The organism is Barnesiella sp. (assembly GCF_022723415.1).
GTDB lineage: Bacteria > Bacteroidota > Bacteroidia > Bacteroidales > Barnesiellaceae > Barnesiella > Barnesiella intestinihominis.
The window spans coordinates 57,672-105,244 of sequence record NZ_JAIJHU010000003.1 but is presented as its reverse complement, the minus strand read 5'-3'; the positions used below and the strand labels follow the sequence as shown (position 1 = coordinate 105,244).

General features: G+C 41.7%; 33 protein-coding genes (1 of these 33 only partly in view). 23 read left to right on the top strand and 10 right to left on the bottom strand.

The window, feature by feature from the left end:
- Nucleotides 1-130 precede the first annotated feature (130 nt).
- The 6 genes from QVD32_RS01445 to QVD32_RS01420 all read left to right on the top strand — a co-directional run bounded on the left by QVD32_RS01445 (nt 131) and on the right by QVD32_RS01420 (nt 11,357).
- On the top strand, nt 131-1,156 hold the full coding sequence (locus tag QVD32_RS01445) for a glycoside hydrolase family 130 protein (protein ID WP_046409948.1): 1,026 nt from the start codon (nt 131-133) through the stop codon (nt 1,154-1,156).
- 8 nt (nt 1,157-1,164) lie between these two features.
- Complete coding sequence (locus tag QVD32_RS01440) at nt 1,165-2,805, top strand: sodium:solute symporter (RefSeq protein ID WP_021891004.1); 1,641 nt, start codon at nt 1,165-1,167, stop codon at nt 2,803-2,805.
- 32 nt (nt 2,806-2,837) lie between these two features.
- Complete coding sequence (locus QVD32_RS01435; protein ID WP_021891003.1) at nt 2,838-4,154, top strand: hypothetical protein; 1,317 nt, start codon at nt 2,838-2,840, stop codon at nt 4,152-4,154.
- Between the two features lie 395 nt (nt 4,155-4,549).
- Nucleotides 4,550-7,690, top strand: coding sequence for a SusC/RagA family TonB-linked outer membrane protein (locus QVD32_RS01430; RefSeq protein WP_229033630.1), 3,141 nt, complete (start codon nt 4,550-4,552; stop codon nt 7,688-7,690).
- Between the two features lie 12 nt (nt 7,691-7,702).
- Nucleotides 7,703-9,310, top strand: coding sequence for a RagB/SusD family nutrient uptake outer membrane protein (locus tag QVD32_RS01425; protein WP_021891001.1), 1,608 nt, complete (start codon nt 7,703-7,705; stop codon nt 9,308-9,310).
- A 55-nt stretch (nt 9,311-9,365) separates the two neighbouring features.
- Nucleotides 9,366-11,357, top strand: coding sequence for a glycoside hydrolase (locus QVD32_RS01420; protein WP_021891000.1), 1,992 nt, complete (start codon nt 9,366-9,368; stop codon nt 11,355-11,357).
- Between the two features lie 133 nt (nt 11,358-11,490).
- Here QVD32_RS01420 and QVD32_RS01415 read toward each other — a convergent pair whose 3' ends face one another.
- The 7 genes from QVD32_RS01415 to QVD32_RS01385 form a co-directional block, all read right to left on the bottom strand.
- Entirely contained in the window at nt 11,491-12,477 is a 987-nt protein-coding gene (locus QVD32_RS01415; RefSeq protein ID WP_021890999.1) for a uroporphyrinogen decarboxylase family protein, read from the bottom strand.
- Nucleotides 12,452-13,153 (bottom strand): vitamin B12 dependent-methionine synthase activation domain-containing protein, encoded by a 702-nt coding sequence (locus QVD32_RS01410; protein ID WP_021890998.1) that lies wholly within the window; start codon nt 13,151-13,153, stop codon nt 12,452-12,454. The genes QVD32_RS01415 and QVD32_RS01410 overlap by 26 nt, the downstream gene beginning before the upstream one ends.
- Nucleotides 13,154-13,158: 5 nt before the next feature.
- Nucleotides 13,159-13,797: a cobalamin B12-binding domain-containing protein gene (locus tag QVD32_RS01405; RefSeq protein ID WP_021890997.1), complete on the bottom strand. Its 639-nt coding sequence runs from the start codon at nt 13,795-13,797 to the stop codon at nt 13,159-13,161.
- Nucleotides 13,798-13,810: 13 nt separating this feature from the next.
- Entirely contained in the window at nt 13,811-16,501 is a 2,691-nt protein-coding gene (locus QVD32_RS01400; protein ID WP_021890996.1) for a hypothetical protein, read from the bottom strand.
- 131 nt (nt 16,502-16,632) lie between these two features.
- Nucleotides 16,633-17,679 (bottom strand): uroporphyrinogen decarboxylase family protein, encoded by a 1,047-nt coding sequence (locus tag QVD32_RS01395; protein ID WP_021890995.1) that lies wholly within the window; start codon nt 17,677-17,679, stop codon nt 16,633-16,635.
- 15 nt (nt 17,680-17,694) lie between these two features.
- Nucleotides 17,695-18,696, bottom strand: coding sequence for a uroporphyrinogen decarboxylase family protein (locus tag QVD32_RS01390; protein ID WP_021890994.1), 1,002 nt, complete (start codon nt 18,694-18,696; stop codon nt 17,695-17,697).
- 14 nt (nt 18,697-18,710) lie between these two features.
- Complete coding sequence (locus tag QVD32_RS01385; protein WP_021890993.1) at nt 18,711-20,879, bottom strand: SGNH/GDSL hydrolase family protein; 2,169 nt, start codon at nt 20,877-20,879, stop codon at nt 18,711-18,713.
- A 465-nt stretch (nt 20,880-21,344) separates the two neighbouring features.
- On the opposite strand from QVD32_RS01385, the gene QVD32_RS01380 reads away from it, so the two are divergent.
- From QVD32_RS01380 to QVD32_RS01310, 15 genes are all read left to right on the top strand, one after another.
- The gene (locus QVD32_RS01380; RefSeq protein WP_118687404.1) at nt 21,345-26,600 is read left to right on the top strand and encodes a choice-of-anchor J domain-containing protein; all 5,256 of its coding nucleotides are present in this window, start codon (nt 21,345-21,347) and stop codon (nt 26,598-26,600) included.
- Between the two features lie 139 nt (nt 26,601-26,739).
- Nucleotides 26,740-27,894: a sensor histidine kinase gene (locus QVD32_RS01375; protein ID WP_021890991.1), complete on the top strand. Its 1,155-nt coding sequence runs from the start codon at nt 26,740-26,742 to the stop codon at nt 27,892-27,894.
- Nucleotides 27,895-28,051: 157 nt separating this feature from the next.
- Nucleotides 28,052-28,639 (top strand): YceD family protein, encoded by a 588-nt coding sequence (locus tag QVD32_RS01370; RefSeq protein ID WP_046409980.1) that lies wholly within the window; start codon nt 28,052-28,054, stop codon nt 28,637-28,639.
- 12 nt (nt 28,640-28,651) lie between these two features.
- On the top strand, nt 28,652-28,837 hold the full coding sequence (rpmF, locus tag QVD32_RS01365) for a 50S ribosomal protein L32 (RefSeq protein WP_008861440.1): 186 nt from the start codon (nt 28,652-28,654) through the stop codon (nt 28,835-28,837).
- 75 nt (nt 28,838-28,912) lie between these two features.
- Nucleotides 28,913-29,905: a beta-ketoacyl-ACP synthase III gene (locus QVD32_RS01360; protein WP_021890989.1), complete on the top strand. Its 993-nt coding sequence runs from the start codon at nt 28,913-28,915 to the stop codon at nt 29,903-29,905.
- 157 nt (nt 29,906-30,062) lie between these two features.
- On the top strand, nt 30,063-30,947 hold the full coding sequence (era, locus tag QVD32_RS01355) for a GTPase Era (RefSeq protein ID WP_021890988.1): 885 nt from the start codon (nt 30,063-30,065) through the stop codon (nt 30,945-30,947).
- Between the two features lie 48 nt (nt 30,948-30,995).
- Nucleotides 30,996-32,309 carry a ribosome biogenesis GTPase Der gene (der, locus tag QVD32_RS01350; protein WP_008861437.1) on the top strand — a complete coding sequence of 438 codons (1,314 nt, stop codon included), beginning with the start codon at nt 30,996-30,998 and terminating at the stop codon, nt 32,307-32,309.
- Nucleotides 32,310-32,441: 132 nt separating this feature from the next.
- Entirely contained in the window at nt 32,442-33,617 is a 1,176-nt protein-coding gene (locus QVD32_RS01345; RefSeq protein WP_021890987.1) for a hypothetical protein, read from the top strand.
- The gene (locus QVD32_RS01340; protein ID WP_008861435.1) at nt 33,611-34,225 is read left to right on the top strand and encodes a M15 family metallopeptidase; all 615 of its coding nucleotides are present in this window, start codon (nt 33,611-33,613) and stop codon (nt 34,223-34,225) included. Before QVD32_RS01345 ends, QVD32_RS01340 begins: the two co-directional genes overlap by 7 nt.
- Entirely contained in the window at nt 34,225-35,130 is a 906-nt protein-coding gene (locus QVD32_RS01335; RefSeq protein ID WP_118687403.1) for a S66 peptidase family protein, read from the top strand. Before QVD32_RS01340 ends, QVD32_RS01335 begins: the two co-directional genes overlap by 1 nt.
- A 46-nt stretch (nt 35,131-35,176) precedes the next feature.
- Complete coding sequence (locus tag QVD32_RS01330) at nt 35,177-36,166, top strand: M28 family peptidase (RefSeq protein WP_021890985.1); 990 nt, start codon at nt 35,177-35,179, stop codon at nt 36,164-36,166.
- Between the two features lie 16 nt (nt 36,167-36,182).
- Entirely contained in the window at nt 36,183-36,608 is a 426-nt protein-coding gene (locus QVD32_RS01325) for a SufE family protein (RefSeq protein WP_021890984.1), read from the top strand.
- 27 nt (nt 36,609-36,635) lie between these two features.
- Nucleotides 36,636-38,195, top strand: a complete 1,560-nt coding sequence (locus tag QVD32_RS01320; protein WP_021890983.1) for a peptide MFS transporter — start codon at nt 36,636-36,638, stop codon at nt 38,193-38,195.
- 157 nt (nt 38,196-38,352) lie between these two features.
- Nucleotides 38,353-39,741 (top strand): hypothetical protein, encoded by a 1,389-nt coding sequence (locus QVD32_RS01315; RefSeq protein WP_021890982.1) that lies wholly within the window; start codon nt 38,353-38,355, stop codon nt 39,739-39,741.
- Nucleotides 39,742-39,905: 164 nt separating this feature from the next.
- Nucleotides 39,906-42,800 (top strand): T9SS type A sorting domain-containing protein, encoded by a 2,895-nt coding sequence (locus tag QVD32_RS01310; RefSeq protein ID WP_021890981.1) that lies wholly within the window; start codon nt 39,906-39,908, stop codon nt 42,798-42,800.
- Between the two features lie 74 nt (nt 42,801-42,874).
- Here QVD32_RS01310 and rnhB read toward each other — a convergent pair whose 3' ends face one another.
- The 3 genes from rnhB to QVD32_RS01295 all read right to left on the bottom strand — a co-directional run bounded on the left by rnhB (nt 42,875) and on the right by QVD32_RS01295 (nt 46,198).
- Nucleotides 42,875-43,471, bottom strand: a complete 597-nt coding sequence (rnhB, locus tag QVD32_RS01305) for a ribonuclease HII (RefSeq protein ID WP_021890980.1) — start codon at nt 43,469-43,471, stop codon at nt 42,875-42,877.
- 1 nt (nt 43,472) lies between these two features.
- Complete coding sequence (locus tag QVD32_RS01300) at nt 43,473-44,540, bottom strand: DUF4831 family protein (RefSeq protein WP_021890979.1); 1,068 nt, start codon at nt 44,538-44,540, stop codon at nt 43,473-43,475.
- Nucleotides 44,541-44,668: 128 nt separating this feature from the next.
- The gene (locus tag QVD32_RS01295) at nt 44,669-46,198 is read right to left on the bottom strand and encodes an NAD(P)H-hydrate dehydratase (RefSeq protein ID WP_118687402.1); all 1,530 of its coding nucleotides are present in this window, start codon (nt 46,196-46,198) and stop codon (nt 44,669-44,671) included.
- A gap of 242 nt (nt 46,199-46,440) precedes the next feature.
- Between QVD32_RS01295 and hpt the strand changes: the two genes are divergently transcribed.
- A complete protein-coding gene (gene hpt, locus QVD32_RS01290) occupies nt 46,441-46,980 on the top strand; it encodes a hypoxanthine phosphoribosyltransferase (protein WP_008861427.1) in 540 nt (179 codons plus the stop codon).
- A 35-nt stretch (nt 46,981-47,015) separates the two neighbouring features.
- Nucleotides 47,016-47,573: the 5' portion of an adenylate kinase gene (locus tag QVD32_RS01285; RefSeq protein ID WP_021890977.1), read on the top strand. It continues 15 nt past the right edge of the window; the window shows 558 of its 573 coding nt (coding positions 1-558); its start codon is at nt 47,016-47,018; its stop codon lies beyond the right edge, outside the window.

Here is a 47,573-nt window from a genome sequence, read left to right as displayed (position 1 = left end):
GTATTTTGATGTATTATGATAAAAAATTGCATAATATTATTCAATATAATATAGGTATTTGACTAAAATGTATTAAGTGTGATGTGGAATTTCGCTTAATTTTGTCGATGAAATAAATATATAAAATATTATGAAATTAAAGAAATACGAGGGTAATCCGATATTGTCGCCTAATCCTGAGAATTATTGGGAAAGTTTAGTTGTGTGTAATCCGGGGGTAATATATGATAATGGCGTTTTTCACATGCTTTATAGGGCGGCCGGAAATGATATAGAACATCTTGTATATATAGGCAAGGCAGAAAGTACGGACGGTATCCATTTTAAGCGTGTTTCGAAAGAGCCGGTTTTTTCACCGGGTAAAGATTCGTTTGATGCTGGTTCAAACGAGGATCCGCGCATCGTGAAAATGGGGAGTGAGTTTTTCGTAACATATGCTTTTCGCCCGTATTTTGCTAGTCAATATTGGAAGAATGATTATGATCAGGTGGAAGCGCCGGAACATGATCCGAATGCTCCGAAGTGTTTGAGGGAGAATATCAGTAATACGGCGCTCGCCGTATCGCGAGATATGCTCCATTTTAAGAAAGTGGGGCGTTTGACAGAGCCTTCGTTGGACGATCGCGATGTGATTTTGTTCCCGGAGAAAATAAACGGGAAATATTGGATGCTTCATCGCCCGAAAGATTATGTGAATGCAAACGGTAATTATGGAACAGATTATCCTTCTATCTGGATAAAGAGTTCAGACGATTTGATGATGTGGAATACCGAGAGTAAATTATTGATGAAGGGTGAAGAGGATTGGGAGGTTAAAATCGGGGGGAATACTCCTCCTATTAAAACTAACGACGGGTGGTTTTTGCTTTATCATGGAGTAGATGCGAACTTTACCTATCGCGTTGGCGCCGCTCTTCTCGATTTGAATGATCCGACAAGGGTATTGTATAGAACAAAAGATTTTATTCTTGAACCGGAAACGTATGAAGAGACGCAGGGTTTATATCGTTGGGGGGTAGTTTTTCCGACAGGGGCCGTAGTTAAGGATAATATTTTGTATGTCTATTATGGTGCTTCTGATCAATGGGTGAACTTGGCTACGTGTGATTTTAAAGAATTGATCGATTTCGTGAAATCGAATAGCAGAAAAAAATAAGATACCCCATGGAACTGAATATATCAAATATCGATATAGTTGTCATACTTCTTTTTGTAGTGGGAATCATTTGGTGGGCTCTTAAAAACAGGAAGAATGAAAATGCCAGTGAGTATTTTTTAGCTGGAAAATCTCAAAATTGGTTTGTTGTTGGGTCCTCTTTGTTTGCCGCTAGTGTGAGCAGCTCGACACTTATGGGACACTCTGGCGAAGGTTTTATAAGTGGTATTGCGGTATTTAATTATAATGTCGGAGCTATATTCGTAATAATTTTTGTGTCGTTATTCTTCCTTCCGTTTTATATTAAATCGGGTATATATACGATACCCGAGTATTTGGGAAGGCGTTTTGATAATCGTTCGCGGAAGTATTTTTCGTTCATCACTATTATCGGCAATGTGTTTTTGGATGCCGGAGCTGCTTTGTATACAGGGGCTTTGATTCTGAAAATTATTTTTCCCGAAATAGATATGATGTGGATTATTATAGGAATGGCTTTGATGGCGGGTACTTATACAATTATAGGGGGATTGTCTTCTGCCATCAATGCCGATATGATACAATCCATAATATTGATTGCAGGGTCGGTGTTGCTGTCGATATTTTGTTTTAATTCGGTCGGAGGCTGGGAAAATTTTGTAGAACATTTCCATGATGGAGTTTGGTTAAATTTGATTCGTCCGAATTCGGATACTACGGTTCCCTGGTTTTCCATTTTTTTGTCTATTCCTATTTTGGGATTTTATTTTTGGGGAAATAATCAAGTCATAGTACAGCGAGTTATGTCGGCCAAAACTGTCAATGAGGGTCGATTGGGCTTTTTATTCGTGGCTTTTTTGTACGTGTTTACTTTGTTTATTTTCATAGCTCCGGGAATGGTGGGCAGAATGATCGATTTGTTCGGTGTGGGAGATACGTTGCCCAATGAAATTATAGATGGAAATACATTGCGGGCACAATATGGAATCGATACGAATGAAGTATATCCTCGATTGATTTTGAAGTTGTTGCCTGTCGGTTTGATTGGTGTGATGATTGCCTGTATGGTTTCTGCTCTGACATCGACTCTGAGTGCGACATTAAGCTCTGTATCTACTTTGTTTACAATGGACTTTTATAAGTCGTGGAGGCCGGAATCCAGCCCCCGGCATTTGGTGCGCGTAGGTCAGTGGACTTCTTTTATTGCTTTGGTCGTAGCTGTATTATGGGCCCCGTTGATCGGTAAGTTTGCATCGTTAGTCGCCTATTATCAAGAGTTCTCTTCTTATCTGGCTCCTCCGATTGTCGGGACGTTTTTAGTCGGCCTGTTTTGGAAAGGTTCTACTCGCAACGGCGCATTTGCCGGTTTAATGTCGGGATTGGCTATGTCGGCATTAATCATGACTTATAAATTCGGATTCGGAGGCGTCGTACCGTTTCACTTTTTGTTGTGGGTTCCCATTTTGTTGATTTTGAGTGTCCTTGTGAATATTATCGTGAGCAAGTGCGATAGAAATAAGGAGACCGATGTCGAAACTTATACATGGAATAAATCCGTTTGGCAAGACGATACGAGGGAATTGAAAACAGTTCCCTGGTATAAAAATTTTAGATACATCAGTATTGCTTTGATTATAATTGCATTATTAGAGTATTGGTGGTTTTTCTAAGAAAAATTATTAACCCGTAAAAATAAATTATCATGAAAAAAATTTTCAATTTAATTGCTGTGGGAATGGTATTAGCATCAGTGAATGTTAATGCGCAGACCTATGTGAATGAAATGACACAGGCCGATGTGGAGCGTGATTGTTATATCGAAGGTGGTAGTGCTTTGTTCAATGATGCAGCGGATGCCTATTATGGAGATGGTAGTTATGTACAAAAGTCATCGGCTTCTACTCCTACTGCATTTATATTTAATAGAGACATTTGGGGAAATAAAAATTTAACCGGATTCATAGTCAATGTGCTGGTTCCCAATGATCGTATGGATTTCGACCAGTTTATTAAAATCGAGTATTCAACCGATGAGCTGAATTATCAAGAGGTCCCCGACATGAAGGTTGAAAAATCTTATGATGCAGTTTTAGGAAATAACTATTGGATCGATGTTTGGTATCAAGGTGCTTTGCCTGAGGGAGTAAAAGAGATTAAAGTGACGATGGTTGCCAATGAAGAAGTGGCTAACTGGATTCCGTGCTATCGTCGTACAGAAATTTTTTATGAAGGCGGAGACTCGTATGAATATGTCAAACCTCCTTATTTAATGATTGTGCCGACCGAGTTTTCTGTCGACTTTGAAACCGAGAATTATAGCATCGATATGGCGGGTTCCCAAAATGCATCTTCTACGATCGAAGTGGTAGATAATCCTAAAAAAGATGCGGTCAATGGTAGCGACAAGGTGTTGAAGATTGTACAAGACCCAACCGACCCGAATTGGGGGTGGGACAACGCCGATTGGTTTGGTGTAGCCATCGGTTTGTTGTCTGGCGAAGAAGAGCAATTGACCGAGATTACCGAGACCGACGGTCGTTATTTGCATTTCAGTATTTTGAGAAATGAGAATTCTGTATTCGGAATGGAAACTTGGGGTGGTACATGTTCATATAAGAATCAAGAAATTCCATTTACCGGATCGGAAAATTGGCAGGAAGTAGTGATCGATTTAGAAGAATATATTGGGTCTACTTTCAAGCAATTCTATTTCTCTCCGAATGAAAAATTCGGAACCGACAATGTTGCGGTAGCAGAAACTACATACCTCGATAATATCTATATCTCCGATGTCGCTACATCTTCTGGCATAGCCGACAATGTCGTTTCGACATCGAAAGTCTGGGGTGGTAAAGGTGCGCTCTATGTGGAAGGCGAAGCCGGTGAAATGAGTGTATATTCGGTTTCTGGAATGGAAATAGGGAAATATGCGTTGAATGGGTTTTTGCAAATAGATATCGAACGGGGTATTTATTTGGTAAAGATCGGCGATACTACGTCTAAAATTGTAGTCTATTGATGAATTTTGAAAGGTGTACCAAAAAATTCTTTTTGGTACACCTTTCCTTTAAGATAATATAAAAATCGGCGGTAGTTTTTGGCTTGGAGGGAGTTATAGGCTATTTTATTTTTATGGAATGAGAATAAATGGTACTATGTGATAGATACTGTTTGTTTGGATAATATCTGTATATTCGACATTACTTGTAGTCGATGTTTTAAAACCATGCAAATTAGAGGATAATGTCGATGAATTTTCTTGGAGAGGCTGGCAGATATACTGTTTTGTAGCTTGTAAAGTCGGTGATACAGTCTTGAAGAATTTGGCATATTAAAGTTATTATATTGTTTTCGGGTGTGGGATATTAAAGAATTCAAGATGCCTTTATCCCCATATAAATTTAAAATCAAGGAATGATGAAATTATGGCAATTTTTATCTGTTATTTTGATATTGTCGATATCTCCTTTGGAAATATCGGGTCAAAATAATAGTGGTATTGTTTCCGGTAGTGTTTTTAATTCAGGACAAGAACCACTCGTGGGAGTGAGCGTCTTTGTCAAAGGAACAAATATAGGAACGATGACCGATGCAGATGGACGTTTTTCTGTAAAGGCAGAGGACGGGCAAAGTCTGGAATTTCGTTATATCGGTTATGACACCAAAGTGGTGACCGTGAATGGTAAAACGATGTCGGTTACGATGTCGGAAAATCAAGTTATCTTAGATGATGTTGTAGTTATCGGGTACGGTACACAGAAAAAAAGCGATTTAACCGGTTCTCTCTCTTCTGTAAAGGGAGAAGATATCGTAAAAACAGGCGACACGAATATTACCCAGTCTCTACAAGGTAAAGCTCCGGGAGTTTATGTCACGTCCAATTCCGGAACTCCGGGGGCAGGAGCTACGATTCGTATTCGTGGTTATGGTTCTATTTCAACCGATTTAACCCCGTTGTATGTTGTGGACGGGCAACCTATGGAAGAGAGCAGTGTGAATACTATTAATCCTATCGATATTGAAAATATTGAGGTATTGAAAGATGCTTCGGCCACTGCCATTTACGGTTCTCGTGGAGCCAATGGCGTTATTTTAATTACTACGAAGAAAGGTAAATCCGGTAAAACCAGTATCACGTTTGATGCGTCATTCGGTTGGTCAAATGCAATTAATCGAGTGCATATGATGAATAGCGATCAGTTGTATGGCTTTTTGGAAGAGGCGTATGAAAATGACGGAATGCGGATGCCTAGAAATATTACCCGACTTTACCATCTCGATGGAGAAGGCTTGGGCCCTGTCGACGAATATGGCGAACCGACGGATATAAATGTCTATGATACCGATTGGTGGAATGAAACCACTCAAACAGCGTTTAAACACAGCTATAACTTATCGGTCAGTGGCGGTACGGATAAATTGACCAGCCATTTCAGCATAGGTTATTTGAATCAAGAGGGTATTGTAATGACATCGGATTATGAACGTATTACATTGCGTGTGAACAACGAATATAAGTTTAATAAATGGATAACGATCGGTCAGACCTTAGGTGCAGCCTATGTCAAAAGTCATGATTTGAACACTCCGATTAATGAAATATTGTTACCGGATCCGTTTTCACCGATTTATGCCAAAAATGCAGATAAGCAGGATCCTAATTATGAATTTAATAAATATATGGGATCTCAATACAGCTATTATTCGAATCCTGTTGCAAAATTGAACCGACAGAAAAAGGAACATTTGAATCGTAATATCGACGGTACGGCCTACTTAAATATCAATTTGGGATTAAAGGGTCTGGACTTTAAGACTATGTTGGGTTTTGAGTTACCGGAATATACCTATACCGAGTTTAACCCGTTTTTTGATTTGAGGCCGAATGATACTCCATATAATATGTGTACGAATGTGGAGAGTAAATTTTTGTTGGAAAACAGTGTCGCCAATACGAGTTCTACGGAACTGAATTATACATTTCAAAATACGTTGAGTTATAATAATCAATTTGGGAAACATTCTATTTCGGCGGTGGCAGGTTTCACGTGGGAAGCCTATACCGGTCGTTCTTTTACGGCAGAGCGGTTGAATACGCCGAGTAATTCCGATGCTTTCCAAATCGTGGGAGCCGGGACGAAAGAGGGAACTTCTACGGGTAGCCGTTATGACAACTATTTGATTTCTTATCTTGGGCGTATAAATTACAATTATGCAGACCGCTATTTGGCGACTGTCAGTGTCAGAGCCGACGGTTCCTCGAAATTTGCACCGGGCAACCGTTGGGGGACATTTCCATCTTTTTCTTTGGGTTGGCGTATAGATCAGGAGGAGTTTTATAAAGATTGGAATCAGAATGTATTGAGTGCGGTTAAACTGCGTGGTGGTTGGGGACAAATCGGGAATCAAAACATTCCTTCGTTCGCTTATGCCGATGTCGTTTCTACTTATGATACATGGGTGTATGGGTTTAACAGCGGTTTGAATCTGTTGAAGGCTTATGCCTCTACATCTAAGGGAAATAAAGATATTAAGTGGGAAACAGTGGAGCAAGGCAATATAGGAGTCGACTTGGGCTTCTTTAAAAACTCATTGACATTGTCGGCTGATGCTTACATTAAGACGACACGGGATATGTTAATGCAGAATCCGTTACCGGGAATGGCCGGTTATCCTACAACCCCGTGGGTGAATGCCGGTTCCGTAGAAAACCGGGGTTTGGAATTTTTGATCGGGTATCAAGGGAAGGTCGGCGACTTCCGTTATTCTGTGAGCGCAAACTTTACTTTCCAAAAAAATAAATTGGTTGAAACCGGAACGAACGATCCGATTTGGGGTACAGTCTCGAAGAACGAAATCGGAGAAGAATTCGGACGCTTTTATGGATATGTTTATGATGGCATTTTCCAGTCGAAAGAAGAGGTTCTCGCCCATGTAGGAGCCGATGGGAAGACTTTGCTTCAACCTCTTGCAGAGCCCGGCGATGCTCGTTTCAGGAATCTTAATGGCGATAATACGCTGGATAGCAATGACCGGGATTATATAGGAAACCCCAACCCTGATGTGATTTATGGAGGAAATATCGAATTGGGATATAAAGGAATCGATTTTGCTCTTTATTTTCAAGGTGTTGCCGGTAATGATATTTGGGTAGGGACAAAAGCTCTTCTCAGGCAGACGAGTATAACGAATTTATTAGCCGAAACTTACACAGATGCGTGGCGGAATCCCGGTGATAAAACCGATGTATTCGGAATTACCAGAAAAGATGATAATGATAATTATAGAAATTCGTCATGGTATGTGCAGAACGGTAGCTTCTGTAAAATAAAAACTGTACAGATTGGCTATACATTCCCGAAGAAAATAGTCGAAGCTACGAAGGTGTTTAGTTCTTTGCGATTATATGTGAGCGGAGAAAATCTGTTTACATTTACAAAATTCAAATATATGGACCCGGAAGTCCCAAATGGCAATGCTTTGAATATGGGTATAGAGAATTTGGGGTATCCTAATCCTCGCACATTTACAGTAGGGGTCAATGTTCAATTTTAAACGATTACAGTTATGAAACTAAGGTGGAGAATACTATATATATTGTTAGGCTCGTTGTTCCTTCTTCCTTCATGTACAGATGAGGATTTGGATACGACTATGTACGGAGGTCGAGAAGACACGGAATTTTACAATAATCTCGAAGAGATCAATCAAGCATTGACGGCCTGCTATTTCTATATGAAGGATAGTTGGAACGATATGAGCTTGGAGTTGATGTTTATCAACGATTGTGCATCCGACGATTGCGAGAAAGGAGGTAGTGGCCTTACTAACGAAGGGGATATTTATCAGTTGGAAACATTCAATATATTTACGACGAACAGTAAAGTGAGCCAGTTTTGGAATATGGCATATAGGGCTATTTACCAAATAAATACACTATTGGACAAAAGCGAAATATTTCGTTCTGCGAATACGGATTTAACGGAAGACGATAAGACGTTGCTTACGCGTTATGAAAATGAGGCGCGTTGGTTACGAGGCGTTTGGTATTTTAATCTGGCTTATTTGTGGGGTGATGTTCCTTTGTTTTTGCATGCCGAACAGCCTGCGGATATATATAAACCCCGGACACCGGTGGCCCAGATTTGGGAACAGGTTATAGCCGATTTTACTGCGGCTACGGCTTTGCCGAAACGGAGCGAGTATTCCGAGGAAGACACTGGGCGCGTTACGAGCGGTGCGGCTTATGCCATGTTGGGTAGGACATACTGGTATAATCGTGATTTTGAGAATGCTTATAAGATGCTCTATGTTCTGGTTGAAGGCGAGCAAAAAGGAGAATATGAATTGGATCCAGATTTTGCGACTCAATGGTTGAACCCAAATTCCAATTTGAGAGAGTCGATTTTTGAGATACAATATGTCACCAATGGAAAGAATTGGGATGAATCGACGGGGTGGAACGGAGTTTGGTTTATTCCCAGTAGCGATGGCGGTTATGGGTTTCATTTACCGACTCAACATTTGTTGGATGCTTTTGACCCGGAGGATCCGCGAATTACTTGGACATTTGTTCGTCAAGGCGACCAATTCGTCGGGAATGATTTTGTGACAGGAGATGCGAATTATCCCAGTCGTTTCTTTGACCGTAAGCATTTTGTCCCCATGAGCGAGACTTTAAATGCGGCGTCTCCGGTCTATCCACAAGATGTAGAAATGACAGTTTATGTCATTCGTTATGCCGATGTTTTGTTGATGTATGCCGAGGCTTGTTTGGAAAAAGGCGATATCGTGGGTGCGAGAAAGTATTTGAATCAAGTGAGAAAACGAGCTCGCGAATCCAGTCCGTTGGATGCGAAACGAGTCATTCAAAAGTATGTGCCCGACACAAAGCCGACGTCGTTACCGGATATAACTTCCGATAATGTGGCGGAAGTGCGATTGGCTATTTGGAACGAGCGTCGCTTTGAGTTCGCTTGTGAGGGAATTCGCCGTATGGATTTGATGCAACAGGAACGTTATGGAGAAATTATGACGGCTGTATATAGTAACGGCTATGCGACAGAAGATGTCGATAAGGGACGTTATTATACAAAGGAAAGAGAACTTTTCCCCATTCCTCAAAATGATATAGATTTAAGCCGAGGTGCATTGGTTCAAAATCCCGGATATTAGATTGTCTTTTTAGGGAGAGTAAATATTTGATAATTAAGAAGGTAGATAATTGTATATGAAAAGATTGATATATTTGATTTTACTCTTGTTCGGATTGTCTGGTTGCAAGACAGAACAACAGGAGGTTCAGAATCCGATAGTTGTGGATACCGATTTCGTGTTGCAGGAAAACTATTATGGAGGGGCGATGCAATGGGAACCCAATGACCGGGATTCGATGACGGAGGAGCAATGGGATCGTTTGTTTAGACGAGTCGAATTTATGAAACTGGGGTATATTCGTTGTTGCATAATGCCCTATTTCTACTGTTTCGGTTATGACGGGAACGACCCTATATTGCTTTGGGACATGGATTCGACGAAAGTCGATGCCCGTTGGTATGCTAATTCTCGTCGATTCATGAACGACTTGTATCGTCAGCTTCAATTTTGTAAGGATAACGACATCGATGTGTTGCTTGGAGAGTGGTGGAAGCCGATGAATCCGAATTGGAAACAGGCTGTCCCCGTCGATATGCCTAAGTATACGATAGAATTGGACGATTCCCGATATGCCGTTCAAGTAGCTGAATTGGTTGAATATTTGGTTAAAGAGAAGGGTATGACTTGTATCAAGCAATTTAACTTGGGGAATGAAGTAAATTTGGTGGCCAATGATCCTCGAAACGGTTATTCATGGGAAAAATGGAAGAAATCCATTCTTAATCTACGCTCGGAACTGGATAAACGGGGATTGAATGATATTGAGATTGTGGGACCGGACGGAGGTTATTGGGGGACTGATGTTTGGTTCAATAAGACATTGACCGAATTGGATAGTGTGGTTCCTGTCATCGATTATCATTGGTATATCAATAAAGATTGGACTTTTACGAATCGTGTGGAAGATGAGACACGAATGTTTCGTTTCTTTACACAAATGCAGGACAGCAGCAAAGTGAATATTTGGGGCGAAATGGGTATTCGTGACGGACATAATGAGGTGCTTGACCAGCATACGTTGATTCATCAGTGGTGGTATGGAACGTTCGTTGCCGATGCCTTGATTCAGACTTTGCGCTCCGGTTGGTCGGCTGCTGCGGCATGGGGTATGGATGATGCCATGCATTATAAGGACGACCTTGATGAACAGAAGCGTTGGGGATTTTGGAATTCGATCGCAGAACAGAAAAATAAACCGGAAGAAGCGAATATACGTCCGTGGTTCTATACGTGGTCGTTGATGTCGCGTAATATCCCGAAAGGGTCGAAAATTTTGTATTCCAATTCTTATAGGACTCAGAATTTGAATGGTGTAGCCGCATTGACTCCGACAGGAGATTTGACATTTGCGATTACAAATACAGCCGATTTTGCGCAGCGTGTAACCGTACAGATTCCTACCGTCGTGAACGATCCGATAATCAATAAATATGTGTATTTCGAGGACGATTATCCGGTCGATACAGCAGGCTTTCCAGTTGTGAAAGAAGTCTTGAAAGAAGTCGATCTTCAAAAGGGGATAGTTATCGATTTCCCCGCGAAAGGTTTTGTTCTGTTGACTACGATTGGAGGTAGCAAACCGGAGATTGTAAAAAATGATAAATATATGATGGATCCGATGGAGGGTGTCCAACGTATGTATGATCATTCCGACAATTTGGGATTAAACGGTTTTCCTAAATTCTATGACGAATGTAACACTGCTGCTCCCGATTTCCAGTTCTTCAAAGTTTTGGAAGATTGCGGTACTATTCACCCTTCGACCAATGAAGAACATGCTTATATAACTTATAAGTTCGACGGATTTAATCATTTTGAAATCAAGGTGTCGGGAGTGGAGACCATAACCGATCGTTTCAAAGTGTACGTCTCGCCGGATAATTGCGAGTGGAGAGAGGTCGAATTGTCGTTTACCGGACCCGAAATGTCTGTTTGGCGTTTTGTTCATTCGACCATAACACCGAAAACAGAACTCGATAATTGCAATTATTTAAAGATTGAAATGCTGCCGAACGGTTATTTCTCTAATACTCGTATTCGTGAAGTGAAAATAGAAAAACGGTGAAATGTTAGTACGGAATATAAAGAGGGCATACTCATTGTGAGTATGCCCTCTTTCTGTTATTACAATCGCTTTGTTATAATGAAAAGGTTCTGTCTTTCATCAGATACAAAGTAAAAAGTGCAGATGTTTACTTTTAATGTCGGTTACGAAAAATCTCGACAGCTCGATAGAATGCATTTATGTTTTCAAGGGAGACACCCGGAGGAACATCGCAACCCGTTGAGATAATAAAGTTGTCGAAATCGGCAGTAGCATGCAGCAGTCTCTCCGTTTCGTCGTAGACTTGTTTCGGAGATGACGATTTGAAAATGCCGACCGGATCAAGATTCCCCATAACAATGCGATCGGACGGTACTTGTTGAAGGGCGGAGACGATGTCGCATTGATTACCGAAGTGGAGAGCCCTTGCTCCTGAGTCGATCATGGATTGCGTACAGTGCCCTGTGTTTCCGCAGTTGTGCAATACGAAAAGGAAGTTTTCATCTTGTACGGCCTCGACGATCGGTTTTATATAATTAGTCGAGAATATTGTGGCATCGTCGTTGCTGAGTAACCCGGCGGCAGGCTCGGCCATGATGATACCATCGACTCCTGTTTCTTTCAGAGCCCGAATGTATTTGAGAATAAATTCTGAACATTTTGAGAGTAGTATTTTTGCTAAATTGGGTTCGACGTAAATAGCCATCATCATTTCTGACATATCGTAAAGTCGACCTGCCAAAGAATAAGGTCCGATACAACCTGCAAAGACCGGGCGGTCATTGATTCGTTCTGCCGCAAGTCTGTTTGCTTTCAGATATTCGAGAATACGGGCGGTATCGGTATCGGGAATGCGGAGATTTTCCACTTCGTTCCTGTCGTGAAGCAACCTTTCGGCAACACTGGGAACATCGTTTTCGGAGAAATGAAGTTTTGCCCCGAAAGCTTCTGCTTCGACGGTAAGGTCCATGATGACTGTCGCCGCATCGGAAGGAGTATTTTCTGACAAGGCGATAATGGCATCGGCATGTGTCTGGCCGTCGGTAACGGCGGCTTTTACAGTTTTCTCGATGAGCTCGATTCCCGGGTGTGTCATAATGGGAATAGCATATCGTTTATTCCGATTGAGATTGAGTTTCATGATTAAATGATTTTTTGATTCGTTTCTTATAACAGTTGTCCAGTTCGCAGAATTGACAACCGTATTTGCGGGTATTGACATGAAGTCCAGAGCCTATCACTCCGCTGATAGATTTTATAGGATACATCAGGGCACTGCTATTGAGAGTGATTCCGCATACATTATCGGGTAAGAGTGAGAAGAGTAATTTCTGTTCATTCACATGCCACCCGCAATAACCCGGACTAAAACGGTTAGTATGGGGTATTCCCGGCAATTCTGTTTCCACGAACTTTTCCATAATGTCTCCTGTCGCTTCGGCAATACAACTACCGAGGGTATCCCAGATGAATAGTAGCAATGCATCGTCTGCATTCGATAGTTTATTGTGAAAATCTTGATATTCCATACCGGCAGTCGCAGCGAAAAAAACGAATCTTTCGGAGTTTTTCAACAGTGTGGCGATAGTCTGGTTAACGTGAAATATTTTTTGATTACAACATATACAATCCTTGTTTACATACCCGTCGAACATTCGAAAGTAAAAACGAGGTCTTACTATGTTGTTTGCAACGAGGAACAGGTTGTCGACTAAATCCCGAACATTTTTGTCGGGAGATACTGCTCCATACCCCATTTCTATATATACGGTTTCTTTTGTCAAGTTTAGTTCTTCGAACCGCAGTGAATGTTCCATTTCTCTTATTTGTTCAATAATTTTCGGGCGAGAGTTACAGCGGCATTGGCATTGTCGCTATATCCGTCGGCTCCGATTTCTTCGGCAAATTTCTCACTGAGTGGAGCGCCTCCAATCATGATTTTGACATCGTTTCTGATTCCGGCTTTTTCAAAAGCTTTGATAACTTCTTTCATATAAACCATTGTGGTAGTCAGAAGTGCCGACATACAGACAATGTTCGCTTTGTGTTCTTTGGCGGCTTCGACGAATTTTTCATCGGAAACATCGACACCGAGATTAATTACTTCGAACCCACAGCCTTCCAACATAGAGCTTACGAGGTTTTTCCCGATGTCGTGCAGATCGCCTTTAACCGTTCCAATGACAACTTTCCCGAGAGAGATTGTATTTTTGTCATTTTCCATGTAAGGTTTAAGAAGTTCCAAAGCTCCTTTCATAGCCCGGGCACTCATCAACAGGTTGGGAACATAGGCTTTTCCGGCTTCGAATTGAGTCCCGATTTCTTCCATTCCTTTAATCAAATAATCGCTGATCAATGTTTGCAGGTCGATATTTTCTTGAAGCGCTTCTTGGGTTGTACTGACTGCCAGTTCGAGATTCCCTTTTACGATTGCATTATGTAAATCTGAAAGTTTTGCCATTTTCGTTGGATTATTAGAAGTTGATTATTTTATAAGAAGTATTGCCTATTTTAATGAGATGTACTCCATTCTCTGCCGGAATGGAGTAACTCCCGTTTACGTTTTCTGCAAAGTGCAGTAATTTACCGTCGACAGAGAAAAGATAGACAGGCATGTTCTTAACGCCTTCAATATAAATATATCCGTTTTCGGCGGTTACCGAGATGTCGTTGTTTGTTATATATTCGATTCCCGAAACTTCTTCGGTGCTAAATATAAAATTGTCGAAGAAAGAAGTGTCGAGAACGTTCAGCCGGTCTGAATAATTTAGATTGGGATAGATGTCGATGCTTGTAATGATTTGACCGACATGATTCGACAAGTTCAGACCGTACCTAAACCATTCTCTTTTTTCGTAACAGGAAAAGTGTCCGACTGCTTTTTCTCCCGAAAGGAAATTGACGACTATCTTGATTTCGGATTGTCCTGTCGGGCGGTAATATGAGAAGAGCAGGTTGTGGTTACTTTCGGGAACTTGTACAAATGGATATAAATTTAATTGTGCGGACAAGTCTTGACCGGCATCGTTTGTTAATATATTTATTTGGCAGGCTTTATCGCTGGGATTGTTTTCTTGTATTTTGGGATTTGAAGCAATGGAAGACATTATGGAGGAATTGGCCGGAATAACTTTTACAAAAGAATTCAAATATTCGAAGTCGATGTCCAGAATTTGTCGGTATTGTTGGTCGTTGTTTGTTGTAATTTCTTGTAAATCGATAGGGGAATTTTCTGTATTGGATAGAAAGATGTTGTCAAAAATCAAAGATTCGGTGTCGAGAGTGGAAGTCGTCGCTGAATCTCTATAAGGATATATGATGATGTAATCCAGTGTTTTACCGATTAGAGGCGTTAGGTTCAGTTGTAACTCCTCCCATTCTCTATGAGGAATTTCGAATTCGTAGCCCAATAGTCTGTCTTCATTTTGTATATGTAAGGCAATGGCGATTTTTGCCGGTCTACTCCTGTACAACTGAATATTGAGCAGTGGAAAATCTTCACTGATTAGGATTTTATTGAGCGGAAATATAGTACTGAAACAATCTCGGGGATTGTATTCGTCGTTAATTAGAATTTCGGAGTATCCGGCATTGTCGCTGGTATTAGGGTCTCGTTTGCGGGGATTAGAACCTACATAGGTTCTAATCCCTTTGTTATAGTCGCCGAGAAGCATATACCCGTCTTGCGATTCAAAGTCGATGGTTAGAGTAGACTGTGTTTCGGACGTATTTGTCTCCAACGGTTCTAAGGTAGTGATGAATATACCTTCTTCCATAGGAACTTCCACCGTGATTCCGGTAGAAAGATTTTGATCGGTTATTTTTTCATACGGAAGAGACAACGCAGCGCCATCTCCGCAGCTGTTGCGGTTGAACCGATAAATGTAAAGAGGTTTGGTACAATCGACCTTAAAGGTAATGGATTGTGTTTTGCTTTGAGCATCCATACGTCGATTGACTGCGACAAACGAGTAATCTTCGGAGCCGATGCGGGCTCCGAGTATACGAATATCTTTGCGCCCTTCCAGTTCGGTCATTTTGAGAATTTTTGCTCCACGGGGAAAGTAACGGCACATCAGTTGCCATGTGTAGTACCAGGGACGTAAAGTCATACCGCCATAAGTTCCGGCATTGTTCCACATGCCGGCATTTTTATTCTGTTCCAGCCCGTCGATAGCCCAAGCCAATCCCGATGCCATGCCCGAACGGGCAAGTTGTATGCCGTAGTCCCAAAAACCTAATGCATATTCGTAGGTGTCGATTCGACAATGAGCCGGAGCATCGGCAACAGGCCAGTCGATAAAAGGGACTCCGATGGGAGCCATTTCCGACACATGGACGGGTTTGTTGAAATTGTCGTATTTATAGACATTTGCGAGATAGTTTGCAAAAGTCGTTTCAATGGTGCGATTATATAATTGATTGTAAGTATCGTCGGGCGTATCGTTCAGGTAGTTATGGAAATCATAGGCTGACAGTTGATCTGCGTTGTATTGTGCAGGTTTCCATATCCAGTCGCTCCATGAATCGGCTCCCGACAGAAAATTTGTGGGTAAGCCACGTTTCTCCAATTCGGTGTAAAGTTTTTTTATCATGGTACTCCAATCTTCGTAAGAGATACCTACTCCCAAAGGCTCGTTCGAGGGCGCATAACTGGTAATGATTTTGTCGTAACCTTTTGTTCTAAAAAGATACTCGATGAGGTCGGCTTGCAGTTGGGCACATTCGTCGGTCGTGTAAAATTGTTTATAATCCTCTCCGTTATATCCGACACCCCAGAAACCACTCATAACTTTAATGTCGTGTTCCTTATAAAGGTCCATAATTTTGAAATAGGCCTGCATGTATTTGCTATCCCAATTATAAGTTCCGATGGGCAGATTATTCCCATCATCGTCTTTGTTGAACCAATCGCGGATTACCGGTAAGCGGACTAACGAAGGTTTGATGGCAAGGATCCGTTCTGTCGTGGTTTTCCATAAATCATCGGACCACGGCTTAAAGGTGTTACCGTCGCTTTCGCGGGCGAATCCCCATTGATTGTACCCGAAACCTTCCCACGGTGTTTGTAATTCTTCCTCAACAGTTGATTCGAATGCTTGTAAATTCGCAGGGACAATCAATGTTGCAATTACAAGGGTAAGTAAAATAAATTTTCGTTTCATGTTATCAAAAGTGTTATAATTTAGAAAACGCGTGCTTCAAATATTTGCGTGACTTATCTTGTTGTGATGAATTAAAATTTTGAGTCGGAGGAACTGGGATAATGGCTCGCGATATAGATAAATCCTTTTTGTTATTTTTCTTTTCTTCGAATTTGTTTGACGGCATCGATCATTCCTCTGAATCCATCGACAGAGACATAAGAAGCGATGGAATTACCCGAACCTAATCCGTAACCCTTGCAAATGCGCCGGTATTCTGTGCCTTTTCTCAATACTTCGTCATATACGGATTGATAGGTTCCCAACGAAAGCAGATTTACATCGAAGCCTCCAAAAAGTCCTATTTGACCGTTATATCGTTTTATCCATTCGTCGAAAGGAGCGATCTGGTCTTCGTTGCTATGCTTTGCGTCGATTCCCAAAGTTATGATGTCGGGCATTATTTCGAATATGTTACCGCAACTGTGCAGAAGAAATTTTTTTTCTGCATGATGTACCAAGTCTATTATACGCTTGGTTTGAGGAAGTATGTGGTTGATGATGGTTGTCGGTTCGAGCATAGTTGATGTGCGGTGTCCCAAGTCGTCGCCCATACGGAAAAAAATGAAGATGTCGCTGTATTCTTGTATCATTTTGGACCATAATTCGACGTATAAGTCACCGATACGAATAAAAAGGTCGCGGAACAAATCGGGGTCTATGTATTGCATGATACACAGATTCTCGTAACCTACCAAATCTTGGGCGGATTCGAAAATGCCATACCCGCATCCTCCATATGCTTTCATTCCTGTTGGCAAGACTTTTCTGATAGCGTCGAGTTTGGGTTTGTTCGCTTCCCAAAACAAATGGGGTATTTCGTCGAAGGGATAGCGCTCAAAATCTGATCGGGTTTGAATGGGGCCTAATTTTCCTCCCATAATTGCACCGTGCTCCGGGAAAACGTCGCAGATTGGAGCTTCGAAGTCAAAGGCATCGTAGGTATTATTTTTCCAAAACTCCGTTACTTTTTTGAAAAAGTATTCTGGTTCTGTTTCTCGGTAACCGATAAGTTCTTCTCCTGTAAATTTCTCTATAAATTCAATATCGATGTGATGTTCATATAGAGGGAGATACTTTGGCTTTTTGTTATAAAGGACATCGAGAATGTTGTTTGCATTCGGCTGAAACTGTTCCATGTTTTGAGAGAATTTTTAGTCGTTCCAATGGGTTAAACCGGCTTTGATATTTTCCAGTGGCATATCGGGTCCGGCTTCGAATTGCCCGATGAGGCCACCATTTACCCATAGAGCTTCTTTCATTTTGTGTACGGCGTCGATTACATCTTCGACACTTCCTTCGGGGAGTATGTGCTGACGACATATTTCGCCCCAGTTTGTAATACGTCCGTTGCATTTTTCGGAGACTTTGTCTAATCCCATGCACCACACTTGACTATTGATGGCATCTACTCCTATCTCGATCAAGTCGTCGTATAGTTCCAAAATGTAGCCGTCGCTATGCATAAAAACGAATTTACCGGCAGTATGGACTTTGTCAAAAAACCGTTTGTATAAAGGTTTATATTGTTTTCTCCATGTTTCAGGCGAGATTAATAAAGAGCGTTGTGAGCCCCAGTCGTCTCCGAAAATTATTCCGTCGACTTCTAATTTGAGCCATTCGTCTAAATAGGTGTTATAAAAATCTTCGACAATTTCCATTAGTTTGAAATATTCCGGAGATTCAATCAACGTATCCATGAAAAGGTTTTCTGTACCACGAAGGTATTGCATACGTTCGAATAAGCTAATCCAACCGCCTAAGATAAATTTGTCTTTATGAGTGTCGATGAATGCTTTTGTCTTTTCAAATCCAGAGATGCCTGATAAAAATAATTTTTTGGGACTTTCATAGTTCCAAACTTTATTGAAATCGGCAAAAGGATATTCTTTTACTTCTCCGATAATACCTGCTTGGTGATTTACCCAAGTCGATCCCCAACAATCGGTATAACTGCCGATTTGGTAGTGACGTGCGTCTTCGGTGGGGTCGTCGAACGGAGCGGAGAGAATATCGATTTCGCAGCGATTGATGATGTCGTCAAGCGCTTGTCCGTATTTTAGTTTTGCGGCGGGCAGTTGCCACAGGTTTACCGGAATCCATTCCGGATTGTCATGTCGAAGGGTTCGTATTACATTTTCTTTGGCTGTCATCATAGCGGAATGGGTAGTTATATATTGCATTTAAATGTCTTGTCGCCGATTTGTATTAAATAATTGCCATTGTTGAAATAGATATTCTCATTATTGGTCGAGATGTTTTGTCGATATAGTAGTTTACCGGATAGATCGAAAATATTGACTTGCTCTCCGATTGCATTTTTGATTATGATTTGATTGGATACAACGGAACAGTCGATTTCGTTGTTCCTTAATTCGTTAATAGTCGTGGGATCGCCTTCGTTTTTGAATAGAAAATATTCATTGTCGGCTATATCGGAGGTAGAGGCCGTTATAATGTTGTCTTTTTGAGACAAATATTTTCCGTTAGCCAAAGCCCGTATTGCAGCTTTTTCACCTTTGTCTATGTAGAGGAATTTTGAGGCGGTGTCGAGATTCGATGAAAGTTCCAAAGCGCCGGTAGCAGCATTGACCGATAGATATGAATTGTTTTCGTTGAAGGCGATATATCCGTCGTCGGTATGAGAAACATTAAAACCTGTACCGTTCGGATTCATCGTAATGTCATTATTGCTGATCGTTAACCTAAGATTGTTGGCAACGTTTTCCAAATAGTATCGTCCATTCCAATAGCTTCTTTCCCCCGAAACGGCAATACATACAATTTCGAATTTTTTGTTTTCCAACAGTTTGATGTGGAGTATATGTTCTCCGATTCCCAAATCGGTCAATACGATTTGGTCGATGTGTTCTCCGTTAGAGCCGTCAATGACTACGGCCGGATTGTCGTCTACCCAAATTTGGGCCGTTCCGAAATTTTCGTTTGCCGGGCGTTTCCAATATGTGACGGCAGCAACGTCTCCGTTAATTTTAAATTGAAGTTCACTGTTTGCAATTTCGCTTCTCCAACCTTTTCCTGTGCCGAAATCCCAAATAGAACCTCCCGCCGTCCAGACACCTGTTTGGACCGGGGTTATATCGGTTTCGCTCAAATAAAATGCATCTTCTAAAATGTTGCTATATAGCGGAGCTGGTAGTGATGCCATTCGATCGATGTTCGATGCTTTTTTCCCTTCAAGTAGTTCGGTCGCTATTAGGTCGGCGATTTTTTGATGTGCGGTTGTATTGGGGTGTATGCCATCACCGCCGATGAGTGTAGAGGTTTGGTAATAGTCCAGCCATGTTTTTTCTCCTTTGATTATTTCGTCTTTTATGGCATCGTTGTAACTGACGATCGGAATTTGACAATGTTGAGCGATGGGATATTGACGTTCGATTTTTGAAATCCCAGCTTGCGTGCATAGCATTAGCGATATAACGGCTGGCTCACCCGGGTTTTTCCAACATTTCCGTATCAGGCTTTCGTAAGAATCCAGATAAATATCTTCGAGTTGATCGTTGCAGGCATATTCGATTATAATCAAATCGGGGTTGAATCGTAATAGTTTCTCTTCGGCACGGATACACCCGAAATAGGAATTCGTAGAACCGATACCGATATTGATGAAATTGACGTCGATTCCAAAAGTCGATTCGAACCAAGTCTTTAATCGGGCTCCGTAACAATTGGTCTCCATCGGTTCGGCGTTGGCTCCGGCAGTCATCGAACCACCTATGACACCGATGGTAATGTCATTACCGCTTTCAGCTTTTTCCAATAGCTTTTGAACCCGGTAATAGTTCGTTTTTTCGTTGTAATTCTTCGCTTGATAGCCATCTCCATAATATACTATGTTTCTTAATAATTCTATGTCGGATTGGGCATCTAAATAGATAACGACCTGAGTCGCATCTTCCGGTATCAAGCTGTCTTTTAAAGTACATTGATATAGTCCATGCCCTTTATCCGTTATTTCTGGATAACCGTTGTCCCAACCTTCCACATATTTGGTTTCTTCTCCGGCCGAATTTTTTACGGCCAAAGTGGGACGTAGTCCGGTCGGAGAATAGTAATCGACAATTATTTCATGAGCAATTTCATTTTCGGGCAGTTCATAAACTAAGAATGAGTAGTTTGATGGATCGTCGATTTTCAATCGATAGATGTCTCCGGCTCGTTGTGCCCAATCGTCGGTCGTTCCAGAAATCAATTTTGAGTTACCAATCCAAGTTATTTTATAGGTATCTTCGAATTCGTCATATATGCGTCCTGCGTATAGTAATTGGATACTGCATAGTAATAGAGATAATGTTAGGCATTTAAATATGTTCACTTTCATGATAGGTAGTATTAAGTTTTTGTTTTATCGTTTGTATGTTTTTTATGCAAAATTAGAATGGGTATTTGAAATATTATGATATGATTGAGTTAAAGGGTAATATTTTTTTGAACAGTTTATTGTTTAATGATGAAGTAATATTTGATTTTCAAAATAGTATTATATATGTTCTGAATAGAACCAATGGGTATAGATGGAAGATATGAAGTGTTTTTTTTCGTTTATTATTTTTATGATTGATGTCCGATTTACAATGAAATTTTTTATAATTTAAAATATTTGTGTCGCTTTATTTTGTAAAATTATATATACATAATACCTAAATGTGGGTATTATATAGTATATATATTATATTTAATTTTGCATAAAATTTTGTGGAACTATTTATAGGCAAATCATTTATTGTGTAGCATTTGTAAGAGCTGTTTATTTTGGAATCAAAATATATAATTAAGTAGTGTTTTTATGAAGTTATCAAGTACTAAATTAAAGGTTTTTGGAGGTTGGATCGTTGTGCTTATGTGTATAATGGTTTTTTCTTCCAAAGTTTTAGGGTCGGAATCTATTCCGAAAGAACGTGAAAATTATCAATTTACAGAACGGAGTGTACCTCTTAAATCAGGTAAAGCGCAGGTTCGTAAATATAGAAAGCGCTCGTCTCGAAATCCAGTGGGAATTATTAATATCTCTAAGTTGCCGGCTCGTACTCGTGTTGCCAAAATTAATGCACAAAATTCACCGGCGAATTTGTTCGGCTTTTTGGCAGCTACTAATAGTTATGAAGAGAGGGATTATGGTATCTACTCGATTAATCCTAATACCGGAGATTATTCTAAGCTGTATGACGTAGAGGAATATGGTGAAGGCGAAGGCGGTGGAACTTACGCTAATGGAAAATTCTATTTATCGGTTTTTGACGAGTTTTACTGGTCGGGTATCAATTCTGCAAAATTAGTAGTCGTAGATGTCGTGACAGGTGATAAACAAGTTATAGAAAAAGAGGCGGAATATCCTAATGCTGCGGTGAATATGACCTATGATCCGGTCAATGATGTTGTTTATTCAATTAATTATGATGAGGCCGGGGAGGCTTATACGTTGAGTAAATTGGATCTCCAAACATTGGATTTTACAGTTGTCGCTCCAATGGAAAATTCTTATCGGGGAATGTGTATCGATGGAGAAGGGCAAATGTATGTAATCGATGATTATGGCGATGTATATAAGTTTGATAAAGAGTCTGCCGTACAGGGGGAGAAAGTAGTGAGTACAGGTTTTTTCCCTGAATATTCTCAATCGTGTTGTTGGAGCCCTCTCGATCGTAAAATCTATTGGGCTGCTTGTAATTGGAGTGAAAGCGAGTTGATTGTAATAGATCCGGTCTCGAAAGAGTTTTATACGCAATTGACTTTTGACAATGGAGAGGAGTGGATTGGCTTGTACACGACAGATCCTTTTTCTGATCCTTCTGCTCCGGCTGCTGCTGAAAATTTGAGTATATCCTATGCGACTCCGGGTGCGACGACAGCCCGAATTTCGTGCGATCTTCCTACAAAGACTGCCGGTGGTAATGAACTGAAAGGATTGGTAAATGTCGCCATAGTAGTCGATGGCGATACTGTCCAGATAAAGGAAAACCAAAGTCCCGGTGCGGAATTTTCTATATCTCTTGCATTAACGAATGGATTACATGTATTGAAAGTAATTTGTTTGAATAGTGGCGGAGAGGGGGTTGCAGCTTCGATAAAAACTTTTACCGGAGAAGATATGCCCCAAATTCCAACCGAAGTGACCGCTGTTGCCGAAGAATCTGGGAAAGTAACCCTTTCTTGGACATTACCCGAAGCCGGTATTAATGGAGGTTGGGTAAACTTGACAAAAGTTTCGTATGACATTCTTCGTAATGGAGAGTCGTTATCGACCGACATAAAAGAGACAACTTATATCGATAATCTTCCCGAGAATGAGTTAAAGTCTTACAAGTATACTGTAATCGTGAAGTTCGGCGGAGAAGAGTGTGGGTCGGTCGAGAGTAATTCGGTCGTTTTTGGGAAAGCCGTTTCGCTTCCTTATGAACAAACTTTCGAAGATGCATCGTCATTCGATTTGTTGAACATAATCGATAATAATGGCGATGGTGTGACTTGGCAATTCGATACGGGTCAATTTAGTGCGGGTTATACTTTCTCTGCCGATAATGCTGCTGATGATTATTTGGTATTGCCTAAAATGACTTTTAAAGCTTATAATGTTTATCAGCTTTCGTTCGATATTTGTTCAGGCTCGGGGTATAATGCAGAAATTATTGGTGTTAAAGTGGGAGCGGAGCCTTCCGTAGAATCGTTATCTACGATTGTTATGGAACCGACGGAAATTATGGCGGATGCGTCTTCTCCGAGACATATTGTACTTACCTACGTGCCAGAAGCGAACGGGCAAGGAAATTTTGCAATTCATTGTACAAGCGTTGCCGATCGTTTTGGAGTTAATGTAGATAATATTCGTGTGGAAGAATTCGGAAGTATTTATGCTCCGAAGGGCGTAACCGATTTTGTGGTGACGGCAGATCAAGCAGGATTACAGAAAGCTACAATGAGTTTTGTCGTTCCGAAAGAAAATTATCAAGGAGAACCTCTTTCGTCTGTTTCTAAAATTGAAATCTTGCGTAATGGGAAGTTAATCAAAACGTTTGAAAATCCGGTTTTGGGAGCGACATTAACGTATGAAGACGAACATTCGGACTTTGGGTTTAACACATATAGTGTTGTAGCTTATAGTGGAGAAAATGCCGGTGTAAAAGTGGAACAAACGGTATTCTGCGGTATTTATTCTTTACCTTATATGGTAGCACCGACTCAACAGGAGTTTTCTTTGTTTACGATCAAGGATAATAATAACGATGATAATACTTGGTACTACGATATAAGCGACGGTTCGTTGAAGTATGCTTATTGTTCGAATTCGGCCGATGATTATGTCATAACGCCGGCCATCGAATTGGGAACCGCCCATATGATAGAGGTCGTGTTTGACGCTAAGGCCGGTGTAATGGGTTCTGAGAAATTGGAAGTGACTTATGGTAAATCGGATAAGCCGGAAGATCAACAAAAGGCTCAGACATTTGATTTGACGAACAAGGAATATCAAACTTTTACAGCTACCTTTGAAGTTACAGAGCATGGCCGTTATTATGTCGGATTCCATGCAATTTCCGATCCAGATCAATTTACCTTGAATATAAAAAATATAGAGGTGCGTAACGGTTCGTTGATGAAAGCTCCGGCCGCTGTTACAGAATTAAAGGCTACTCCCGCTGCACAAGGGGGGCTTTCGGCAACGCTGAGTTTCCGGTTGCCTACTCAAAGCTTGAACGGTGAAGAGCTGACTGGTACGGTCGATGTGACCGTGAAGCGTGTCGACGGGTTTGTGGTCGCTGAATTTACGGGTAAACAACCAGGCGAAGTTCTTTCTTGTAATGATGAGAATGCGGTTCAGGGAAATAACGTTTATACTGTGGTGGCCAAGAATGAGTTTAGTGAAGGAGGAACAGCTACGGTAAAGTGTTATTGCGGTATCGATGTTCCAAGCATTGTGTCGAACTTTACAGCTTTACCCTCTTCCGATAATTTGAAGGCCGAGTTATCGTGGAGTGTTCCTACGGTTGGTGTGCATAATGGTTATTTCCAGCCATCTGATATTACGTATAAGATTTATGAGTATGTGGGTACGAGTTATAGAGAAGTGGGAACTACCACAGCCCTTTCTTATACGGCTACTCCGTCCTCTTCTAAACTCGATTCTTATACTTTCCTTGTCTCTGCTACTACTATCGGGGGCGAAGGCGAGGCTGCGTTAGATAATGTCGTATTGGGAATCCCTTATACGATGCCTTTCGAGGAAAACGGTGTGAATAATATGACAACAACTTATCCTTGGATTATGGGGGCATTGAGCGGACAAGCCGAGTGGGGATTGACGAATTATATTCGCAGTCTCGGTTTGGAGCCGGAAGATGGAGGAATGTTCGTTTGCCATTCTCAATCGGGTAAGGGAGAAGCTCGTTTACAAGTCCCCAAATTAAATTTGGGTGGTTTTAATGCTCCTACATTGACATTTTTATTATATCGTTACCAGAATGCTGCCGGAAAATTATCGGTGAAAGTGACTGCCGATGATAAAGCATATACCGAGGTTTATAGCGCCAATACAGCCTCTTTTCTTCCGGGTTGGACCGTATGCAAAGTAAATTTGGCTCAATATAAAGATTATCCGTGGATTGCAATTGTGTTTGATGGAGCTGTTTCTAATGGTAGTGATTATGTAATCATCGATAATATGGCAGTTGCTAATGAGTCGGAATTTGATGCGAAACTCGAAAGTATCAAAGGTGTTCGTCGTCCTGTCGTGGGTGAATCTGAAAATTATACGGTTGTCGTTAAAAATAACGGGAAGCAGTCGATAACTTATGATGTGAATCTTTATGTAGATGAGACTCTGGTTCAAACTCTTTCTCGGACGGAGGCTTTGGCGCAGGGAGAAACAGCCGATCATTTATTTACGGTTACTCCTACGGCTGAAATGATAGGCAAAGAAACTCCTATTAAAGCAGAGGTTATAGCAAAAGAGTCTGATGAGATCCCAGAAAATAATATATTGGAGGCAATAATAATCGCTTCTCAATCAGAGTTGCCTGTTATTACCGACCTAGTCGGGGAGAAAACAGAGAAGGCTCATGAACTGTCTTGGACAAAGCCTACATTGACCCCCGAGCCGATGGTAGATGATTTCGAAGGTTACGAATCGTTTATTTATGAGAATATAGGTGATTATACGGTGGTAGATGGAGATGGCTTGACCTCTGCCGGTATTTTATTTGTAGAATTTCCGAATATGGGTACACCGATGGCGTTTCAAGTCTGGGAACCTCTGGCCGAGGGTGTTGATGTGACTTCGAATAACTGGAAGCCTCATTCTGGTGAAAAATGTTTGGTTTCTTGGGCTGGTTTGAGTTATGACGGTCTGACGCCTCAAAATGACGACTACTTGATTTCTCCTGAAATTATAGGAGGAACAAACGTGTCGTTCTATGCTACGATTCCTACAACGGAATATACGCCGGAGACGTTTGAAGTGCTTTATTCGACGACAACGACCGATGTAGATGCCTTTGAATTGCTTGCTACGGAATCGGTTCTTAATGTAGGTTGGAAAGAATATTCTTATCAGTTACCAGAGAATGCCCGTTATTTTGCAATTCATTATATCAGTTCAAATAAGTTCGCTTTATTAGTTGATGATTTGTCGTATGTTCCGGTATCGGCGGTAAAAGATTTATCGGTTGTAGGGTATCATGTTTATTGCAATGGACAGAAACTGACTCAAACTCCTATCGTTGAGACGAATTATTCTACTCCGTCTATTGAATATGGAGCTTATCATGTCACTGTTGTTTATGATAAAGGAGAATCGTTCCGCTCGAATACCGTTCGTTTGGGAACATCGGCAGTAGATGAGTTGAACCGAAATGACATCAGGGTTTATGGTATGAACGGTTGCATTATGGCTGAGGGGGTGACAGGAAGAAAAATATCTGTTTATGGCATTGATGGTCGTACGCTCTTTTATATAGAGTCAGAAAGTGATACAGAGAAAATTCCAATGGAAAGAGGCGTTTATCTTGTGAAGGTAGATAATCGAACAATCCGGGTTCAAGTCCGTTAGTCAGCACACTGCTGGTAAAAGTATGAGAAGAGAGGAGCTTTTGAATAACGAAAGGCTCCTCTTTTTTACATTAAGAAGCCGTTGAATAATATTCGAGTCGTGGAACCGTTTATATAATATGTAATACTGAGTGTATATTATGCAAAATATCTATGATGCCCGACAAAAAGGGAAACTGATTTTTTTGTTGATTTCTGTCTTGCTGGTTGGCGGGGTACTTTATGTCTCGAATGACCTTGTAGAAGACTTGTCTATCGAGGAGCGAAAGAAAATGGAAATATGGGCCGAAGCGACGCGTGAATTGGCCAGTGACAAGACTGAAATGAGCATGGAGTTGATATTGAAAGTGATACAGAGCAATACCTCCATACCGGCGATTATCGTCGATGATACCGGCGAAATAAATCAGTACCTTAATTTGAATTTGCCCGAAACGGATACGGAGAAATATTTACAAGAGAAACTGGAACAATTAAAAAGTAAATCCAATTTGATAGAGATCAATTTGGGAGACGGGGAGAAACAGTATCTCTATTATGACGATTCTATTTTGTTAAAGCGGCTATCTTTTTATCCGTACGTGCAGTTGGGTGTTATGGTCCTGTTCGTTTTAATCGTTTATTTTGCGTTGATTAGTACGAAAAAGGCCGAGCAGAATAAGGTGTGGGTGGGATTATCGAAGGAGACTGCTCACCAATTGGGAACTCCTATTTCGTCGTTGATGGCATGGATGGATTTGTTGGAATCGTCGGGTGTGGATCCCTCGTTACTGTCGGATATGAATAAAGATGTGAACCGTCTGTCTGTCATAGCCGAACGCTTTTCTAAAATAGGCTCGAAGCCAGAAATGGAATTGATATATGTCAACGAAGTGCTTGAAAATGCAACAGAATATATGCGTCGCAGAGTTTCCGATAAAGTATTGATTACGACTCATCTCCCTTCTGATGCCGAGGGTGCGATGGTGTGTCTTTCTTTATTTGAATGGGTTATAGAGAATTTGTGCAAGAATGCAGTCGATGCGATGAATGGGGAAGGGCGTATAGATGTTTATATGACATCGGAGAAGCAACAGATTTATATCGATATAAAAGATACGGGCAAGGGGATTGCACGGAAAAATTTCAAAACGGTTTTTAATCCGGGGTACACGACCAAGAAACGGGGTTGGGGACTTGGACTTACTTTGGCAAAACGTATTATAGAGGATTATCATGCCGGACGCATTTATGTGAAAGATTCGGAAGTAGGAAAAGGTACGACATTCAGAATCGAATTGAAGCGAGTCGTTTAGTCGGGCTGGAAAATCTTTTTTTTTTTGAATGTTGTCGGGGCTAATCGATTATGGCTCTCCATTTGAAAAATTGTGAATGTGAAATAAAAACTACCGAAAAGATTGACTTGTAACGATTATTTTTTATACCTTTGCGGAGTTTTAACGACAAATAGCATTGGGACGATTTAGTGCTTATAAATTACCGCTCAAAAGTATGCCGATAGGTACTCAGGATTTTGAGTATGTATTGGATAATGAGTTCTTTAAGAATATCGAAGGTGAAGATGTTCAAAAAGGAAAGGTGAAGGTGAAATTGACAGTGAAGCGGACGGCGGCTTCTTTCGAACTGGATTTTGATTTGGAAGGAGTTATTCAAATTCCGTGCGATCGCTGTTTGGACGATATGGACCATGAGGTAAAAACCCAAGAAACGCTCTATGTGAAATTCGGTTCGGAATACAGCGAGGAGAGCGATAATGTGGTTGTTATTCCTGAAAGTGACGGGGAATTGAATATTGCATGGTTTTTATATGAGTTCATTGCACTGACAATACCTTTGAAGCATGTTCATCAGGCAGGAAAATGCAATAAATCGATGAGTGCTAAATTGCGTAAACATGCGGCGCGTTCTATGGACGATAGCGACGAAAGTGAAGATGCCGCATCATACGATGATGAAGATGTTGTAGATGAAGTGCCCGGCGAAGGGGAGGAAACTGACCCGAGATGGGACGAATTAAAGAAAATAATAGATAATAATTAAAGTAATAGAAAAATGGCACATCCTAAAAGAAAACAATCGAAAACGAGAACAGCCAAAAGAAGAACTCATGATAAAGCTGTGGCTCCAACTTTGGCAGTTTGTCCTAACTGTGGTGCTTGGCATGTATACCATACTGTATGTGGAGAGTGTGGTTATTACAGAGGAAAATTGGCAATCGAAAAAGAAGCTGCTGTTTAAGCTCTTATCGATAAGTATGTATGGCCCTAAAGCGATTTAGGGCATTTTTTCACACACTAAGCCGATTTTATTATTATGCAGAATGCAAAAATAACGGGAATTGCCTCGTATGTTCCCGATTATGTTTTGACAAACGACGAGTTGTCGCATATGGTTGATACCAACGACGAGTGGATTACTACTCGTGTAGGTATTAAAGAACGTAGAATTTTAAAAGGAGAAGGAACGGGATCTTCCGATTTGGGTGTAAAAGCAGTCGCCGAATTGTTGAAAAAAACAGGAGTAAAGCCCAGTGAAGTGGATTTACTCATTTGTGCTACGTCGAATCCCGATTATCGTTTCCCTTCTACGGCATCGATCGTATTGGAAAAATTGGGGATAAAAACAGCTTATGGGTATGATATACAAGCCGCTTGTGCAGGGTTTATCGTTGCTTTGCAAGCAGGAACTGCCTATATAAAGAGCGGACTGTATAAGCATGTGGTTGTTTTGGCGGCAGAAAAGATGTCGTCGATGGTTAACTATAAGGACCGTTCTACTTGTCCACTGTTCGGTGATGCTGCGGCTTGCGTTATGTTAGAACCTACCGACGAGGAAGTCGGAGTGAAGGATGCCGTGTTGCATACCGATGGTATGGGACTGCCTCATTTGCTGATGAAAGCCGGTGGCGCTGTTCATCCGGCTTCGCACGAGACGGTAGATCATGATGAACATTTTGTTTATCAGGAAGGTCGGGCGGTATATAAGCATGCGGTAACCGATATGCTCACTTCTTCGGAAAGCGTGATGGCTCGCAATGGTTTGTCCGTAGATACGATCGATTATTTTATTCCTCATCAAGCAAATTTGCGTATTATAGAGGCTATTGCCGATCGTATAAAGCTGCCGGAAGAAAAATTATTGGTCAATATTCAAAAGTACGGGAATACGAGTGCATCGTCTATCCCCTTGTGTATGGCCGAATTTGAGCATAAATTCAAAAAAGGAGATAAACTTGTCCTCACGGCTTTTGGCGCAGGATTTACATGGGGAGCTCTTTATCTCATTTGGGGATACGACGCAAAATAAATTTGTCGAGATATAAGAAAGACGCATCTTTTGGCGAAAGAGATGCGTCTTTTCTTGTTTTCGAACAAAAGCGATTATAGGTTGTTTCGTTGGGTAGAATATTTTCACTACTTTTGTATTCAGAAGTTATTGACTTGTAACCGAATAAAACAGAATTATGCATAAGGCCGGATTTGTAAATATTGTCGGGAATCCCAATGTAGGTAAGTCTACGTTGATGAATTCACTGGTCGGAGAACGAATTTCGATTATTACGTCGAAGGCACAGACAACTCGTCATAGAATTATGGGAATAGTGAATACCGAGGATATGCAGATCGTCTATTCCGATACTCCGGGAGTTCTTGTCCCTAATTATAAGTTGCAGGAGTCGATGCTGAATTTTTCTCAGTCGGCATTACTCGATGCCGATATTTTGCTTTATGTGACCGATGTGGTGGAAGCTCCTGCGAAAAACCAATCGTTCCTCGACAAGGTGGCTCGGGAGACGGTTCCTGTATTGGTAGTTATCAACAAGGTCGATTTGCTGAAAGAGCAGAGCGTTCTTGAAACGTTGGTAGAGGAGTGGAAACAGTTGTTGCCGAATGCCGAGATTATACCGGTTTCGGCACAATATAAATTTAACCTCGACTATTTGTTGAAGCGTATTCAGGAATTACTACCTCCGTCACCTCCGTTTTTCGAGAAAGATGCTTTGACCGATAAGCCGGCTCGTTTCTTCGTAACGGAAATTATCCGTGAGAAAATATTGCAGACGTACGATAAAGAGATTCCGTATGCTTGTGAGGTGGCGGTAGAACAATTCCATGAAGAAGAGAATCGTATTCATATTATGGCTGTTATCTATGTGGAGCGAGATTCTCAGAAAGGAATTGTTATCGGGAAAGGCGGTTCGGCTTTGAAGAAGGTAGGGACTTTGGCCCGGAAAGATATCGAAGTGTTTTTTGACAAAAAAGTTTTTCTCGAACTGTATGTAAAAGTGGAGAAAGATTGGCGTAGTCGGGAAAATAAATTGAAAGGTTTCGGGTATATACCTGAATAAAAGATTAAGAAATAAAGGCTGTGAGAGCCGTAAAAAGAAAGTGGAATTATGGGAAATATAGTAGCGATAGTAGGACGCCCGAATGTGGGAAAATCGACTCTTTTCAATCGTCTGACTCAAACTCGTAAAGCGATTGTCAACGAAGAAGCCGGTACGACACGGGATCGACAATACGGTAAGGTCGAGTGGTGCGGTCAGGAATTCTCTGTTATCGATACCGGAGGTTGGGTTGTTAACTCGGAAGATATTTTTGAGGAAGAGATTAACAAACAAGTAGCTTTGGCCATTGAGGAAGCCGATGTTATTTTGTTCATGGTCGATGTGAAAACCGGCGCGGTAGACCTCGACGACCATGTGGCAGCTATATTGCGCCGTTCGGATAAACCGGTGATTTTGGTAGCGAATAAAGCTGATTCGAACGAGTGGCAGTATAACGCCGCCGAATTTTATTCGTTCGGGCTGGGCGATCCTTTTTGTGTGTCGGCAGCCAGCGGTTCGGGAACGGGCGATTTGCTGGACGAGATATTGAAACGTTTTACCAAAAAATCGGAACCCGAGATAGAGGAAAACATTCCTCGTTTTGCGGTGGTGGGACGCCCTAATGCCGGAAAGTCTTCTATCATCAATGCGTTTATTGGCGAAGACCGGTATATTGTTACCGATATTGCCGGTACGACTCGCGATTCGATTTATACCCGATACGATAAATTCGGATTCAATTTTTATTTGGTAGATACGGCCGGCATTCGTAAGAAAGGGAAGGTTACCGAAGATCTCGAATATTATTCGGTGATTCGCTCCATACGAGCTATCGAAGCCTCTGATGTTTGTATTTTGATGATCGATGCTACAAGAGGTATCGAAGGACAGGATTTGAATATCTTTTCGTTGATACAGAAAAATAAAAAGGGTTTGGTGGTTTGTGTCAACAAGTGGGATTTGGTAGAAGATAAATCGAACAAGGCTATTCAAACTTTCGAAAATGCCATACGGGCACGTCTTGCTCCTTTTGTCGATTTTCCCATTGTCTATGCTTCGGCGTTGACTAAGCAACGTATTTATAAAGTTTTGGAGAACGCCGTGCAGGTTTATAAGAACCGGCATACCAAGATACCTACTTCGAAATTAAACGAAGTGTTGCTGAGTGCGATAGAAAATTATCCGCCTCCTGCACATAAAGGCAAGTATGTAAAAATAAAATATGTGACCATGTTGCGGGAGACTTACGTCCCCACGTTCGTGTTCTTTTGTAATTTGCCGCAATGGGTGAAAGACCCGTACAAACGGTATCTCGAAAACAAGATACGGGAGAATTGGAATTTCAGCGGTACACCCATCAATATTTTCATGCGAGAAAAATAAAACTGTTTATAGCTTTTGTCGTTTGTCCCGAAGTCTCACAGATTTCGGGACAGATATTTTAAATACTATTGAAAGATTGCTATTTTTGTGAATAGTAGAGTCTTGATTTTAATTATTTAGAAGTTTTTATATATGGAGGATAAGGGAGAAAGTAAATTCCGGAATGTGATGGAGCGTTATTGGTATGCCCTTTTTATCATTGCTGTCGCATTGGCTGCCGCCGTAATAGGTTTTATTTGTGAGGCATGGAAAATGCAGGAGGGATTTTTGTACGATTTGTTAACGTCTATTATAAGTACGACTATTGCATTTTTCTTGTTTACGTTAACCTATCAGTTACTTACGAAAAGAACCTCTGCCCAGAGTATAGTCGAAGAGATAAAACCTCTTTTGGATCGTCAGCAACAACGAGTGAAGGAAGAGTTTCGAAATGAGGTCGATGATAGTATTGTTAAATCGTTGGGCGCTGAATTGGATATTATTCAGAAGTATGATTCCAAAGAAGTGATTGATGTCGTGAATAATTGTAGCGAGCGATTGCTAGGTAGTCTTTTAGCGAAGAATATGCAGGGGGTATTTTCGTCTATCTTAAAGAACCCGTCATACAGAGACGATATGGTATATGATATTCAAATTATTCCTAATCGAAAAGACGAACTCTACGATGAGGCTGGACAGTACATGAGATGTAAAGATGCTGGATTTTGCATATCGCAATCTTTGCGTTATAAGAAATATTTGAAGAAAGGAACGGAGAATAAGTTGACCAAATTTTCATGCTTTTTTGCTTTTAATGAGAATCCTTTCTTCCAGAAAGAGCAAGGCGAGGTTTTCTTTTTGAGAGAAGAATTGTCGTGTCTTTCTTTTATTGAGTCGTTGAATGTTGAAAATGCAGTTTCTTTATTGAACTATTCGGTAGAATTTTATTTGGGAAATGTTCCAATTTGCGTAAGAGACATAGAAGTGGAGCTCGTGAAGTTGGAAAATTCGGCAACAATAGGTATCAAACTTACCTCTGATATTCCCGACAGAGTATTATGTATCGATGGGGAGTATGTATATTTCGATGCTAAGATAAAATGTTCTTATCCTACATTACGACGGGAATTCTACTTTAAAGTGCCCGAGCTCACGCGCCATGCCGATGTGTCTATTTCTTTACCTTCCTCTAAGGAAGAGCTTCATTTAGTAAGTTTTACCGATAATTATCGGATAGAGTCGTATGGACATAACAGATACTCGTTTAGGCACGGAGAAAACAATAATGAGATTTTATTACCCAATAATGGATTTACAGCCGTATGGTGATCAACTATGAGGAATATTTCGAGCAGGCGGGGTTGGTCGATATTCAAACTGCCATTCCCGATGTGGTCGTAGATTTGAAATACGCTACGGCCGATAATTTTATGGGTGAAATTTTATATCCCGATTTGAGAAAAGCCTATCTATTGCCTCATATGATTTCACGGCTGGCCCGGGTACATGCCCGGTTACAGGAGTTAAAGCCGGGATATAGGTTGGTGATTTACGATGCCGCCCGTCCGTTAAGCATACAGCGCAGAATGTTCGAGCGAGTGCGAGGTACACCGCAAGAGCAGTATGTGGCTAATCCTTACAATGAGGGAGGCTTCCATAATTACGGCATGGCTGTCGATTTATCGATACTCGGTAGCGATGGCGTCGCATTGGACATGGGCAGTCCGTATGATTTTTTTGGAGAAGAAGCGCATACGGTCGACGACGATTATTTATTGAAGACAGGTAGGATAAGCGAGGCGGCTTATCACAATCGACGATTTTTGTATGCAGTCATGCGAGAACAAGAGCTTTATCCGCTTCCTAATGAATGGTGGCATTATCAACATTATGTACAGGAGTCGGATAAGAAACGATTTAAAATATTGGATTTTTGATGATGTACAGACCTCAATTTTTATGCCCCGGCGATAGCGTTTCCATTGTTTCGCCTGCGAGTATTATCAATCCCGATTATGTGAAAGGGGCGACCGGCGTTTTGGAAAGTTGGTCGCTCGGTGTGACTGTTTCTTCTCACTGTCTGGATCATTCGGGCGTTTATTCGGGGACGATAGATGAACGAATGAACGATTTCCGCCATGCGTTGTACGATCCTGCTGTGAAGGCTGTCTTGTGCAGCCGTGGCGGATATGGGGCTGTTCATTTGTTGGACGGATTGACCGATGATATTGCTCGGAATCCGAAGTGGGTTATCGGATTCAGCGACATATCGGCTTTGCATGCTCTCTGTGTGAGCCGTGGGGTGATGTCGTTGCATGCTCCCATGTGCAAGCATTTGACTACCGAGCCGGCGGATAATCGTTGTACGCACTATTTACGGCAAATTTTATTCGGAGAAATTCCCGAATACAAGGAAAATCCTCACCCGTTGAACCGTTGCGGCGAGGGACGGGGAATGTTGGTGGGTGGAAATATGGCGGTTTTGTGCGGATTGATTTCTACTCCGTATGATATATTTTTGCCTGGAACGGTTTTGTTTATAGAAGATATAGCCGAGCCTCCTTACAAAATAGAACGCATGCTTTATAACTTGAAACTGTCCGGTCGTTTGGCTTCGTTGTCGGGATTGATCGTGGGTAGGTTTACCGAGTATACCGAGAACGAAGGTCTGGGTGGTACATTGTATGAGTTGATTCGTAAAATGGTCGATGAGTATGATTATCCGGTATGTTTCGATTTTCCGGTGGGGCATGTCTCGGATAATTTGCCGATGATCGAGGGGGCAGATGTCGTGTTTTCTGTCGGTGAGCGGTCGGTGGATTTATCTTTTTGTATAAAATAGCCGGGATATTTGCGAGTTTTTATCAGAATGTTTATTTTTGAGCATGATGAAAACAGTAAACCGTAAGGCCGGGTATTTAATTTTAATTGTCGGGTTGGTCGCTTGTTCTGCAAAGTCGGTAAAAAATAGCGAGGAAAAGGATACGGATAGCGTGTCGATAGAGGTTCCTTCTTTTGATACGGATAGTGCTTATGCTTATATCGAACGTCAAGTGCAGTTCGGTTTCAGAGTGCCCAACACTCCGGCACATTTGGCAACGGCCGATTATTTATCTTCCGAGTTGGCTCGGCATGGCGCTGTCGTAGAAGTGCAGCAAGGAACGGTTACGGCTTATGACGGGACAGAGCTTTCTATACGGAATATCATAGGTTCGTTTTCTCCTGAAAAGAAAAATCGCATTTTATTGTTCGCTCATTGGGATTCTCGTCCATACGCCGATAACGACCCGGATAAGAGTAAACATCGTCAGCCTATCGCCGGAGCCGACGATGGTGCGAGCGGAGTGGGCGTATTGCTTGAAATAGCTCGTCAGATAGGGAAGAGACAGCCCGACACGGGTGTCGATATAGCCTTTTTCGATGCCGAGGATTACGGTGTTCCCTATTGGAGCGAGTCGAGCGACGAAAACACATGGGCATTGGGCACACAGTATTGGACACGTCGGCCTCATAAGCCGGGATATCGGGCCCGATTCGGGATCTTACTCGATATGGTGGGCGGAGCCGGGGCACAATTTCGACGAGAGTTATTTTCGAAGTATTATGCTTCCGGAATTGTGGCGCAAGTATGGGATACGGCGAAGCGATTGGGGTACGGAAACTATTTTATCGAGGAGGACGGCGGATATGTTACCGATGACCATTTGTATGTAAACCGTTATGGAATACCCAGTATCGATATTATTCCATGTCATCGAGATACAGAGACGGGTTTTCCTCCTTATTGGCATACGGTAGACGATACAATGAGAAATATAGATCGGTCGACGTTGAAAGCCGTAGGCCAGACCGTGTTGACGGTTCTTTATGAAGAATGATTGAAAAATGAATAATATGAAAAGTATCGACGAAATACAAGACGAGATTATAGAGGAGTTTTCGGTATTCGACGATTGGATGGACAAATATGCGTTGCTGATCGATTTGGGCAATGCCCTTCCTACTTTGGACGAGAAATATAAGACTCCCGAAAATTTAATCGAAGGTTGCCAGAGCCGGGTATGGTTGCAGGCCGATTATAGAGAGGGTTCCGTTTATTTTGAAGCGGAGAGCGATGCGATTATCGTGAAGGGGATAGTTTCGTTGTTGGTACGGGTTTTATCCGGCCATACTCCCGATGAGATCTTGAATGCTCATCTTTATTTTATCGACAGAATAGGGTTGAACGAGCATTTATCGCCGACTCGCTCGAACGGGCTTGTGGCTATGGTTAAACAAATGCGCATGTATGCTTTGGCTTTTAAAGTGAAAAACAATTAATTCATTTAATACTTAAAATCTGTTATTATGTTTAAAGGACATCCTAAGGGGTTGATTGCGGCGGCTCTTGCGAATATGGGCGAGCGTTTCGGCTACTACATTATGAATGCTGTATTGGTATTGTTTCTTTGTTCTAAATTCGGACTAAGCGAGGAGACATCGGGTACTATATATTCATTCTTTTATGCGGGTATTTATTTGTTGGCTTTGGTGGGAGGTGCTATCGCCGACCGTACCCAGAATTACAAAGGAACGATTCGAACCGGATTGATAATCATGGCAACGGGTTATGTGCTGCTGTCTATTCCGATTTTAGCAACGAGTACGAATATAGCTTGGTTGCTTCCGCTTACCTGTTTTGCATTGTTTATGATAGCTTTTGGTAATGGTTTGTTTAAGGGAAATTTGCAGGCTATTGTGGGGCAGTTGTATGACGATTTTGAGGCAGAGGCTGCAAAACAAGGTCATGAGGCTTTGAAGATTGCGAAAAGCAAACGGGATAGCGGATTCCAAATTTTTTATGTATTTATTAATGTGGGTGGTTTGATTGCTCCTTTTATTGCGCCCCTTTTGCGAGAATGGTGGTTGGGAGCGAACGGAATGGCCTATAATGCCCAACTTCCGGCACTTTGCCACGAGTTCATTAACAATGGAACCCAAATGAGTCAGGCTGCATTGGATAACCTTAATGCCCTTATGACGGCAGCGGGCGGTAACGTGGCAGAACTGACGAGTGCTTGTCAAAACTATCTTCAAATTTTTAACGAGGGTATTCACTATTCGTTTATAGCGTCGGTTGTCGCTATGGTTATCTCTTTGATAATTTTTGTCGCTTACCAGAGACGTTTTCCTACTCCGGGCAAAAAGACCAAAGTGGAGTCCCAATCGTATACCGCCGAGGAGAAACGGGCAATGGCCAAAGAAATCAAACAACGTATGGCTGCCTTGTTCGCCGTTTTGGGTATCGTTATTTTCTTTTGGTTCTCGTTCCACCAAAATGGTATGTCTCTTTCTTTCTTTGCACGCGATTTTGTAGATTCGAGCGCAGTTGCTCCGGAGATTTGGCAGGCAATCAATCCTTTCTTCGTTATTACGCTTACCCCTATTGTTATGGCTTTGTTCGCTTGGTTGAGCCGTCGGGGAAAAGAAATATCGACACCCCGTAAGATTGCTATCGGTATGTTTATCGCCGGATTGGCATTCTTATTCTTGGTGATCTATTCAGTATTAAAAGGTTATCCTTCTGCCGACGATTTCAAACTTCTCCCGGTCGCTGAGCAAATGTCTCAGAAAGCACATTGGTGGGTACTTATCGTAACTTACTTCTTCTTGACGGTAGCCGAGTTGTTCATCTCGCCTCTCGGTTTGTCGTTTGTATCCAAAGTGGCTCCCAAACATTTGTTGGGACTTTGTCAGGGTTTGTGGTTAGGAGCGACTGCATTAGGCAATTTGTTGTTGTGGATTGGTCCCCTTATGTACAACGCTTGGCCTATTTGGCAATGCTGGGCAGTGTTCTTTGCCGTATGTTTGATATCGATGGGTGTAATGTTAGGTATGCTTAAATGGTTGGAGAGAGTGGCCGAATAGTCGGTTTGTCTTTTCTATAATATGATATATTTAGGGCTCTCGGAAACGGGAGCCCTGTGTTTTTGTGATTTTATTAAGGGTGAGACGGGTATCACTGTTTGTAAGGTTGGATATTTTCTCTAAATTTGCAAGAAGGGTAATTTATGGTTCTTAAAAGATGTTGAGGCTAATTCATTACATATCGGTATTTTCCCTTTTTATTCTGTTGTTTTCTTGTGCAGGTAGAGTAGTAGAGGCGGATAAGGCTTCGACTTATTTTGAGAAGGGGGTAGCTTTCGAGGATAAAAATATGTTCGATTCGGCGGCCGTTTATTATTTGTCTGCAATTAGTAGCTTGGATTCCAGTCGAATATCAGACTTTGATGCTTTGGGGGCTTACTATAATCGGATTGCTTTGTTGCTTTTTAAAAGCAATATAAATGAGGAGGCCGAAAAAATGTTCCGAAAGGCTATTACATTCAATTCCATGCTTTCGGATAAAAGTCAGCTTTCTGAGTCTTATCGTGGCTTATGGAAATGTTACTATGTAGATAAGGAGGGAGGTATTGATACAACTCTTTTAAAAACAATCGAGTTGATTCCCCAAATTGAGAGTGAGGAAGAACTTTATAAAACTAAAAATGCACTTTCTTACTATTTTCTGATATCGGGAGATTATGCTTCTGCAATGAAATATAATTCTGAAATCAGACCTCTTTGTCGTGATTCAGTATTATTCTATAAAAGTTGTTTGGTAAGAGGTAGTATCTTTTGTGGAGAAAGAAATATTGACTCTGCTATTTATTACACGAAAAAGGCAGCTCGTAGTAATTATATCTATACGAAGACTTCGGCCTATGAGAACTTGTATGCTATGACTGGCGATAGTGTATATCTCGGGTTGTATCATTCGTTATGCGATTCCATCGCTGGAATGGTAAAACCAGCAAAGGTCAATTCGGCATTTTACGGTGAGTTGATAAACAATATGAATGTGGAATATTCCCGAAGAATACATGACCGAACCTTATTAAGTATAGTTTGTACAGCCGTTGTTGTCGTTTTAGTGAGTATTTTTCTGTTTTATTTTTTTAGAAGGAAAATTATCCCGAATAAACAACACATCGAAGTCGAGGAAGAAAATAATCGGGAAACTTCTACGGAAATAGAAAAACGAACAGAGGCATTGCAACGGGAGATCGTAGAACGGATAGGAGAGATTACAGCACAGAAAAACAAACGATTTGTGAAATCGGAATTTTTTAAGGAGGTAACCGAATATATCGAAGGAGGAAATGTTTTCCTTACAATATCGTTGCGGGACAGGCTATTTAAATCCTTACGTCAAGAGTATGCGTTACTTTATCAACTTCTTACTGCTTATTTTTCATTCTCCGACGAGGAGTTTTATTTCTTTTGTCTAAGTTCTCTTGGATTGAATACTAAGGAATGTGCTGCTTGTCGCAGTGTCTCGGTTTCTGCCATTAGAGTTTTGCGTAAACGAATCAATGACAAGATGCATAAGTATATTACCGTAGAGGAACTTTTCCAAGAGATAAAATTGTAGTTATCGTTGCGTTGAGTAACGCATGTTTTACTTAATCGATTGAATTATAGCTAATAATAAAATATAAGAATGTAACGAAGATTGCTTTAAAATTATTATAATTAATCCGTATTTTTGTATTGGAATAAAATAATTTTAATCGCTAAACTAATATTTTATTATTTATGGAGAAAATTTACGCCCTAATTTCCCTGTGTTTTTGCGTCGTTAGCTCGCTTCAAGCGCAGACAACTATTTATGCTTATCGAAATTGGCAACAAAGCAATCCTGTCAATGTACAAAAAGGCCCGGTGAAATTTTCGTCGGATAATCTGGGAGTTGTAGAACTCATAGCCGATCAATCCACTCTGGGGGCTGTTTATGCAGGTACTTATTTTAATTATAAATGGTATGCGCAGGTGACAAAACCGGGTACACAATCGTCGTTGGAAGGTCTATATACTGTTGATATGAACGATGGTACACGCACTCTTATTTCTACTAATGGAGTCCATTTGGTAGAAATGACGTATGATTACACGACGAACACCATGTATGGTATTAAAAATGGAGCCGAATATTTGATGACTCTTGACCTTAATACCGGAGAGACGAAGCAGATAGGAGCATTCCAAACTTCGACAATGTCTGTTTATATGTTGGCATTGGCTTGCCATGTCGATGGGACGATGTATGGTATTTCTACCGACGATAATCTCTATCGTATAGATAAAGCCACAGCCGCCTGTACATTGATCGGAGCTACCGGAGTGAATGCGGCTTTTACTCAAAGTATGGATTTCGATCGAAATACAGGAATTTTGTATTGGCTGAATTGTGGCGACTACAAGCTCTATACGGTCGATATAACAACTGGTGCGGCCACTGTTATTGGTGGTGTGGGTAAAAATGGCGATGACAGTATGGCAAGTATGTTTATTCCTTATATCCATGTCCCTGTCGGAGCGCCGGACAGAGTTTTGGACCGTAAGGTGGTAGCTTCGGGCAATTCGGCTATTCTTTCGTGGAGGAATCCTTCATTTGATGCACAAGGTAAAGCCTTGACCGAACTTACAGGAATAAAGATTTATCGAGGAGAAGAGTTGGTGACAACCGTGACCGTTTCGTCCGATAAGACAGGACAATCTATGGAATATACCGATGAGAATCTACAAGACGGATTATATAGTTATCGGTTTGTTCCCGTAAATTCCAAAGGCGATGGTGGAGTCGATAGCGATGATGTTTCTACTTATGTAGGGGAAAATGCACCGGGAAAGGTGGTCGATTTTGTGGTGAAACAAGGAGATAACGAGGCTATATTGACGTGGAAAGCTCCCGGAGAAGGTATGTATGGCGGGACATTTGATCCGGGTAGTATTACGAAATATGTTATCACTCGTTCCAATGGTTCTGCTTCGAATGAAATAGAAATATCCGATCCATCGGCTACGTCTTATACCGATACTCCGGGATTCGGAACTTATACTTATTCGATTTATGCAGTAAACGATATGGGAAATGGAGCTGTGTCTATTGCCGCTCCGATTATTGTGAAACCGGCTGACTGGATTGTAATGACAAACGGTGAGGCTATCGTTGAGAGCGGAAAAACTTATCATTTTTATGATGCTGCTGGACCGAATGCCTATTATCCGAACACTCGGAACGATACGCTTACGATACGCCCTCAAAACTCTAACGGTTTGGTGCATGTCTCGTTCAAGCAATTTGTGACGGATACGTATGGCGATTATTTGTATATTTTCGATGGGGCTGACACCAATGCGCCGTTGATTGGAGAATTTACATCTACTTCTGTTCCTTCTGCTTTGGTTTCTTTGGAATCGACCAGTATCGACGGAGCTCTCACCTTTGTTTTTTACTCCGATGTTATGAGTCGAGACGAAGGTTGGGAAGCCGATGTAACCGTAACTGAGAAAAAAACGCACGATCTTATGGCGGTATCATTGAAGGGAGATTTGTATCCCGGAGCAGAGTCTGAAACGATTTATGCATTCACGATAAGGAATAAAGGGGTGGACAAAGTCGCTGCAACAGACTATAAAGTAAAATTATTGGATGCCGCAGGCTCGGTATTGGCAGAAATGGACGGAGTCGAAATCGGGACAATGCAGAGTATTGTATTCGATATGAAATTCACGTCTTCCGAATCGGGTGATATCAAAATTCATGCGGAGATTGAATATGCCGGTGACGATGATAAAACGAATAACAGTTCCGAGGAGCTATCGGTTTCAGTACTTGAAGAGGGCAGCCAATTTATTTCGATAGGTGATCATGATGAAGAAATCTCGGTCCTCCCGGTGTCGTTCATGACGGGTGAGTCGATTGGTGAGACCATTTATTATAAAGACGAGGTAGGACTGAAAAGCGGTACTTTGCAGATGATATCGTATCGATTCTCTTCGGTAGGAACAAGCTACTCGAATATTCCTGTGAAAATATGGGTAGGTGAGACCGAGTTGGAGGATTTGTCCGAGACTTCTATTCCGGCCGATGAGATGACTTTGGTGTTCGATGGAACCGCTTCTGTCACACCCGGCGACGAAGAGTGGATATTCCAGCTGACTACCCCTTATTCGTATAAGGGAGGGAATTTGGTTATTCTTATTCTTAAAGGTAATCCGGGTTCTACGTCATACGATATATCGTTCAAAGGTACGTATGGCTTTTATGACAGTGATCCGCAACGTTCGCGCTTTTATTCTGCTTTTGATGACAGTGAGGTGTTAGATCCGAATGCAGTTCCTATTGGGTATTCTGGAAGTACCATGTGGCCCGATGTTAAAATGTTGTTTACCGATGCAAGTTCGGGTATTACAAAAGTTGTTGATGATTTGTCGGTCCGTATTTATCCTAATCCCGTAAGCGATATTTTGTATGTGGAGGGTGTCGATATTCAGAAGATAGAAATATTTGACGGAACCGGTCGTCAAGTATATGTTTCGGATAATCTTTTTACAGTGGATATGTCCTCTTATCCGACTGGTATTTATTATTTGAGAGTAGTGACCGATCAAGGAAAGGTATCGACGAAAAAAATCATGAAGAGATGATTTTTCCCCTTTTGAAGATGAGAATAGAAAACCGCCGATTAATATCGGCGGTTTTTGTATAGAGATGATTGCATTTAAAAAATCGAGAGTTGCCTTTCAAGCAGTTGAAAGGACATGCGATGGTAGGGTGTAGGTCCATATTGGCGTATGGCGGCACGATGGACTTTTGTGGGATATCCTTTGTTCCGATTCCAGTCATACATGGGATATTGTTCATGCAATCGGTTCATATAGTCGTCTCGATATGTTTTCGCTAAAATGGAGGCTGCGGCAATGGCTTCGTATTTACCGTCTCCTTTTACGACGCAAGTATGGGGAATGTCGGGGTATGGTTTGAATCGGTTACCGTCGATTAAAAGATGCTGCGGTTGCGGATTCAGTTGTTCGATAGCCCGGTGCATGGCCAGAAACGAAGCATTGAGAATATTGATGCGGTCGATTTCTTCGGGGGTGACGATACCGATGGCCCATGCTACGGCTTCTTGTTCGATAATGGGACGCAACTCGTAACGTTGCTTTTCGGATAATTGCTTTGAATCGTTTAATAATTCGTTTCGAAAGTGCGGCGGTAATATTACGGCGGCTGCATATACCGAACCTGCCAGACAGCCTCGTCCTGCTTCGTCGCAACCGGCTTCTGCCAACCCACTTTTCATGTATGGTAAAAGCATATTATTTGCCTATTTGCCGGATAGCTCCTGTTTGCGGATAGAATGTCGCACAAGAAGGGGCTTTTTTATCGGTGAATATAGAAGGATCCAATCCGAATACGACACCGAATTGTGCGATTGGTAAATTCTCTTTGAAAAGCGTTTTTTTACCGTCGGAAAGTATTACTTCTGCTTTCCCCGGAATAGCATACGCTACGGCGTTTTTGGGCATTTTTTTTATGTTCCCTTTGTTATCGATGGGTAGCTCTCCTTCTTCGGTGATTTTCAGAGATAAATATACGGGGGCTCCACTGAGATTTTCCGGCTTTACGATTCCATATAAATCCGAAATACGGAAAACGATGTCGTTTGTAACTTCTTCAACGGGGATATAATCGAAATGTTTGATGATTGTCTCGGTTTGCGTTGTCCCCATGAACAATGCCGTGAGAGCAGCCTCCTGTTCATCGAGTTGTTGTATGATAAGTTTGAACGATTCTCCGTCGGCCGGTAATTCATCGACTTCACCGGTTACCAAATTGAGGCGGCTCTCTCGGATACGGTATAATTGTTTGGCTGCCACTTCGGCCATTTTTACCGTTGAAGCCGACATGAGTAGTTCTTCGGAGTAGACTTTTGCATATTCGTTGTTGTCTAACGGCGATTCCTGTTTTTGTTTCGGTGCAGTGGAGACGATCGAATCGATGACCGGTTCGGTGTTGATGGATAGCAGAAGTCCGTTTTCATCTAAGACGATATATCCATTACCGCCCGGTTTGAATTGCATCAGATATTGTTCTTCGGGATCGGGTACTCCATAGGGTGTAACTTTGACGGAAGATAACGCCCATTCTTCGGAGTCTTGTGTAATGGCTCCCGGTATTCCCAAATATTTTTCGGCATATTGGTAATAAGGGCCGGCTTTGCGTGTCGTTTTTGTGGCAACCACTTCTATATCGAGATGTGTTTGCGGGAGAGAGTATATAAGTCCGTACTCGTTATGCTTTTCGGCAGTGAGTCTTTTTGTTTCTTGGGCAAATCCGATGTTCGTCGTAAGGAACAGTCCGAGAGTTAGAATAAAATATTTCATTTGATTCTCTTGATGATGTTATGAAATAAAATAATACGAGTCAGAAGCGAATTTAAAAATATTCGGCTATACCGAAGGCTTCCTATTTTCGCATCTCATGCAAAGATATAAAATGTTTTGACATTCTATCATACCTGATAGGATTTTATCTGCTTGAAAGCCAGTCCGAGGTGATTGATAATATCACTGGCTGTAATGTATTCTTCTCCCGACTCCCGAGCAGCTATGTCTCCGGCAACTCCGTGGAGGTACACGCCTATGATGGCGGCATCTTCGGGAGAGTATCCTTGTGACAGTAAAGAGCCGATTATCCCTGTGAGCACGTCTCCACTGCCGGCTGTCGCCATTCCGGGATTCCCGGTCGAGTTGAAATGTATGGTTCCGTCGGGCAAAGCTATGGCGGTATTCGCCCCTTTCAAGACGACGATTATATCGTATTTCGTGGCTACGTGTGTGATACATTTCAGTCGAGAAGCATCGTCGGTCATGGGGCCGAACATGCGTTCGAGTTCGTGAATGTGCGGTGTGAGTATGGTATGGGACGGCAGATATCTTAAAAGGCTTTGTTCACGGGCAATGCAGTTCAAGGCGTCGGCATCGAGCACGAGTGGCTGGCGTATTTCTTTGACTAAATGCATGAGCGCCGATACGGACGTTTCGTTACACCCCATTCCCGGTCCGATTGCAATTGCCGAGTAACGGGGGTGGACAGGAATTTCTTCGATATGGTTCTCTCCTTTGTCGGGAGAGAAAATTGCTTCGGGTACAGCCGTTTGCAGAATGAGATTGGCACATCGAGGCGAGTGTACCGAGACTAATCCGACTCCACTATGTAACGCTGCTTTTGCCGATAATACGGCAGCGCCCATCATGGCGTATTGCCCGGCAGCCAATAGCAGATGTCCGTAATCCCGTTTATCCGAAAACTTGGGTCGGGAATGTCGTATGTTACGAGCTATATTTTCTGCTGTCGTTAGGTAATAACAAGTTTCGGTTTCGGCGATGGCGCGAGGGTGAAGGCGTATATCGAGTATTTTGGTTTCCCCTGTAAATTTTGCGTTTTCAGCAAAAAAGAAAGCCAATTTGGGCATTTGGAATGAGAGGGTTAATCGAGCTTTGACAATACGGTCTTCTGATGCTTCGGGATTCCATTCGCCGAATAATCCGGACGGAATGTCAATGGAAATGACAAAAGCCCCCGATTCATTGATATAGCGTACCAAAGATGCGAATCCTCCTGTCAAGGGTTCTTTCAACCCGGCCCCGAAGAGGCCGTCTATCACGCAGTCGCCGGAATTGACAACCGGCGGTGTAAATTGGTTGGTTATTTCAAAGAAATCGTTATGACCAGTTCTCCTCAGGCGTTCTCGATTCTGTTCACAATCTGCCGATAAACGATGGTTGGGCATTGTGTTGAAAAGATATACGACGGGTTTATATCCCCGGTCAATTAACAATCGGGCGGTGGCTAATGCGTCTCCTCCATTGTTTCCCGGACCGGCAAAAATATAGATACGTTGGGAAGGAGAAATCGTATTACATATTTCGGAAGTGAGAGCTTCGGCTGCTCGTTCCATTAAATCGATGGAAGATACCGGTTCGTATTCTATGGTTAATCGGTCGAGTAGCTTGGTTGACTGGGTCGTAAATATTTTCATCTCAATGGAGTCTTTTGATAAGGTCAAATATAGCAAAAGGTGAGTGCAAAGGCAAGCGGAAATTATATTTCCGACTTGACTTGTCGAACCGCATCTTATTTGCAAATATAGTGAGAAAAAAGGAAATGGTACATTTTGTCGGGGCGAATGATGATCGGGGGGCGATTCTGTAAAAATATAGATTATCGTTTCCAAGTTTTTACGATTTATTATACCTTTGCGAAACATTCAGTATAACACCAATGAACACAAAAATTCAGATTAAAGACCGTTTTTTCACTCCGTATATTTCACGGGACGAAATAGCGGCGGCAGTGGGACGTATCGCTTCGAAAATGAATCAAGACCTGGCCGGTAAGAATCCACTTTTTTTATGTGTGTTGAACGGCGCATTTGTTTTTGCAGCCGATCTTTTTCGTGAAATGACTATCGATTCCGAAATATCGTTTATCCGAATGAAGTCGTACGAGGGTATGCACTCGACCGGAGAGGTGAAGCAAATATATGGGTTACAGCAAGATATCACCGGTCGTACGGTAGTTGTGGTAGAAGATATTGTCGATACGGGTTTTACCATTCAACAGTTATTGCAGCAATTGAACTCTCATAATCCGAAAGAGATAAAGGTTGCCACGTTGCTGTTTAAACCCGATTCTTTGAAATGTGATGTGAAGCCCGATTATGTAGCTCTTGAAATTCCTCCTGCTTTTATAGTAGGGTATGGTCTCGATTACGATGAGCAGGGGCGTAATTTAAAGGATATTTATGTGGTATCGGAATAAGAAATAAGAGGTTTAATAGGTTAATATAAGGTAAAATGTTGAATGTAGTTATTTTTGGCGCTCCGGGTTCGGGAAAGGGAACTCAGAGCGAGAGAATTATCGAAGAATATGGGCTGTTTCATATTTCTACTGGAGATGTATTGCGTGAACAGATAGCCCGGGGTACTGAATTGGGAAAAACCGCCGATTCGTATATTTCTAAGGGGCAGTTGATTCCTGACGAGTTGATGGTGGATATTTTGGCGCATGTGCTCGATTCTCATGAGGAATCCAAGAAAGGGGTTATATTCGATGGTTTTCCTCGGACTATCGCTCAGGCCGAGGCATTGACTCGGATGCTTGCCGAACGCAATGCCCAAGTAGATGTTGTCTTGGGGCTTGAAGTGGAGGAGAAAGAATTGATCGACCGTTTGTTGAAGCGGGGACAAGTATCGGGCCGTAGCGATGACAACTTGGAAACAATACAAAAGCGGCTCGATGTGTATCACAATCAGACAAAACCGTTGAAGGATTTTTATCAAAAAGAGAAAAAATATCGCGCTATACAGGGTATGGGTAGTGTCGATGATATTTTCAAATCTATTAAGTCGGTT

What these genes read in the sequence shown, in the direction of transcription:
- QVD32_RS01315 (WP_021890982.1), top strand. Translation starts at nt 38,353, where the DNA reads ATGTTGAGGCTAATTCATTACATATCGGTATTTTCCCTTTTTATTCTG.
- QVD32_RS01295 (WP_118687402.1), bottom strand. Translation starts at nt 46,198, where the DNA reads ATGAAAATATTTACGACCCAGTCAACCAAGCTACTCGACCGATTAACC.
- QVD32_RS01380 (WP_118687404.1), top strand. Translation starts at nt 21,345, where the DNA reads ATGAAGTTATCAAGTACTAAATTAAAGGTTTTTGGAGGTTGGATCGTT.
- der (WP_008861437.1), top strand. Translation starts at nt 30,996, where the DNA reads ATGGGAAATATAGTAGCGATAGTAGGACGCCCGAATGTGGGAAAATCG.
- QVD32_RS01430 (WP_229033630.1), top strand. Translation starts at nt 4,550, where the DNA reads ATGATGAAATTATGGCAATTTTTATCTGTTATTTTGATATTGTCGATA.
- QVD32_RS01415 (WP_021890999.1), bottom strand. Translation starts at nt 12,477, where the DNA reads ATGAAACTCAATCTCAATCGGAATAAACGATATGCTATTCCCATTATG.
- QVD32_RS01335 (WP_118687403.1), top strand. Translation starts at nt 34,225, where the DNA reads ATGATGTACAGACCTCAATTTTTATGCCCCGGCGATAGCGTTTCCATT.
- rnhB (WP_021890980.1), bottom strand. Translation starts at nt 43,471, where the DNA reads ATGCTTTTACCATACATGAAAAGTGGGTTGGCAGAAGCCGGTTGCGAC.
- QVD32_RS01385 (WP_021890993.1), bottom strand. Translation starts at nt 20,879, where the DNA reads ATGAAAGTGAACATATTTAAATGCCTAACATTATCTCTATTACTATGC.
- QVD32_RS01440 (WP_021891004.1), top strand. Translation starts at nt 1,165, where the DNA reads ATGGAACTGAATATATCAAATATCGATATAGTTGTCATACTTCTTTTT.
- QVD32_RS01360 (WP_021890989.1), top strand. Translation starts at nt 28,913, where the DNA reads ATGCAGAATGCAAAAATAACGGGAATTGCCTCGTATGTTCCCGATTAT.
- QVD32_RS01435 (WP_021891003.1), top strand. Translation starts at nt 2,838, where the DNA reads ATGAAAAAAATTTTCAATTTAATTGCTGTGGGAATGGTATTAGCATCA.
- QVD32_RS01345 (WP_021890987.1), top strand. Translation starts at nt 32,442, where the DNA reads ATGGAGGATAAGGGAGAAAGTAAATTCCGGAATGTGATGGAGCGTTAT.
- rpmF (WP_008861440.1), top strand. Translation starts at nt 28,652, where the DNA reads ATGGCACATCCTAAAAGAAAACAATCGAAAACGAGAACAGCCAAAAGA.
- QVD32_RS01320 (WP_021890983.1), top strand. Translation starts at nt 36,636, where the DNA reads ATGTTTAAAGGACATCCTAAGGGGTTGATTGCGGCGGCTCTTGCGAAT.
- QVD32_RS01310 (WP_021890981.1), top strand. Translation starts at nt 39,906, where the DNA reads ATGGAGAAAATTTACGCCCTAATTTCCCTGTGTTTTTGCGTCGTTAGC.
- QVD32_RS01410 (WP_021890998.1), bottom strand. Translation starts at nt 13,153, where the DNA reads ATGGAACATTCACTGCGGTTCGAAGAACTAAACTTGACAAAAGAAACC.
- QVD32_RS01420 (WP_021891000.1), top strand. Translation starts at nt 9,366, where the DNA reads ATGAAAAGATTGATATATTTGATTTTACTCTTGTTCGGATTGTCTGGT.
- QVD32_RS01325 (WP_021890984.1), top strand. Translation starts at nt 36,183, where the DNA reads ATGAAAAGTATCGACGAAATACAAGACGAGATTATAGAGGAGTTTTCG.
- QVD32_RS01300 (WP_021890979.1), bottom strand. Translation starts at nt 44,540, where the DNA reads ATGAAATATTTTATTCTAACTCTCGGACTGTTCCTTACGACGAACATC.
- QVD32_RS01400 (WP_021890996.1), bottom strand. Translation starts at nt 16,501, where the DNA reads ATGAAACGAAAATTTATTTTACTTACCCTTGTAATTGCAACATTGATT.
- QVD32_RS01375 (WP_021890991.1), top strand. Translation starts at nt 26,740, where the DNA reads ATGCAAAATATCTATGATGCCCGACAAAAAGGGAAACTGATTTTTTTG.
- QVD32_RS01340 (WP_008861435.1), top strand. Translation starts at nt 33,611, where the DNA reads ATGGTGATCAACTATGAGGAATATTTCGAGCAGGCGGGGTTGGTCGAT.
- QVD32_RS01405 (WP_021890997.1), bottom strand. Translation starts at nt 13,797, where the DNA reads ATGGCAAAACTTTCAGATTTACATAATGCAATCGTAAAAGGGAATCTC.
- QVD32_RS01390 (WP_021890994.1), bottom strand. Translation starts at nt 18,696, where the DNA reads ATGATGACAGCCAAAGAAAATGTAATACGAACCCTTCGACATGACAAT.
- QVD32_RS01445 (WP_046409948.1), top strand. Translation starts at nt 131, where the DNA reads ATGAAATTAAAGAAATACGAGGGTAATCCGATATTGTCGCCTAATCCT.
- QVD32_RS01425 (WP_021891001.1), top strand. Translation starts at nt 7,703, where the DNA reads ATGAAACTAAGGTGGAGAATACTATATATATTGTTAGGCTCGTTGTTC.
- era (WP_021890988.1), top strand. Translation starts at nt 30,063, where the DNA reads ATGCATAAGGCCGGATTTGTAAATATTGTCGGGAATCCCAATGTAGGT.
- hpt (WP_008861427.1), top strand. Translation starts at nt 46,441, where the DNA reads ATGAACACAAAAATTCAGATTAAAGACCGTTTTTTCACTCCGTATATT.
- QVD32_RS01395 (WP_021890995.1), bottom strand. Translation starts at nt 17,679, where the DNA reads ATGGAACAGTTTCAGCCGAATGCAAACAACATTCTCGATGTCCTTTAT.
- QVD32_RS01330 (WP_021890985.1), top strand. Translation starts at nt 35,177, where the DNA reads ATGAAAACAGTAAACCGTAAGGCCGGGTATTTAATTTTAATTGTCGGG.